Genomic DNA, 57,671 nt, shown 5'->3' on the forward strand with positions numbered 1-57,671 from the left:
CTTCTCAGCGCCGATGGTAGTTGGGACTTTGTCCCTGTGAGAGTAGGACGTTGCCAGGCAAATCCCCTATAAGGGGTTTTTTTTATTTTGTCTAATTTTTTAATGACCAGTTGATCAAGCGGTATGGAGGGGAAGCGAAGTGGCTAAACTCCTCTATGGAGCTTTAAAGATAGTGTAAAGCGCATGGATAATTTAATGTCCATGCGTTTTTTTATTGCCTAAACAACTATTACAGTTGTTGTTCTAAATTAAGCTCATACCGTCCCAGCGCTTCTATTATGCAATCATGAGCACGGTTCTCATGCTTCTTTATTTTGGGTTGCTCATCACCTCATTCATTACGGCTTCATTCGGTCGGGCAGATTTTGTATCGATTGGACCACTAAATCTAACTTTGATTCAATCCGGTAAAGCAGATAAAGGGTCACCACGATGGGGAATCCTACTTCACTAATGAGTGGTATGATTTGTTCCACAATTCTTCACTCCTTTCTCCTAAAGGATGGTTTCGAAGCAGAAGAACCGTCCCCGTGCTTCCCGAAAGAAGAACCGTCCCCGTGCTTTTAAAAAGGCCGAGTTCAAAAGAATCCGGCCTCGCTGATATTATGCTAGTTCATAGTCGGTTACATTGCGGTCGATGACTCTTGCACCTTTTGCAGAGACAAGATTGCCGCTGCCTGTAGTAAATATGTTAGCTGCAATAATCTGTGCCATGGAGAGTTTTACCACTTCTTCATTCACTGGCTCCTTCGGATTGTCGACTGTTATTTTCGCTGTTTTGCCAAACTCGGTGGCAAATTGCAATTCTAATGTTTTAGCCATTTCTTTTCACCTCCCATCATTGGATTTTTATAGAAACTTAACCGATAATCTCCGAGCTGTCATTGCGCTCCACTTTGTTTAAGTCGCCATTGCATAAAACGGAGATCGCTTGAGCTGCTTGGAACAGCTGGTCAGCCGTTGCAGCTTTCGTTACATTGCTAAACGTTTTAGACTTCAGAATTGGATTTCCTTCGTTATCAATTCCCGCTTGAAATACCATCCGAAGCTTTGTTGTTTCTAGTAATCCTTGTGCCATCTTCGTTCACCTCCTTTCGTCTTATATATATAGTTTGGGAGGCTAGAAGGACAGGCAGGTCGGAAATATTTATTGCTAGTTTGTATGTAGCAAAGGAGGGAATGAAATAGGATCGTGTAAGTTCAAGAGAAACCAGTTACAACCCCAACCTGATTGCGCAATTGGAAACTTTTATAAAAACCTGTGGATGCCAATATGGTTTCGATGAGTCTTGACAGAAAAAAGAAGGGCATACCTTCTTTTTTCTAGGCATGTCCTTCTATATTAGAACTTTTTGTTTTAGTTTTTTATCGAGTAATTTCCTTTGTGCCTTAGCTAGGTACATTTGTTTATCTGCTTCTAAAAGAGAAGCTTTAAAGGAATCATTACCAGAATAAAGGGTACAGCCTATACTTGCACTGACCGATACTTGTAGATGTTTAAAATGTTCATTTAAATCACTCGTTAGCCTTTCCATTTTCCCTTCAAATTCGAAACCTGCCTCATTGTCATGTGGCATAAAGACAATAAATTCATCACCGCCATACCGAAAGATTCGATCGCAATTACGTAAGGAGTGGTGAATAAAGGACGCAGTCTCTTTTAGAATTTTGTCGCCTTCAGAATGCCCTAGAGTATCGTTCAGTTCTTTAAAATTATCCAAATCAATCATTGAAAGTGTTCCTGTACAAGGGTTTACGTCCATTTGCTGTTTAAAAGCTTCCCATGATGCCCGGTTTTCCACTTGTGTGAGGGCATCAATGTACACCGTATTTTGTAGCTGTTGCATCTTAGTATAGTAAATAGTACTCTTAAAAATCCCCATGAGTAAAAACAGTGACAGAGGTAACGCTAAATAGCCAATCTCCTTAAAGGCTATGATTGTAAAAAGACTAGTTAAATAAAGATTTAAATATCCCCAATGTATTTCCCTGAGCATCGAGATAGCTTGCTTTTTAAAATCTTTACCTGTCTTATTGGCAACTATAAAGAAGGAAATCAAACGATTGACAACAAAGTGGACAAGAATTCCTAACAATAAAGGAATCATTTTTAGGGGTGTTGAAAATTCAATGGTTCCGTCAGAATTAAAAAGGTAAAAGATGGAACCGCCTGCTGCTAATCCAAGTCCAATATGTCCAAACGTAAGTAGATATTTTCTCCAATTATCTTTGCTTTGGTATGTAATACGAATTAAACCAGGTAAAGCAACCAAAAAACTGAGTGAAGGTGGAACTAAAATAGCGCTCACGATGATTAGCATGACTGCCGGTCTCCATGAAGCTCCACTAGCCATGCGAACGGACCATGGAGAAAGAATGAAAAAACATAGTGATAGAATAAATATATCAATGTAGTATGTTGACGCTTCAGGTTTGAGAAGGTTATATAAGGATGTTAGCGTAATGACCGCTCCAAATATAGATACAAAGTTGACTATTGCTCGAGTAACTAGTTTCATAAATAACTCCTGCTACTAAGATTATTACAATTTTTAAGGTGATTAAATTCATGTGCATTTGACTTTTTTCCGTTATTATCCATTTTATCATGAATACACTATAATATCGGGAAGATTTATTTAAAAAGTACAAAAATTAAAAGCCCAACTCGGGGAGAGTAGGGCCTATATTTCTTTGTCCATTAACATAACAGCACCGGGATTAAAGTGGGTTGAAATAAGCTCGGTTGCTCCGTTTATTTTGAATGGATTTTGAATCTTATTTAATCACTATTTAGAATGATACTACAGGAGGATCAATACCTAAAACTGGCACTCCATCAACTGTTAACCATATATAATAATGATCAATTTCTTTTCCACTGATTTGTTCAATTTTTTTAATCAATGATTCTTGAACTTGGAAAGAATAAGCTGCTGTTTCTGGACCTAGCGGAATTCCTTTTAATCCTAATTGGTCCGCTAATTGTCTTGCTTGATCATTGCTTACTTCAATATATTTATCATATTGAGGCAGGTATTCAGCTGATGCTGGCTTTACTATAACAACAACTGATAATAGCATTGCTGTTATTAAAACTACTAATTTCTTCAACTCTTATTCCCCCCTTAAAGGATTTTATCTTTCAAAGATAAAAATATATCTACGATGTCAGGGTTGTACATAGTACCCCGGCATCGAAGTATCTCTTCCAATGCTTCTTCTTTAGACACGCCCTTTTGGTAAACCCTATCCGTTGTCATCGCATCATAAGAATCGACAACAGCTATGATGGATGCTTCGATGGAAATTTCATTTTCCTTTAATCCATAAGGATAACCTTTTCCATCATATCTTTCATGGTGTTGTTCCACAATTGGACCAGCAGCAACTAAAAGTGGTACTTTAGTGCTTTCCAGCATTTCTCTTCCATAAGTGGTGTGTTTTTTCATGATCTCCCACTCTTCAGAAGTAAGTTTACTAGGTTTCTGTAGAATAGATAATGGAACCTTTACTTTTCCAACATCATGCAGAAAAGAAGCTTTATTTAATACTAAAAGCTGCTTTGCATTGAAACCTAGTTCCTCACCAATTAACATTGACAATCTATTAATTCTAGAACAATGGTCGACCGTGTAACCATCTTTCTCCTCAATAGAAACGGCTAAATCCATTATATCATGAGAAGCCTTACTGTAATGGTGAAAAATGGGTTGCGATGTAATATATAGAAATTCCGTTGTTTGATAGGATTGAAAAACATAATGATCTGTTACAGGACTTTTATAGAAGGAATCACCAGATTTTAATACTTTAAACCCATTACCTGTGGGATATCTTAATTCACCAGACAATACTAGTAAGTACTCTAAAGCAGTCCATCCTTCGCTAGGTTCTAATGCCCATCTTACTCCAGGATTTAGCTTATGGTAAATAATTTCAGTTCCGTCTCCAGATGCCAAAAGGGATATTTGGACACCTCTTACATAGACTGTTTCAATGAAATCTCTATGATTTATGTCCACCTCAATACATCTCCTTAATTTTCTTGTATAAGCCTATTGTAACAAAAATATTTCATATTTTTTATTAAATTATCTGAGAATTAGCATCTTTTTATCATTTAAATATAGTACTATAGCAACAAGGTTGAATCTTTTAAATCCAGCCTTGAAAAGGAAAATACATACAATGACTGATATACCCTTTATTATAGTTGCGTCTTGCCCTTTGGTGTGAATAAGAAAAGTCTCATATAAAAACGTATGATTAGCAGACGTTTTCGGAGGAAGAAACAATCAAAAAAGCCCTTTGTTAGAGGGCTTTTTTAGGTTATTCTTAGAAACAGACTACTGCTCCCACAATAATCAACAAGATGAATAATACAACGATTAAAGCAAAACAACCGCCATATCCAAAACCGCCGTAGCCATAGCCGCCACAACCACCATATCCACCAAAACCACCATATCCAAACATAGATAAAACCTCCCTTATAGACTACTCCCTATACTGTATGTTATAAGAATAAGAATGGAAGGGCTCTTTCACTAATTTTAATTAGGACATTCCATTAGCCTAATATTAACGATATTTTTTCTATAAACAAAAAAACATCCAACGTCGTCTTGGTAAAAAGGAGGTCTCCATAAAGCTCATTATAAATTGTTTGCTAACCTAAACTTACTAAATAAACGAAAATCAATATAGGTTCCTAAAGTATTTAAAATAACATCGTTAATATCCGTTATAGGACTATCTTAACATGTTAGAAGTATTTGTCTTCCTTTGTGCACTAAAAAATGGTTTGATAGGGGGGATGAAAAGGAGGATATATTAAAGGTAGTAAACATTTTTTGATTATTTATGTAAAATATGACGAAATAGGAGATAGGCGATTATCCATAGAGGAATCGATAAAATGATACCCCATAAGCATCCAACACCAAATTTCCTTCCATCATCATTCTCTTTCATAGTGTTCACTCCATTGTGTGCAAGCTAATTAGTTGAACATTAATAAGTGTACTAGGAGAGTGGTTGCTTAACCACAGACATAATATTTATTATTCCCTTAATGGAAGGAAATTAATCTTATGTATGGGGCAATCTGGAGATTGAAACATGTTGTTATGGGCAGTAGGTTATTTATATAAAAAGTTCAGAGGATTAACACAAAAAACTCCTTTCACTTAAATGAAGGGAGTTTTTAATGTTGTTCGTAAGTTTGTGAATAATTTTATTATTTTTTTTATGTTAAGAATTTTTACTTAAACAGCTTTTACCTTGATTTTTTCATCAATATCCTTTTGAATAGTCTGGTTATCCCCAATTAAGGTAATTTCACTAAACGGCTGATTTTCCCCCACTTTAACATTGGCTTCAATGACCGTTCCCATACCAACAATGGCTCGGTTAATCACCGCATTTTCACCGATAATAGCATTGGGCAAAATAACGGAATCTTTAATAACAGCTCCCTTGCCTACGGTAACTCCATAAAAAAGAACGGAGTTTTCTACCTTTCCAAACACCTTACAGCCTTCACTTACCAAAGATTGGTGTGCACTAGCTTTTCCGTCCAAATAGGTTGGCGGCTGGGAAGTTTCATGAGTATAAATAGACCAGTCTTCATTTTGTAAGATGGGATTGCTTTTAAAGGAAAGTAAATCCATATTCGCTTCCCAGAGACTTTGAATGGTTCCGACGTCCTTCCAATAGCCTTTGAAACAATAGGCCTGTAATTTGCGATTATCATTGATCATCGCAGGGATAATGTCCTTACCAAAATCCTTAGATGAGAGTGGATTTTTTTCTTCTTTTTCTAAATATTTTTTTAACAGTTCCCATTTAAAAATGTAAATCCCCATAGAGGCGAGGTTTGATTTAGGATTTTCTGGTTTTTCTTCAAAATCTAAAATTTCTTTTGTTTCGGGATTAATATTCATAATGCCAAATCTATTCGCTTCATTCCATGGTACGTTTATGACAGAAATGGTGGCGTCTGCTGATGTTTGTATATGCTGCTCTAGCATTTTACTGTAATCCATCTTATAAATGTGATCTCCGGAAATAATGAGAACGTGCTCTGGATTGTAATTTTCAATATATCTTAGGTTTTGATAAATAGCGTGTGCGGTGCCTTCATACCATCTCTCACCTGACTCACATTGATATGGCGGAAGAATGGTAACGCCCCCATTTTTTCGATTTAAGTCCCAGTGCTTGCCATCACCGATGTAATTTTGGAGAGTGTGAGGTTGATACTGTGTTAAAACACCAACAGTATCAATACCAGAATTGCTGCAATTGCTTAATGTAAAATCAATGATTCGATATTTTCCACCAAATGGAACCGCAGGCTTTGCTATATATTTGGTCAATTCTTTTAATCGAGAACCTCTTCCCCCAGCTAATAGCATAGCAATACATTGTTTTTTAGTCATAGTTGCCTCCAGAATAAAGGATATATGTATTTATCTTAGTTATAATCGGTCATCTTCCCATAACTTGTAATATAACTCTTCAGCTTCTTGCTCATCTTCTTCATTTATGGTAAAAGTGTCTTCCAACTTTATTGTAACTAATAGACTCTGCATCAAATTTAGCTCCTCTCATGTTGTAAGTTTGTTGCAATCTGTTTTTCATTGTAGCAAACGAGGTAATAAGACAAAATCAAATAATTCCGACTTTTACAAACATAAATCGACATAATTTAAGTAATCTGATGTGTAACCTATAAATTATTTAAAATTAATAATAGAACCTTCACTTTTTCTGTCGAATTATAAGGAAAAAAATCTGAAAATTATAAAAAACATGTAAGCATAGTTTTTATAGAAAATTATTTGCTATATTTTTATAATCGAAGCTATTCGCTTAGTGAGTCTGAGATACTTATTTTAGCAAAAGGTAAAAAAATTGATTCTATCCTTTACGAATGAATTATAGTATCCTAATATCTGGACATAATTTTTAGGTGAATTTTAATATAAAAGATTTGATAATTGGAGGTGAACAGAATGGATTGGAAAATAAAACACTCTACTAAGCAAAAGGTGGACCGGTTTGGAATTACAGTAGATCAGGTTATTCTTCCTAACGGGGACGAAAAGACTTTTTCCTATCTAGACTTTGCCAAGGGAGTCTGCATTCTGCCGATAACGAATAATCATGAAGTCATCTGTTTAAGACAATACCGCCATGCGATAAATAGCTGGCAATGGGAACTGCCTGCCGGAATGATTGATACAGAAGATGAATTACCCATTGAGGTGGCCAAGCGGGAACTAGAGGAAGAGACCGGTCATGTTGCCGAGCATTGGCTTGAATTAGGCAGTTTTTATCCTTCGCCAGGCTCAACGACAGAGGAAATCTTCTTGTTTGCGGCAGCGGGCTTAACACCGACAGAGCAAAAGCTAGAGAATAGCGAGACACTTGAATTGCATTATCTCACCATGGAAGAGTTGAAAGATTTGGTCCTTCAAGATGAGTTTAATCATGGAGCAGGTCTTGCGGCTATTTTAAGATATAAGTTTATGACTGATGAACAGTAATTTAGGAGGACTTCTTTTGGAACCATTATTTTTAAAACCCGTTTTTAAAGAAAGAATTTGGGGCGGGACAGCTTTACAGAAAGAATTCGGCTATGAGATCCCTAGCGAAAACACAGGGGAGTGCTGGGCAATTTCAGCTCACCCTAATGGACCTTCTATGATTGAAAATGGTCCTTATAAAGGGATGACTCTAGACAAGTTGTGGAGTGAGCATTCTGAGCTCTTTGGAAATCCACAGGAAAAGGTATTTCCTTTATTAACAAAGATTTTGGATGCCAACATGGATTTATCCGTCCAAGTGCATCCCGATGACTCTTATGCGATGGTTCATGAAAATGGTGAACTAGGTAAGACGGAATGCTGGTATATCATTGACTGTAAAGAAGATGCCGATATGATCTTCGGTCATAATGCGCAAACGAAAGAAGAATTACAGGAGCAAATTCAACAGGGCGAGTGGAATGACCTGCTTCGCCGGGTGAAAATCAAACCAGGGGACTTTTTCTATGTTCCAAGTGGGACCATTCATGCCTTATGTGAAGGAACTCTTGTATTGGAAACGCAGCAGAGCTCTGATACAACTTACCGGGTGTATGACTATGATCGTCGGGATGCAGAAGGGAACTTAAGGGATCTTCATTTAGAGAAAGCAATGGAGGTTACCACTGTTCCGCATCAAGATGCTGTAAGTACGAAATTGGTTCAGGAGAAAGGTGATACTAGGATTACTACATATGTGGAATCTGAGTTCTTCTCCGTTTATAAGTGGGAAGTTGGTGGGAAGTCTAGCTTTTCATTTAATGATCAATATTTGCTTTTTAGTGTGATTAATGGAGAAGGAACTCTTTCTCATAATGGTATAGATTATCGATTGAAGAAGGGCACTCATTTTATTATTCCTGTTGGATTTGGAGAATTTGAGGTAGACGGTAATTGTGAGATGATTGTGTCACATACTTAATTATCTAAAAGAGGAAGGATTTTATTTCGTTATAATCCTTCCTCTTTTATTTTTTAAAATTATTTTTCATGAGATTACACAATTTAAGTGCAGGCAATAAATTAGTACGAGGAATTCCTAATGTCGAAAATGTAAAAGAGTAAGGACCCTACCTAGTGGGATCCCTACTCTATTGTTTTTATAAAATAATATTTATAAATCTAGTATATGACTACATGACAAAGTGTAAAATAAGTTTCATCCATCCTATAAACGCAATCCATAACGGAACACTTAGAGACGTACCCCACATTAATCCAACTAAAAGATTCCCTTGCTCGTCCATGCTCATCCACTCCTATAATAGTTGTAGATACCCATTATGTATCTTAAGTATGTTTCTATTACTATAAATGAAAACGGTTACATATGCAATAGGATAAATTACTTGTATTTATTAAAAATATATTTTTGGGTGGAAGAGACTAATTTGTTTTATTTTATTCATTTGAACAAGAACAAAAATAAAGATAAACTCTAATATATGTTTAATAGAGCAGGTGTAATGAATGAATCATAGACAAAAGGAACTACTAAGAATCTTACTTGTTGACGAAGAAGGGGTATGGCATATAAAGGATTTGTCCGAGCGGCTTGATTGTGCTGAAAAAACGGTACGAAACGATTTAGACCGATTGAAGGAGCATTTACGGGCTTATCCCAGTGCAAAGCTAATTCGTAAGCCTGGATTTGGAATATCAGTTGAGTGTGACGAAGAGGAACGTTCTGAAATTTTACGTGATTTACTTTCTAGCGAACCCAAAACAAATGAAGAACGCCTTTTTGAAATTGCCTTTCAGCTTTTAACCAGCAGCCAAGCCATTACTTTACAGTTTTTTGCTGATCGATACTTTGTCCCTAAAGCGATGATTAAAAAAGATATCGAGGCGATTACCACTTGGCTTGGGCGTTTTGGGCTAGAGCTCGTATCAAAACCACGGGTTGGAAATATCATTCAAGGGCAGGAATTGCAAAAGCGAAATGCCTTAGCGCATTTATCCGAGCTTATTTCTTCCCTTTCACAGGATAAAAATGTGGTATTGGATTTATTTTTAGCCTATGAGATTTCAATTGTAAAAAAAGCACTCGGGGATATGAAGGAGCGGTTTTCGATTGCGATTACCGATAGTGCAGTAGAGAGCTTACTCGTTCATGCACTGATTATGGTGAAGAGGACCCGGCAGCGATCACCCGTATTTGTAAAAAATTCTGAAAAGGAAATGGCTCATGAACGAAAAGAGTATGAATATACTACTTGGTTATTTGATATTCTGGAATCATCTTTCGGCTTACCCTTTCCCGAAGAGGAACGGGTTTATTTTACCTGGCATCTGATTAGCAGCAAGCGAACGGAAGAGGGTATGAACGAAACATTGCAGGTGGATGAAGCCATCACCGAAATTGTAAGTGTTGCCATTAGGAAAATGAGTAAACTGACAATGGTTCCATATGAGACCGATACTATTTTAGGCAGTGGTCTTACGGTTCATATGCAAGCTGTCTTCAATCGTATTACATTTGGCTTTCCCATCACCAATCCGCTCCTTTCCAATATTAAAAAAATGTATCCCTATATGTTTAATATGGTGATGATCATGATCGAAGATATTAAGAGCGAGTTTCAACTCGAGATTCCTGAAGATGAGGCCGCATATCTAGTTCTTCACTTCCAAGCCTCGGTTGAAAGGTTGGAGAAGAAACGGGAAACAAAGAAGAAAGCACTGATTGTCTGCCATATGGGAATTGGCATGTCCCATTTATTAGAGGCAAAGATTGAACAGCAGTATCAGGATATTGATATCATCGCCTGCATCGGCAAAGCGGATGTACTGGAGTACTTAAACAATCAACAGATAGATTTTATTATTTCCACTGTACCGCTAGAAAAAGTAAAGACTGACCATATTGTAATTTCACCTCTATTTGGCCAAGAGGATAAGAAAAAATTAAGTCAGTTTGTTGAGGGATTAAAGCAGAAACAAGACAAATTTTCAGAGCCTAGTGTTATCTCCAAATTCCTCGCCGAAGAGCTTTTGTTTTTTGATGTGAAGAAAGTACATCGATATGAAGTAGTCGAAATGCTTGCTGATGCTCTTTTTCAAAAGGGCTATGTTAGTAAAGAGTATATTCATAGTGCAGTAAATCGAGAGAGGAACTCGGCTACGGCCATCGGTGGGGGAATCGCCATTCCACATGGAAATCCCTCATTGGTTCAGCGATCTGCCATAGCTACAGCCATCCTGAAGGAACGGTTAGAGTGGGGCCGTGAACGGGTATCACTTGTCTTTATGCTGGCAATAGCTAAGGAAGATCACAGTGAGATACGTGGAATTATTGGAAAGATCGCGTCACTGAGTGAAACGCCATTGGTCGTCCATGTGTTAACGGCTGTAAGTGATTATCAGGAATTTATAAATATTATTGAAAAAAAGGAATGAGACGAAAAGGGTGGACGGAATGTTCACCCTTTAATAATTTAAATTTACCGCAGCCTACGGTAAAAAGTTAAAAAATTAACTGGACAAGAAGGGTTTATTATATAAGTAAGCGATTACTTACTATTTAAATACTGGAGGAATCATGATGGGGAAAATATTAGCTGTTACCGCTTGTCCAGTTGGGATTGCTCATACGTACATGGCCGCTGAAAATCTTCAAAAAGCGGGCGCAGCGCTGGGTATCGAAATAAAGGTAGAAACACAAGGTTCGATTGGGGTAGAAAATGCACTAACTGACCAGGAAATTGCCGAGGCAGATGGCATCATCATCGCAGCGGACAAAGAGGTACCAAAGGATCGTTTCGCTGGTAAAAAACTAATTGTCACTGGTGTGCAAGATGGTATCCGCAAGCCTGAAGAATTAATTAAGCGGATACAAAGTGGCAATGTTCCGGTTTATAAACCTGAGGCAGGGACTGTAACTGGAACGAAAAAGAGAAGCTCCAAAGAAAATCCTTTTTACAAACACTTAATGAATGGTGTTTCGTACATGGTTCCGTTCATTGTTGTTGGGGGATTATTGATTGCGATTGCTCTAACACTTGGCGGTGAACAAACACCAGGTGGGATTAAGATTCCAGATGGATCCTTTTGGAAACAAATTGAAAGCCTTGGTGCTACGTCTTTCATGTTTATGGTGCCGATATTAGCTGGTTTCATTGCCGTAAGTATTGCCGACCGCCCTGGATTAGTACCAGGAATGATTGGTGGTTATATTGCCGCTAATGGTAGTTTTTATGGAAGTACAGCGGGTGCAGGATTTATCGGTGGGATTATTGCCGGTTTCTTAGCTGGTTATGTGGCTCTAGGTATTAAGAAAATTAAAGTCCCGAAAGCGGTACAGCCGGTTATGCCGATTATATTTATACCAATTCTATCAAGTGTGATTGTAGGATTATTATTTATTTTTGTTATTGGTCATCCAGTGGCAAGTGTGTTTGCTGCTTTAACAAGCTGGCTTGCTGGTATGCAGGGTGGAAGCTCTATTCTTTTAGCGATGATTCTTGGTGCGATGATCGCGGTTGATATGGGTGGTCCATTTAATAAAGTAGCGTTTTTGTTCGGTTCTGCGATGATTGGCGAAGGAAACTATGGAATTATGGGGCCGATTGCTGCAGCGATTTGTATTCCACCAATTGGCCTTGGTCTTGCAACGTTTATTAACAAGCGTAAATTTAGTCAAACAGAAAGAGATGCGGGTAAAGCTTCATTCACTATGGGGTTATTCGGGATTACCGAAGGAGCGATTCCATTTGCTGCCCAGGATCCGCTTCGGGTGATTCCAAGTATTGTTGTTGGTTCAATGGTAGGTTCTGTTATTGCCATGCTTTCTGGTGTGGGTGATAGAGTTGCTCACGGTGGTCCGATTGTAGCGGTATTGGGTGCTGTTGACCATGTGGTGATGTTCTTTGTTGCCGTTATTGTTGGTGTTATAGTCACCGCTTTGATGGTTACGGCGTTGAAGAAAAATGTGGAAGGCCCTGTACCGGTTGCAGCAGGTGTTGGCCCGGTTTCTGTGGCAAGTGCGCCTGCGAGTCATTCAAAGGTAGAAACTGCTGTTAATACGGATATTAAAAAATTAACGGATATAACCGATCTAGAACTAATTGATATCGATTTAGAAGGAACGACACGTGATGAAGTGATTGATGAACTGGTTGCTAAGCTTGATACTGAAGGTATTTTAAGTTCGAAACTGTCATTTAAACAAGCGATTTTAAATCGTGAAGGGGAGAGCTCTACTGGGCTTGGCATGAATATTGCGATTCCCCATGGAAAATCAAGTGCAGTGAAGCGTCCAGCAGTTGCATTTGGGATTAAGCGTGACGGGGTTGATTGGAAGAGCTTAGATGGTACGGATGCGAAGCTAATCTTTATGATCGCTGTACCAGAGAAAGCAGCAGGGGATGCCCATCTAAAGATATTGCAAATGTTATCACGGAAGTTAATGGATGACAGTTTCAGACAGCAGTTATTAGCGGTTGCCTCTAAAGAAGAGGCCTATAAGTTACTAGAAACTATTAAATGATAGAAGCAAAACAGCTGATACCAAAGGACTCTTATGGCCTTGGTATCAGCTGTTTTTATTTTGAGATCTAAACCTCCATGGAGTTTTCTCTAACAAGAGGAATCCTAATTAGGTTCCATATTTATGGAGGATTACATCGTCAATATCCGTCCAGAATGATCTCATGGTTTGAACTATTTCCCGACAAATATTTCATGACAATTATGGATAAATCCAGTGTTGGTGCATGTTAGGTTCACTTTTAAACAAACGTTTAATTAGTATATCCTATATGGAATGATGTCGAAATCTTGCTGAATGATGGAGAATCTCTGTGCTTCTCCCGCCGTGAAGATTGTCGAGTATAAGATGTCAATGATTATCCAGTAGATTATTTTTCCAAGCAAAACCACCAATTCTTTGATTGAATTGGTGGTTTTACCGTAATCGAATGAATCTTATTTCTGCATAATAAATTAAACTGAATTTTTTAAAATTAAAAAATATTTAAAAAATATCTTGATTTTTAATTCAGTCGGAATTATAGTGAACTTAAGAAATAAAGTTTCACCAAAATTTAACACGAGAAACTAAGTTTCGTGGGTGTATTTCTTTGCACTTTTAATCTAATTCGTTAAAGGTCGAAAAAACCCTGCTTTAAAAAATTAAATTTCATCGGTAAGGAGGAGAGCAATTCATCTATCAATGATGTGTATGAATCCCAGGCAACGTAACAGTAAAAGGTAAGCGTATACAGGTAAGGTAAACTTTATTTTATAAAAGGAGATGTTTTTTTAAATGTTGATAACCATGAAAGAATTACTTACAGTTGCGAAGGAAAATAAATTTGCGGTAGGAGCTTTCAATGTCGCCGATAGTTCCTTTTTACGAGCAGTGGTCGAAGAGGCCGAAAATTTAAATTCTCCTGCTATCATTGCCATTCATCCATCAGAATTAGAGTTTTTAACAGATGAGTTTTTCTCTTATGTCAGACATCGCGTTTATGCAAGTCCTGTTCCATTCGTCATTCATCTGGACCATGGCGGTTCGATTGAAGAAATTCTAAGAGCGATTCGCTGCGGTTTTACATCGGTTATGATTGACGGATCCCTGCTTCCATACGAAGAAAACGTGGCGTTAACGAAAAAAGCGACAGAAATTGCCCATGCCGTTGGGATCTCGATCGAAGGGGAATTAGGAACAATCGGCAGCACGGGGAACTCCGTGGAAGGCGGAGTAACCAAGGTTACTTATACAGATCCTGCCGAAGCCCAGGATTTCGTTGAACGAACAGGTGTAGATACACTTGCCGTAGCAATCGGAACAGCACATGGTATTTATCCAAAGAATATTAAGCCGGAATTGCAAATGGATATCCTAAAAGAAATCAATGAGTTGGTCGATATTCCACTCGTTCTACATGGCGGTTCTTCTAACCCAGACAGTGAAATTGCTCAATCCGTCCAGTTAGGCGTAAGCAAAATAAACATTTCTAGTGATATGAAATACGCTTATTTTACAAAGGCGCGTGAGATTTTAAGCACAACTGAATACTGGGATCCAAATGTGATTTACCCAGACTGCATTAAAGAAGCACGTAATGTGATTAATCATAAAATGCACCTCTTTAACTCAGTAGGAAAAGCCAATCTCTATGAACAAAAAACCACCTCCAAACAAGAAGAAAAAGTCTTAACTGGCGGTTTATATAAATAAAAGCGCATTTCCTACCTACAACACGACCTACTCCTACTAAACTATTCTTCTAAGATTCTTCACCTACTAGACTACCATCAAAAATCTATTGTAAAGGAAAGGGATTCTTGATATGTCTTTTCCACAATTAAAAGATTACAAAGCTATTGTCACCAACATGCTTGCAGAAGCCGGGATTGTTTTGACGGAAGCAGATCAAAGGGCAATTGAAGTTGCTGACTTTGGTCTAAACGATCTGGAGGTATCAGGGTTACAGTTAATTACCTACGTAAATAATGACCGCTATTGTGCAAAGGAATTGGTGCTGTTTCCTCATCAGACCTGCCCAGAGCATCGGCATCCGCCTCGTGCAGACGGAGATCCGGGGAAACTCGAAACCTTCCGCTGCCGAAAAGGGACCGTTTATCTATATGTGGAAGGAGAGGCCACCGCCGATCCGATAGCAGAACCTCCAGCTCAGGATCGACAATACTATACTGTTTTTCATGAAGTGGTTTTACAGGAAGGCGAGCAGTACACAATTCCTGAAAACACGAAACATTGGTTTCAGGCAGGGGAGCAGGGAGCGATTGTTTCTGAGTTTTCCTCCAATAGTGATGATCCATCAGATATCTTTACAGATCCGCGAATTGTTCGCGTGCAAGATCAGGATTAACCTTGTGTGAGGGAGAAGGTCACCTTCTCCTTCCCATTAAGTGTTTTTTTTTAAAAATGATCGTGAAAAAAAGCAGGAACGGTCAAAATAAAGGGTGATTGTGCCCGCGATTTCATTAATATGAAAGCGTATTCACTCTATCTTTCAACCATTCTTTTAAAAATAGAAAAATACTTTAAATGGGGGAAAAATCATGAAACTGAAAAAGTTTTACATTCTTTTGTTGGTATGTATGATGATTGCATTGTCTGCATGTTCATCCGATCAGTCATCCACAAAGACGGATGGAAAAGATAGTAATAGTAATGTTACCACGATTAACTTTGCTGCTATTAAAACATTTGGTGTGGATTCTTGGAAAGAACTGATCAACAAATTTGAACAGCAGAACCCTACTATTAAAGTAAAACTAACACAGATGCCTGCTCCAGCGAAAAGTACGGAAATTCATCAGTATCTTGTTACTTCCTTACAGTCCGGACAAAGCGATATTGATGTCTTTACCGGAGACGTTGTCTGGGTTCCAGAGTTTGCAGCCGCAGGATGGACAGAGCCGATGGATCAATATGTGAACAAAGATGAGTATTATCCAGGGGTTATTGATGCCCTAACCTATAACGGAAAATTATCCGCCATGCCATGGTATGTGGATGGAGGAATGCTTTATTATCGTAAGGATTTATTAGAGAAATATAATAAACCAGTGCCGAAAACGTGGGATGAAATGCTTGCGACGGCAAAGGAAATTCAAAGCAAAGAAAATGATCCAAAACTTCAACAGTTTGTATGGCAAGGAAAACAGGCTGAAGTACTTGTCTGTGACTTTGTAGAATTCCTAGGCAGCGCCGGCGGTTCCATCTTAAACACTCAAGGAAAATCCAATGCTGATTCACCAGAATTCTTAAAAACGCTTAAATTTATGAAAAAGTTAACGGATGATAGAATTTCTCCAAAATCAGTGTTAACGTTTGACGAAGAACCAAGCAGAACGGTGTTTACGGATGGGAATGCGATTTTCCACCGTAACTGGTCCTATGTGTGGAGCGTTGCGCAAGATCCAAAACAATCCAAAGTGGTCGATAAAGTGGGTGTAGCTCCGCTTCCATCCTTCGATGGCAATAGCAGCTCCTCTACAATGGGTGGTTATCAGTTCATGGTGGCAAAGAATTCTAAGAAGAAAGATGCAGCGATTAAATTTGCGCAATTCTTATCCAGCAAAGAAAGTCAGTTATACTTTGCAAGTGAGCTTGCCTTCAGCCCAACAAGACCTAGCGTGTTAGAGGACAAAGGATTGCAACAGAAAAATCCATTCTTAACTGGATTGGATAAAGTGTTCCAAGGTACAACGGCTCGTCCAGTAAGTCCGGACTATCCTAAATTGTCATTAGTCCTTCAATCCAATATCTCAGGTGTCCTCTCTAATAGTATCAAAGCAGATGATGCTGCTAAACAAATTGATACTGAATTGAAAAAAATTACGAAACAATAAATACCTTGGAGGCACAAACTAAGTCATTCGTTTGTGCCTTCAAGTATATGAGGTGAGTGAACCATGGAAAAACAAGTCATCAGCAGCACCCCTGCCAATCTATTAGTTGTGGAGAAACCGAAGACGAAGAGGAAGCTCAATAAGCCCATGATGATTGGGTATCTGTTCTTACTGCCATCGCTATTGATTCTGTGCGTAGTAGGGATTTATCCGTTGATACAAACCCTTTATTTAAGCTTTTTTGATGTTTCCTTAACGAAACAGGTATCACATTTTATTGAATTAGAAAATTATAAGAATCTATTTAGTGATATTTGGTTTAAAGTGGCTTATAAAAATACGTGGATTTTTACGGCCATTTCGGTTTTGATGGAAACCCTTCTAGGTCTCGTCATTGCCTTAGTCCTGAATAAGAAATTTAAGGGAAGAGGCTGGGTTAGAGCGTGTGTGTTAATTCCATGGGCGATCCCAACGGTCGTTTCTGCTAGGATGTGGGAATGGATTTTCAATGCCGAATATGGAATTCTAAATTTTTTATTAGTAAAAACAGGAATCATTGATAGCAATGTCAATTGGCTTGGTGAAACGTCTACTGCAATGTTTGCTGCTATTTTCTCAGATGTATGGAAAACGACGCCATTCATGGCGCTAATTATTTTAGCTGGATTACAAGGGATTTCTTCGAGTCTTTATGAAGCAGCGGATATTGATGGAGCCAATAAGTGGAGACAGTTCTCTTATATCACGTTCCCATTGCTGATTCCTTCTATTATGATTGCCGTGCTATTGAGAGCACTAGATGCCTTCCGTGTCTTTGACTTGATCTTTGTTTTAACAGGAGGCGGTCCGGCTAATTCAACCGAGGTTCTTTCTTCTTATGCCTATAAGACCACATTCTCGGCAGGAGAAGTTAGCTCTGGTGCGGCGATGTCATCCCTAATGGCTGTCTCTGTGTTTGTTTTAGCGATCGTCTTGCTGTTCTTGATGAATAAAGCTTCTGAAAAAATAGAGGGAGGAAAGTAAAATGACGAAAACAATTAAACGTTCTCCCGTTTATATCCTTGCCCTTGGAATCATCGTGTTTCAACTGGCACCATTTTTATGGCAGGTGATTACATCATTAAAATTAGACAAAGATCTATCATCTCTGCCGCCAATCTTTCCGAATAAAATAACTTGGCTGCACTATCAAAATATCTTTCAAAATACGCATTTCTATAAATATATCTTCAATAGTGCGGTGGTTGCAGTCAGTGTGACATTACTTTGCTTATTCCTTGGCAGTCTGGCGGCTTATTCACTAGCTAGGCTTCCTATTAAAGGAAAAGGCCTTATTTTACTATTATTTCTGTCCACTTCGATGTTTCCGCAAATTGCGGTCATCACGCCTCTTTACAATTTAATTAAAGGAATTGGGTTGTATAACACCTATTTTGGGTTAATTTTATCGTATATGCTGTTTGGCCTTCCGTTGAGTGTATTGCTTTTGTACGGTTTCTTTCGGAATTTTCCTTATGAAATTGAAGAGGCCGCGTATATGGATGGGTGTGGTTACTTCCGTACGTATTGGCAGGTTTGTTTACCGTTAATGGCACCAGGCCTTGTGACAGCGGGATTATTAGTGTTTATCGCATCGTGGAATGAATTCCTTTTTGCGATTACCTTTACGAATAGCATTGAAGCCCAGACCATTCCGGTGGGGATTGCGATGATGCCGCAAATGTTCTTCGTCCCATGGGGAGATACAGCTGCCACTTCCATTCTAGTGACTCTGCCATTAATTTTACTAGTATTGATTTTTGAGAAAAAACTAACACAAGGCATTATGGGAGGAGCGGTGAAGGGATGAGAACGATCGCATGCGGATATACAGCCAATATTGATTTACTAGGAAAAATTACGCAAGAGTTTTATGAGGAGATAAAGAGGTGTGCATCCGGGACTCCGAAAGCCTTTATTGATTCGTGGGACGATTTTTGTACAGCTCTTGATTGGAATATCAGGAGGGGGAGCGGTGGGGAGTACATCGTCGCCGACAATTCTATTCTGAAAAAGTTAGAGGCTAAACTAGATTGGCAGAGGGCGATTGGTGGGACGGGCTTGCAGGCGGGGTGTGCCGCCAGTCGCGCCGGATATCGTTCCTTGGTGAATATTCCGGTTCAGTCGGAGGAATTGGAAAGGATTGTTTCTAATGCTGGGGAGTTGATCCTGTTGTCGGACCGGAATGGGGATGTGCCGAAGCACTATATTATAGAATATGAGATTGGCGGATTCTCTAATCGGGTTATCTTCCGGAGGCAAGATGAATTTAAGGCTGATTTGATTGCTTCTAAGTTTTTGAGAGAGCTTTCCCAGTATGATGTTAGTTGGCTGTTGTTATCGGGGTATAATTCCTTTGATAGCAGTGCGGAAGTCGATTTGTTTTTAAAAAATAATTTGAAAGTCTTGGAGTCTCTTGGCAGCAGGAGGCCGAGGGTTCACCTAGAGCTGGCGGCTATCTGGTCTTTAGAGGAACAGTGGAAGATTATTAGAACGCTGGGAGAACATGTGGATAGTCTTGGCGTGAATGAGGATGAATTTCAAGAGTTATTAGGAATGAGCGATTCCCTACTGAATTTAGATAATGATCAACTTTTGAGCGTAATGGAAAAGGCTTGTGATTTATTGGGGGTGGCGAATTTTATCTTGCATACGAAGCAATTTTCGCTAGTGCAATCGAAAAAATATGATACTAGTATTTGGGGGAAGGCTTTAGAAAATGGTAATAAGTTTGCTTTTTCAAGGGCATTGAAGGGCACAATATGTGATCAAGAGACCATCGATCATTTAACGGCCCGTTGTGACTTTCATAAAAGAGGGGAAGAGCTGCGGAAGTTGACGCAAAATCGAAAGGATATAACCGTTATTCCTGCGTATGTTGGCGAGATTACCAGTACCATTGGGTTAGGGGATACTTTTACCGCTGGATTATTAGTAGAAGTTCCTGTGGAATTCGTACCCAATAGGAAAATTTCGTTAGGCTAAACGTTGGAAAAATGGCATAATTAATATAAAAAGGATGGTTGGGATTATGACTTCCGTAAAGGAAAATAATTTATTAAATACAGTGAATAGCTTATATCCAACCTTACATGATGCCGAGAAAAAAGTGGCGGAATATGTCATCAAAGAGTATTTTAATGTGATAGATATGAGTGTAGCTGAGTTGTCTGAACAATGTAATGTAAGCGAAGCCACCATCGTACGATTCTGTAAACGGATTGGTTTGAAGGGATTTCACCATTTTAAAATAACTCTAGCTAGAGAAATTAATAATCCTGAGAAGACTACCCATTCACCGACGATTCACTTGGATAATCTAGCGGAATCTATAAACAATATTTTTGCGTATAAGATAGATGAGCTGAAACAAACAGCGTCCTTTTTGGATCCGAAAGAATTGCAGAAATGCCTCGATATTATTAGTGCGAGCAGTCTCGTTCATTTTGTGGCAGCAGGGAATTCGATTCCCGCGGCGCTGGACGGGGCATATAAATTTAATCAGATTGGGATTCGCTCTATTGTGAATAACACTCCCGAAATGCAGGTTTCAGTTGCTCATTCCTTGACCGAAAATGATGTGGTGATCGGTATTTCGAATTCTGGAAACTCTAAATTATTGCTGGAAATCTTTGAGATAGCGAAGAAGAGAAAGGCCACTACCATTTGTATTACAAACCACATGAAATCTCCGCTTTCGCAGATGGCGGACATCATATTAACCAATATTTCAAATGAGAAATTATTTTTTAAAGAATTTAGTTTTACGATTTTGCCAGCGATTGCTATCATTGATACGTTGTTTCTATTATTAACGAAAAAGAATTTTGATCGTTCGATTCAATCGATTAGTGATCGGGAGCAGGCATTGTCAGATTATAAGTATTAATAGAAGGGAATTAGATGTTATGCGATTACAAGGAAAGAAAGTTATTAGCTTAGTTCATCATGAATTTGAAGATTTAGAGCTCTGGTATCCGATTTTACGTCTTCGGGAAGAAGGGGCAGTGGTCCATCTTGCCGGAGAGAAAGCCAATGAAAAATATGTAGGCAAATATGGTGTACCTGCGGAAAGTAATTTCGCCTATAGCGATGTGAAAGCAACGGATTATGATGCAATCTTAGTGCCAGGAGGATGGGCACCAGATAAAATACGGCGCTTCCCTGAAGTTCTTTCGCTCATTCAGGAGATGGATGCGAGCGAGAAGCCAATCGGACAGATTTGTCATGCAGGCTGGGTGCTAGTTTCTGCTAAGATCCTGAAGGGGAAAAAGGTTACGAGTACACCTGGTATCAGAGATGACATGGAGAATGCCGGAGCCGTTTGGTATGATGAGCCTGTCGTTACTGATGGACACCTAATTTCGAGCCGTCGTCCGCCAGATCTGCCTGATTATTTACGGGAATTTATTCATGTATTAGAACGAAAGTAATTATTGTGGAAGCGCGGGGACGGTTCTCGTGCTTCTTTTTGTATATATGGAGCTTAACGAGTGTTGAGCTCCTCTAGTTATTTTTACATAATGGGGGAATAAAGATGTTAGGTGCAATTGAAGCTGGGGGAACCAAGTTTGTTTGTGCTGTGGGGGAGAAGGATGGTTCTATTAGAGAACGTGTGGAGATCCCGACCACGGTGCCGTCGGAAACTATTGTAAAAGTGGTTGAGTTTTTTAAGAGGTTTGAGATAGATGCGATTGGGATTGGCTCGTTTGGCCCGATTGATGTGAACCAGGATAGTTCAACATACGGTTATATCACTTCGACTCCTAAAGAAGGGTGGAGAGATTTTCCGTTTGTGCAGACTATGAAGGAATCCTTCGACGTTCCTATTGGCTTTAATACGGATGTGAATGCCGCAGCACTGGCAGAGGTAAGGCTGGGGGCGGCAAAAGGGCTGGAAAGTTGCTTGTACATAACAGTTGGAACTGGAATTGGGGCCGGGGCCGTTGTGCAAGGAAGGCTACTTCAAGGGCTTTCTCATCCAGAGATGGGGCATATTCTTGTGAATCGTCATCCAAGTGATTCCTATCAGGGGAAATGTCCTTACCATCAAGCCTGTTTAGAGGGCCTTGCAGCCGGCCCTGCGATAGAAGAGCGCTGGGGTGAGAAAGGCATCGACCTCGTAGGGCGTGCGGAGGTGTGGGATTTAGAGGGATACTACTTAGCGCAAGCCCTGATGTCCTATATTTTAATCCTGTCACCGCAAAAGATTGTCATGGGCGGCGGGGTAATGCACCAAGAACCGGTATTTTCCTCTATCTATAAATACGTGCCGGAATTTATGAATCAATATGTTTCTCTACCAGATTTAAAGGATTATATCGTCACTCCAGGCTTGGGTGATAACGCAGGTATTACAGGGGCGATTTTGCTTGGGCAAATGTCATTAGGGGACTTGTAAGCAAAGGGACGGTTCTCATGCTTCCGAAGCATGAGAACCGTCCCTTTGATACTTTATTGGAACTTAACAGCTATATCCTTTACTTGTTCTTGATTCATAACAATCTGGTAATTGTTTGCTTTTAAGATATCATCGTAAAGTTTCTTTCCTTCACCACGGATTTGCTGATAAACTAGCTGAGTTTTTGGATCAAAGTCCTTTGCGGACAGTCCAAGGCTCAACATATCTGATGTGGACATATTTGTGGCGACGATAAAATCAGGTATTGTCTTCACAAGTGCTGGCAAGTTTGTTATATTGCTTGGGCTCAGAGCTTTTTTGGCAATCCCCTTTAATGCTTCTTCCTGAAGTTGTTGACGGCCGTATTCACCATTTTTTAGGGAGTAACGCTCATGAACCACCTCTGTTACCATTTTTCCATCAAATGAATAGGTACCTTTACTAATTAATTTATTTCTATTTTCAGCATACCAAGGGTGTGTTAATTTTACATCAAAAGGTACGTCCATCTTGATTCCGCCCAACGAGTCGACCATCGCTTGGAAGCCCCAATAGTCCGTTTCAACATAATAATTGATTGGAACCCCCATAAATTCACTAATGGCTGTAACAGCAGCTTCTATCCCTTTTTTAGATCCATCTGTAGCTTGTTTAATATATTGAACACTAGTTAATTTTGTATATCCATAACCATCTAAATGTACACGGGTATCACGAGGAATACTTACTGCTTGATACTTATGGTTATTTAAATCTACGTGAACTAGTACCATAGAATCAGTATGGCCTAACTTGTCACCTTTTCTTTGGTCAGAACCAATTAAGAGGACGTTAAATACTGGTGTTTTCACGTCAACCTTTTCATCCGCGCTAGATGTATTTTTAGCACCTACTACAGGCACTGTTGAAAAATGATTTTTGGGTTGTAATTGATAGTATTCATAACCAAATGCTGCTATCCCTAAAACAAAAATTCCTAAAATGCTGAAGCCTATGACTTTCCATTTTCTAGTGCCCTTTTTCTTCATTTCTTCCTCCACTGTATTAAATATATAGGATGATGTTTTCTAGAATTATAATTACTGACTTATCTTACTATTATTGGAGATTGGACTCAATATATTATAATTGGAAAATCGCACATTTTAATTCTAATTTAATCGGAATTTAATAGTTTTTAATCAGTTGGTAATAGTTTGATAACATTCCTCCATTATGCTTATTCACATAGCAATCAGAGGAGGAATCATTTCATATGATTAAACATAAATTAAAGGGAATTATTTGCTACTTCCGTAGATATCATAAATATAGCTACTATACAGACAAGTGTGTAACTTGTGGAAAGAAAAAGGAAAAGCAGAATCAAGGGGACGGTTCTCATGCTTCATTTAATTGAAGATTATCCGAAGGTGGTGCTATTTACCAGCTTAAGGGATAGGTTTAATGATTTAAATAGATGTAAAAAAAGCTGATTGGTTATGAAATCCAATCAGCTTTTGCTTTTTATTTATTTAATTCTAATTGAGTCTTTAATTCATTCTGAACTCTTTGCTTCTCTGCGTCAGAAACTAAACCATAATAAACCCCATTGATTTTGGTTCCTGTTTCTTTAATCTCCATTTGGGTAATGTTTGATCCGGCAGATTTATAATTTTTTTGAATGTCGACCATTTGATCAAAAGTAAGATTTGTTTTCACGTTTTTGCCAAGGGCATTTAAAATATCTGAGTAGTTGGTCAAGCTTGATACACTTGCTCCTTCTTTAATAACACCCTGGATGATTTGACGTTGTCTTGATTGACGGCCAAAGTCACCGCGGGGATCTTCATATCTCATTCTTGTATAGCTTAGTGCTTTATCCCCGTTTAGAGTTACCTGTCCTATTGGGAAATGATAGCCTCCATTGGAAAAATCTAAATCGTTTTGTACAGTGATACCACCAACAGCATCAACAATATCCTTGAAACCTTCCATGTTTACCTTCATGTAGTAATCAATTGGAATGTCTAAAAAGTTTTCAACCGTGTCGATTGACATTTGAACTCCGCCGAAAGCGTAAGCGTGGTTTATTTTATCTTGCTTACCTTTACCAACGATCTCTGTGCGAGTATCACGCGGGATGCTGAGCATCTTCACTGAATTGTTGTTTGGATTAACGGTTAACACGATCATTGTGTCGGAACGGCCTCTGTCGCCTTTTCGCTCATCGACACCAAGCATTAACACTGAAAATGGGTCTTTATCTGTAAAGGCAACCGGTTCCTGGCGCTTTTCCGACTGCTGTCTTTCAATTGGCTCATGCATCGTTGTGACAGCCTCTTTTAATGAACTATATACATTATATGCGTAAACTCCTACACCAATAACAAGGATTAGAAGAATAATACCTGTGACTTTCAACCAAGTTCTCTTTTTCTTTGTTTTTTGAGACCTCATTCGAGTATACCTCCAAAATTTTGACAAATATTTTGCACTCGTTTATTAGAATACCAAAAATATAGGAAAATAGATACAAAAAAGATATGGGGTTTTTATGGAATTTATTGTTGAGTTTGATATTAAGATTTATGTTGGAATGAAATTTTAGGAAAGCAATTATTAAAGGTTAACTATGGATAAGCGCAGATATTGGTGGGGAAGAATTCAAACAAAGTGTAGTTAGGAATTAATTACTAAAATATGTAAAAAAGGAGGAATTTAACCTGAATACGACGAAATTATAGTAATATATTTCACTTAAGGGAGAGACCCCGATGAGAAGTAGCCGGCCCTATAAATCCCCAAATGCTGCCATGTTATGGTCACTCGTCCTGCCGGGATTCGGACAATTATATAATAAAGATTACTTTATCGGTTTTCTATTACTAATATTAGAATTCTTAATTAACTTGAAATCACACCTAAATCTAGTTTTATTTAGCACCTTAACAGGGGATATCCTGAACGCTCATCAAACGATTAATTACAGTTGGGGGCTATTCTATCCTTCCCTATATGGATTTGCTATCTGGCAGGCCTATAATTCGGCAAAATCCAATAATAATAAACTAGAGGGAAAAGTGGTTGAAAAACGAACCTATTTTTCTGGATTCTCTATAGGTCTCGTTATCGGAATGGACTTCGGTTTATGCTTGCATGATGACAACGTCATTACAATATTTCCATTTCTTGATTATCCGGTGTTTAACGGACTGTTTCTTGGGTTTATGTTTGGTCTGTTGGCTCATTTCGCCGAAATAAAACTATATCGAAAAAAACCGATCTTTTAAAAGTAAAACTATATATTATATACATAAAACCGTTTTTACTAAGAGCGGTTTTTTTGTGTTTAAAGAAGTGGTAGATGTGGTAAATAAATTGTTAGAAAAGACTAGTGGCTTGCATTATTACATTAAACTACAAAACCATTACAAACTTCTGTTTTTTCTCACAAAAATGACATAATTTTCTCTTCAGAATGACATTTACAATTGTCGAAATTGATAGTAAAATGTAAATTTAGTATATTAAGAGGAGGGGAAATAGGAAATTGAATCATAACGCAAAGCAGAACCTTGTTGACTTTTCACAGATTGTCAAAAAGGCATATGAAAAAGGCGAAAATGAAACTGAATTGACACTTGAAAAATTGATGGAAGATTTAAAAGCGGACTTAAAACAACTGGTCATTTGCTAAATAATAGATTAACGGACTGTTGGGGGAAACTCTGGTAGTCCTTTTTTTATGAGCACAAATTAGTTAAAACCTATAAAAATATATTGTTTTTGGAAACGCTTTCAATTATAATAATATTAGGTCGGATGGCAAACGTGGCCATCAAGGTATACAGCGTAGGCGGGGCTGATACTAATATTTTTTTTCTGTAAGAGCTATTTGGCTCTTTTTTATTTACCTTTTTCTTCAATTCAATGGAATATAAAGGGTCACCCGGCGTTGGTTAGAATAAGAAAAGACTCCAAAACGGAGCCTTTTCCTAGTGCTAATTACATTGATTAATAGAAGGAAGCACCAACAATAATCAGAAGAATAAACAATACAACAATTAATACGAAAGTGCTGCCGCCGTAACCATAACCACCGTAGCCGTAGCCGCCACAAAACCAGCCCATTATTTTCACCACCAATCAAAAATGATTTTTTAGAGTACACTTTAGTATATTTTTTAAGACCGTGATGGTATGGACAATTATCATTAATTAGGACAAAATCAGGGATTTGCCTAAATGTAAGAAACGCCTGTTTAACAGGCATTTCTGGGAGAAAGAAACAATATGTTTGGTGTAGTCATAGCATATGTATCAGAATTATAAAAGCATGGACAAGTGCTGAGTTAAATTAAAAGAGAATAAGACTTAACCCTTTGGGGATTTAAATAAACAGGTGCATACTCTAGAGTGCAGCCAGCCGAACCCCTATTTAGGTCCCTAGACTTTCACTTCAAAATGGAAACGTCTGCATCAAAAAAGCCCTTTTTAGAGGGCTTTTTTAGGTTTTCCTTAGAAACAAATTACTGCTCCTACAATAATCAGCAAGATGAATAATACAACGATTAAAGCAAAACCGCCATAGCCAAAGCCGCCGTAGCCAAAGCCGCCACAACCACCGAAACCACCATAACCAAACATTTTATAAAACCTCCCCTATAGACTTATTCCCTATACTTTATGTTAAGAAACTAAGAATGGAAGGGCGCTTTCCCTAATTTTTATTAGGACATTACAATTTCCTACCTTGAACTTTAACGGTAAGTTGGACGGTCTCATGATTCCGAAACATGAGTATCGTCCCCAGATTTCCAACTAATCATATGATTTTACTGTTGGAGCTACGTAATGGAGGAATCTGTCGATTAATACATCCGGTTTTTCTTCCATGATGATCATTGAGCGGAATTTTTCTTGAAGAAAGTTTTGTTCAATTATATGATCAAACAGGCTTATCAGCGGGTCATAATAGTGCTGAATGTTTAGCAGGCCGCATGGTTTTTGATGTAATCCAATCTGGCCCCAAGTGAATACTTCAAAAAACTCTTCTAATGTTCCGGTTCCTCCAGGTAAGACCACAAATCCATCCGATAAATCAGCCATTTTTGCCTTTCGTTCATGCATGGTGTCTACCGTAAACAATTCGGTTAATCCATTATGAGAAATTTCGCGCTCGACCAGCACTTTAGGGATAACACCAATTACATGCCCGCCTTCATGTAATACAGTATCAGCGACGGCCCCCATTAAGCCGTTACTGGAACCACCGTAAACTAATGTTATGTTCCGTTTGGCTAACTCCTTTCCTAATTGAATGGCCCCAAATTTATAAGCTTCAGAAGCACCGAGACTAGAACCGCAATAAACAGCTAATCGTTTCATGGACTTCCTCCTTTTTCTATTCAGTTTATGTTTGTCCCAGGAAAACTAGAATTATGAAGCAAGGGAAGCACCGGGACAATTTTTGCGCTTGTTCGAAGCAGTAGTAAAGGGGTGGTCTGCTGCAGCAGGAGACCGTGATACGCCTTTTAATGCTTGGGATAATTATCGATTTACATTTTATCAATATTTTAGGGATAATCCTAAGGTAGTAGAGTAGAAGTTATTTAAGATGTACTAAGGCCGTGGATGTATTTCATCTCGCCATTTTTTCCATTCCTGGCAAGCTCTCTTCCTATATTTTTTCTTAAATTTGTCAGTCTTTTGTTCTTGGATGTATTTGTAAAACTCCGGGGTATTTAATCCAACGGTTAATACTCTCTTGCTTATCTTTACCATTTATTTGGAAATGTTTTTCGGTGGTCTCGAACCGTCCCCATGCTTCCATTCTGCTTTTAATATGGGTATAATACAATAGGAATATTAACTATATATTTTAATCCCTAAAAATCTAATGAATTATCCTTAAATTATTAGCAATTATTAAATAGTGGAGATGTATTCAAAATGAAAATTACAATTGCAGGAACAGGCTATGTGGGATTATCCAATGCCATTTTATTAGCCCAGCACAATGAAGTAATAGCCCTTGATATTATCCAAGAAAAAGTGGATATGATTAATAATAAGAAGTCGCCTATTATGGATAAGGAGATTGAGGAATACTTAGCAACAAAGGAACTTAACTTAACGGCAACAACTGATAACTATGTTGCATTCAAAGACGCAGAGTATGTCATTATCTCGACTCCGACAAACTATGACCCTGAAATGAACTATTTTAATACTAGATCTGTTGAAGCTGTTATTGCCAATGTCTTATCCATTAATCCAGACGCCGTCATGGTAATTAAGTCCACTGTACCTGTAGGTTATACAGAGAAGGTTAGAGAGAAGTTTGAAACTGAAAATATTATTTTCTCACCTGAGTTTTTAAGAGAAGGAAAAGCCCTTTATGATAACTTGTATCCTTCAAGAATTATCGTTGGCGAACAATCAGAAAGAGCTAGAGTGTTTGCTGATTTACTAGTTCAAGGTGCGTTGAAAGAAAATATCGATGTTTTGTTTACGAATTCAACTGAAGCAGAAGCGATTAAGCTGTTTGCTAATACCTACCTTGCCATGAGGGTTGCGTTTTTCAATGAACTCGATTCGTATGCTGAGGTTAGAGGATTAGATTCGAAACAAATTATCGATGGCGTTGGACTTGATCCGCGAATTGGAACTCATTATAATAACCCATCCTTTGGATATGGCGGATACTGCCTGCCTAAAGATACCAAGCAGTTATTAGCTAATTATTCAGATGTTCCTAATAACATCATGACTGCTATTGTGGATGCGAATAGAACGAGAAAAGACCACGTTGCAGAAATGATTATTAAAAGAAATCCTAAGGTTGTCGGTATTTATAGACTTACCATGAAAATGGACTCAGACAACTTTAGACAATCTGCTATCCAAGGTGTTATGAAGCGCATTAAAGCTAAAGGGATTGAAGTGGTAGTATATGAGCCAGCCCTTCATGAAGAGAAATTCTTTAATTCTAGAGTCATTAATGACTTTGAAGAATTTAAAAAGGTTTCAGATGTAATTGTAGCGAATCGTTTATCCGATGACTTGAAGGAAGTTAAGGATAAAGTGTATACTAGAGATTTGTTTAGCCGGGATTAAAAATTTCTCGGTGTCAACTATCCAGGGACACCTTTAAAGAGTAACTAAAATGAAAAAATTTTTCTAAAGCCTATTTCCTACTATATGTAGGGATTGGCTTTTTTTTATAAAAAAATCAATGGAATACAGTTCTCGACGTTTCTTTCAAATCTTTTTTAGAGAGAAAGCCTTTAAGCGTAGACAGGTAAATGATTGGCCGAAAATCACGGTTGAAGGGATTGAGGCTCAATCGAAAAGCTATTGTCCTGTTCCAGTTAGAAGGATGTATATTGTTGAAATAGGAGCAGATAGAGCTTATCATGGACATTTTTTTTATTAAGCAAACGAAAAACACGAACATTAACTAGTGAAATTGTAATAATGTTCATATTTTTAATTGAATATCTATTGATGGTTTGTTATGCTAGTAAAGTAATAATCGTAAATTTCATTACTCGTATATACTCGGAAATATGGTCTGAGTGTCTCTACCTGGTTCCCAATGAAAGAACTAGACTACGAGTTAAAGTATTGGCAATTCATCGGTTTTTTAGTTGATGCCATCTTATTTTTAGCAAAGAGGTTTATTTTGCTAAATCTTTATACTTTGACTTTGTAGGTCTAGAAGGTAGGAGGGTTCTACTATTCTAGGCCTTTTTCTGTGGGGAAAATCTACGAGTACGTCAAACAACTAGAGAAAAGGGGAGATTATTTATGAAAAAAGGAATTCTAAACAAGAACATCTTATTTGCAGCGATTGTTGTCTTGTTATTAACAATGCTTGCAGGCCGCAATTCTTCATTATTTAAAGAAACAAAGGTAGAAGGTGCGGGGAGACCTATTCTTATTGAAGGTCCAATGCCAATTGAAGCCGAGAAATTTGCGCAAAGACTAGAAAAAGTAAAAGTAGAAAAGTCGGGAACTTTCGTATTCTATAAAGGAAAAATAGATGGTTATCCTGTTATTGTAGCAAAAACAGGCAAAGGAATGGAAAACACTGCAGCTGCTACAACGCTGGCAATTGAGAAATATAACCCAATTGCCATTATCAATCAAGGAACATCTGGAGGACATGATCCATCTTTAAACGTATTTGATATTGTGTTAGGAAAAAGAGTGACCAACATCGGTTCATTAAAAACGGAAACGAAAAATGCAAGTGAGGGAATGGACCCAAGTCAATGGATTCCGATGGATTTAATGGCTTCTGAAGGAAGCGGGAATGATGCCAATGCCAATAAGGTCCGTTACTATGAGGGAGATAAAGACCTGCTTGCAGCAGCCAATGCGGTAAAGGATCAGTATACGAAAGGTAAGGTTGTCGAAGGTACGATTGGGTCAGCAGACTTCTGGAACAATGAAGTGGATCGAATTAACTGGATCCATAAAAATTACGGTACATCAGTAGAAGAAATGGAGGGTGCTGCAGCGGCACAAATTGCAGATGCTTATGATGTAGCATTTTTAGGTATTAGAATTCTGTCCAATAATAAAACAAATGGCGGAGCTTATAACCCTAATACAGCAGCAGCAAACCAGGAATATGTTTATGAAGTCGTGAAACAATATATCACAACTATAAAGAAATAAGGGGGGCTTGACCCCATGCCCATCAAGGTAAAAAATTTCTTGTTCCCCAAAACGTAAAAAATGAGCTGAATTCTCATAAATTACTGTAGAGATATAAATTTTCATTTTTGGGATTACTTCAAAATATCAGCTTGATGGGTAGGGAATTCAGCCAACATTATGTTAAAACAGGTCACTTGATGGTATTAAAATACCACTAAGTGGCCTGTTTATTTTTTTCCTACTCATATTCCCCCAAGGATTAACTGGATACCCTCATTTTCAACTTGAACTTCCACACCCAGCCGAGTCATTAAATTCGTCTGCTGGAATTAACTATCCATAGCTGATTCGATTGTCCTCCATAAATCAAAGCATTTCTGATATGGATCATAATTAACTCACCCAAATTTAAAGAATGATCTATATTTAATCTTTTATAAATTTAATCCAAATCTCTTTAATTCAATGAAAATACTTTCTAATTGTTTTCCTTTTTCCGTTAACGTATATTCCACGCGAGGGGGAACCTCTGGAAATACCTTTCTTTTCAATATCCCATGATCTTCTAGTTCCTTCAGACGGAGTGAAAGTGTTTTCGGGCTAATTCCATTCATTGATTTCAATAGGTCGCTGAATCGCATCGTTCCTTCAATCAGCAGATCACGAATAATTAAAAAGGTCCATTTAGTCCCAATTACGTCAAGCGTTTTAGCAATGGGGCAAGGCTCACCTGGTGCTCCTTTGGTCAGCACGACCGGCTCAATAACACTCATCTGAAACATCCTCCCTAAAATTTTTCGACTAATTTACCTTATCATATCACAATAGTATACTTTCGGAAACTTTATGATTAAAATACCACTACTTCCATAAATGAATTTACTACATATATAATATCGATGAACCCATTATTCCATCCCTATATTGAGAGGTGATCAAAATTAGTGCGAGAAATCAACGAAACAAACTGCCGTTAGCGCTCATTGCTCTTTTAAGCTGTTCCTGATTTACAGTGTACTATTGAGGATTTAGTGGTATCCGCTGAAGGTAACAGCTCGTCTCTCATTCAACGGGACATACAAAGGAGAGTTTATGGGAAAAACTCCAACAGGAAAGCCTGCTCATTTCTTTTCCATTGATATTTTGCATACAGGAATGGAAAAGTCGTTGAGGATTGGCACTTAGAGGATAATCTTACATTAATGCAACAGCTGGGAGTAGTATCTGAAAATTGAACACTTAAGGGTTTTTAAAGAGACTACAGAATTAAAGGAGCTAGAAAAAAGATGAAAAATATACTTATTATAAACGGTCATCAGAAATATAGTTCAGCAGAGGGGAAATTGAACCAAACATTGATGAACAAGATGGTCAATTTTTTAAGCGAAAAAAACAATGTAAAAACAACAATTATTCAAAACGGATATAAAATCGAAGAAGAACAACAAAAATTTTTATGGGCTGATATTGTCATTTACCAAACACCAATCTATTGGTTCAGTGTTCCGGGCTTATTGAAGACGTATATGGATGAAGTATATGCTTATGGTTTATTTTTTAAGGGTGCTGATCAGTATGGAAAAGGCGGTTTATTGACTGAAAAGAAATATATGTTTTCGACTACCTGGAATGCTCCTGAAAAGGCATTTAACGATCCAAGTCATTTTTTTGAAGGGAGCAGCCTAGACGATGCATTAAGTCATTTACATCGTATACAGAAATTCCTCGGAATGAAACCTTTAAAGAGTTTCACTTGCTATGATGTAATCAAAAATCCGAAGGTTGAAAAGTTTGTATCCGAACTTGATATACATCTGAAAGAGGTATTGAATTTTTAATCTATTAAGTAAAATCATGTGGAGGTAAAAACATGTTAAAAGATAAAAAAGTTGTAATTATCGGTGGAAGCTCTGGGATTGGTTTGGAATCAGCTAAACAGGTTATTGCCCAAGGGGCAGAAGTAATCATTGCCAGCCGTTCCGAAGATAAATTACGGAATGCAAAAGAGCAGCTAGGAGATAGGGCTACGGCTTTTACGCTAGATACAACACAAGAACAGCAAGTTCAGTCTTTCTTTGAAAAAGTCGGCCAGTTCGATCATCTTGTGGTGAGTGCGGCAGAAACATCCAGCGGGTCATTCCTCCAAACGGATACAGCCCAAGCACGACAACTGTTTGAAAACAAATTTTGGGGACAATATTATGCAGCGAAATACGGTGCTCCAAAAATTTTACCAAACGGCTCAATCATTTTTTTCTCTGGGGTTGTAGCCTACAAATCGATGGTTGGTTCGTCAATTCTAGGTGCAGTCAATGCGGCCGTTTCGAATCTAGGAAAGACCTTGGCATTAGAACTTGCTCCGATCCGAGTGAATATTGTTTCACCCGGTATAATTGATACACCTTCCCGCAGTAAAATGCCAGAAGAAACTCGTAATCATTTCTATGCTACGGTTGAAAACATACTTCCTGTGAAACGAATAGGAAGAGCTGAAGATGTTGCACAAAGCGTGCTATACTTGCTTCAAAATAGTTTCGTGACTGGAACCGTTCTTCATGTAGAAGGCGGTCACATTTTAGCTTAAGCCAGCAGCAGAGGAAAAGTCATATCCCCTAAACAAGAAAAACGCTATTCTTTTTGTAGAACTATACGAAAGGATGGTGTTTTTTTATGAATCTTTCCATCTCTGAGGAGCTTTACCTTTTTTGCCTTGTTTATTCAAAAGCTATATTCCTCTAATATTCTTCCTCATTGTTATGCCACTCGGTATCGATTAAACTTATTTGTCCGGTGCAAATTGAAAAAATAGGCAAAAGCATGGGGACGGTTCTTTTGCTTCGGAAGCGTCAGAAAAGTCCCCACGCTTCCTCTAAAAATATTGTTGCAAGCGTTTTATCATTGTGCTACCATAAATTTAATTTATGAAATAGGAATGTTACCTAACGGGCATAACCTAGACCAATACATTTCATGTATTGGTTTAGGTTATTTTTTTTTCTATTTTTATAAAATAACAAATAGGAAGGATGCGAAGGATGAAAAAAAGGTCGTTGATATTTTGTATTTTGTTATTATGCAGTGTGTTTTTTGGAACTGGATTTTCTAATCAAAATCAGGATAGGGAAAGTAAGGAAAAGAATAAAAATGAAAGTACTGAAGAAAGCCAAAAGAACCAAACTTCTAAAGCTAGAACCGTCATTACAACCGACGGTGAAGTGGATGATATGAACTCCTTGATCCGAGCACTTTTGTATTCAAATGAGATGGACATCAAGGGAATTGTACTTACGAGCTCAGTGTATCATTATGCGGGAGATAGAGAAAGCGGTATCAACCCTTATAGATGGACAGGGACCGGCTGGTTAACGAATATGTTGAATGCCTATAGTGAAGCCTATCCCAATTTAACCAAACATGCGAAGGGGTTCCCTACACCAGATTACCTTCGCAGTGTGACTAAAATTGGTAATATTTCCTCTCCAGGAGAGATGGAAAAAGTAACGGAAGGGTCCGAATTTTTAAAGAATCTATTTCTAGATAAAGATGATTCAGATTTATATGTCCAGACATGGGGAGGCACAAATACAACAGCCAGGGCGTTAAAATCGATCCAAGAAGAATACGAACATACCGCTCAATGGGCGGATATTAAGAAAAGGGTCAGTGATAAATTGGTTCTTTATATTATTTTGGATCAGGATGACAGTTATAAATCGTATATTGCGAAGAACTGGCCGGATATCAGAATTATCAATGACCAATCGAATTTTTGGCATTTCGCTTATGCGTGGAAGTACCATACGGACAAAGTGAACAGTAAGCTGCAGGGTGATTGGAATTATGAAAATATTCAACACGGACATGGAACCTTGATGGATTTATATGCCTTAATGGGAGACGGTAAAATGATCCCAGGTGAATTAGCGGAGGAACAACGCGGTAGTGAAGAATATTTGAAAAACAATCCTCAATACAACCGATATGACTTTATATCGGAGGGCGATTCGCCATCGTTCTTTTATCTAATCGACAATGGATTACGAAGCATGGAAGACCCCTCATATGGAGGATGGGGCGGACGGTTTGGCGCGGTAAATAATAAATTATACCGTAATACCGTTTTAGATTTTGATGTCTATACAAATCGGTATGAAGCAGAATATTCCTTGATGCGGTGGTTTGACGATATCCAAAATGATTTTGCTGCTCGAGCGGATTGGGTAACAGCATCGAAATATAAAGACGCAAACCATAACCCTAGCCTTAAAGTAAAAGAAGGCTTAGACTTAAAGGTTAAAAGGGGAGAAAAAGTAATCCTTCATGCAAAAGGCAAAGATCCGGATGGAGACCAATTGACCTATAGATGGTGGAGATTCTTTGAAGCCGATACCTACCAAGATTCAAAGGTTCCACAGGAGGAAACAAAGCAGGATCTGGCAGGAGACCTTCAGTTGGGGCTTCACCGCGATTTGGCAGAAGGTGAAGTAACAGACAGTATTCCTTTAAAAGGAAGTAATACAGATACCGTTACCTTTACAGTTCCAGAAGATGCGAAATCCGGGGATACGATTCATATTATTGCAGAAGTACAGGATGATGGAGCGCATGAACTAAAACATTACCAACGTGTTATTTTAACAGTTGAATAAAAATCTGTTTATTGTAAAAGTAGTGATGGAAATAATTTTACTAATAGAGGGTTTGCATGCACAAGGGCACAACTAGCGTTATTGCTGGTTGTGCTTTACTATTTCTTCTACAGAAGATCCACAAACAAATATTTGTTTGCCAGAAAGAAAATCGAAAACAAAAGAATTTTCCGGGAAATTGTGTTTTTATCTGTGAATTTCTCTAACTGAAATCGACAATCTTTATTACTAGTCTAAAAGAGAAAACCTTGCGCGGCACCCTCTTGGGCTGTTTTAACTAAACGTTTGAATAGTATAGCTTATAGGGGAAATGGTCGAAACATTGTTGTTAAACCTTATAAGAACCGTTTTTAATGGAAATATCTATGACAAAAGAAATCACTTCAATAAAATGGTAAAATGGTGAAAATATCATTTGGGAGGTTATATATGAGCGTCGAGGAGATTATGGAGAAGCTGGCCGAAATGGGTTCGGAGCAAACTAAAAAAACGTTCATGAATCACGGGGCGAGTGGCAGTTTTTTTGGAGTTAAGGTTGGAGATTTAAAAAAGCTCGTCAAGCATGTCAAAAAGAACCAGGAACTGGCTTTGGCTTTATATGAAACAGGAAATTCTGACGCTATGTATTTAGCAGGACTATCCGTTAATCCGAAATTGATGACAAAGGAAACGCTTCAGAACTGGGTTCATAAAGCAAACTGGTATTTGCTTGCTGAATATACAGTTGCAGGTGTTGCCGCAGAAAGTCCGCATGCAATAGAACTTGCTCGTGAATGGATGGAGTCAGACGAAGAAATGATTGCCGTTGCAGGCTGGAGCACTTATTCAAACTATTTATCGATTACTCCTGATGAAAAGCTGGAATTAGAGGAGATCCGAGCTTTGCTCTCAAGGGCTGAGGCAACGATTCATCAAGAAAAAAACCGGGTTCGTTATGTGATGAACGGCTTTGTGATTAGTGTAGGGGCCTATGTGACCGCACTACATGATCAAGCGATAAGAGTTGCTGAAACCATTGGCAAGGTTCATGTCAATATGGGCAATACTGCGTGTAAAGTTCCTCTCGCTGTTCCGTATATCAAAAAAATAGAAGAACGTAATAAAATAGGTGTGAAACGGAAGACTTGTATCTGTTAGGGTCGGAGCGAGGGGACGGTTCTCATGATTCGGAAGCATGAGAACCGTCCCCTTGCTTACCCTTGCTTATCTTTCAACTTTATTGTGTTGATAGCCGTTATGGGTGGCATAGACTTCATACCACTGGTAATTGGGGGATTTGAACCAAGCGTACTGTGGTAAATAAACCAAATATCTAACATTTCCTTCTGCATCATGGATGGATTTGAAAACTTTCGCCATTTCGAATCCAAACGTTTGATCCATGTAACCGATTATCCCCTCTCTGACAGTATTTTTTGCCTCTTCTTTTTCTTTCTTATAAAGCCCCATCAGTCCATCGATGAAAAGACTCAACAAGATCAAAGTAATAGCGATTAAAACAAAAATCAGCAATTTGAACAAAATAACCCCTCCTTTATTCTGATTGTAAATTCATTCATTTAAGAGAGGTGTGATAAAACTAACAAGAATTTTCCTAAAATGTTAGAAGTTTGTGACAATGTTGGAAGCATGGGGACGTTTCTCTTGCTTCTTTTTATTACTAGATAAGAAGGACCAGAACATTTCTCGACAAATTATTGAGACACAATGAAGGGTCAATCCAGGATTTGTACGGTTTGAGATTTGTTCTAAACAAACGTTTGAGTAATGTTGAAAAGATGCGAAATTCTTAGATTCTTGTCAGAATGATAGAAATTTGGTGAAAGTAGGTTGTAATCAGCTTCGTTTTTGTAAGAGTGTCGACAATCTTCTATGTATTCACTTTAAGAGAATGCTTATAGGACAATAATTGGAGCAGTTTTAACCAATCGTTTGATTAGTTTAACATATATCGAATTTAGGTCGAGGGCTGTCGGTTCGTAGAGATTTTTTTCAAAAATAGGTTATTAGATTTGAAAATAAACTAGGAGAGTTACTTGAAAATAAATAATACTAATTTGAGTGCAGAAGAAGTGGCGCAGATGATAAAAGATAGATTTCAGCTATAGAAGTATGGGGACGGTTCTCATGCTTCTTTTTTGATGTTAAATTTGATATTCCTTTCTTTTTTTCAGGTTTGCCGGAACTGTCACCCTCATCCGGAATTATCGAGATTTATAAATAGTAGGTTTGAATAAAGACATTAGAATGTGACAGTTCTGACAAATTTAAGCGTCACCTAGGGTAAAAATCTTAGTTAATTCTGACACTTAAAGAACTAACTCCCATAATAAAGGGAAGGGTGAACTACATAAACCCCTGCCATGTTGGGCACAATTTTCTTTTAATTTTGACCGTTCCGGCTTGCGCTTTACCATGTTGGGCACAATTGCTTTTAATTTTGACCATTCCGGCTTGCGCTTTACCATGTTGGGCACAATTGCTTTTAATTTTGACCATTCCGGCTTGCGCTTTGCCATGTTGGGCACAATTGCTTTTAATTTTGACCGTTCCGGCTTGCGATTTACCATGTTGGGCACAATTGCTTTTAATTTTGACCGTTCTGGCTTGCGCTTTGTAAAGAACGAAAGATATCTCACTGTATGCTTTAGATGGCGGGACGTCCTTTTTTAATCGTGAAATTATCAGCGAGCAATGCCCAGTTGGACGGGTACGGATAGCCTAATGCCCAGTAACTGATTCCACGGAGGTTAAATTCTTTTGCCAAGTCGAACTTCGCTTGTGCACTCCGGGCATCCTCAAACCAAACCTCATGGCCTCGGCCTTGTTCATCCGTGTATCGGAAAAATGGTGATTGTGTGGTGGTATCATATTGAATCGCTGCTCCGTATTTGACGGCACGGGCAATCGCTTCTTGGGTACTAAACGTTTCGGCTTCTTGTCCTTGTACATGAGGAAGAAGCCAATCACGAGCGTAAATTTGGAAGCCTAAAAATATTTTTTCTGCCGGCATTACGGACCTTGCGTATTCCACGACGCGTCTCATTTGGTTAATAGGTGAAATCGCCTGTGGCGGCCCGAGCCGGTATCCCCATTCATACGTCATCAATACCACAAAGTCTGCAATTCGACCATGGGCTTCATAGTCATGGGCTTCGTACAATAAACCCGCTTGTGTAGCGCTGGCTTTTGGAGCCAAGGCTGTAGATACAAAATATCCTTTAGGATGCAGGCGATCCACAGCTAGTTGGAGGAAAGTGTTGTAATTCTCGCGGTCCGCTGGTAATACATTTTCAAAATCGATGTTTGCGCCCTTATATCCCTTTTGGTCCATAATTTGAAGCATATTTGTCAGGACCTTTTCGCGTAAATTTGGGGTGGATAACAGAGTATGTGCAACATTGGAGCCAGCAGCTGATGAGGTGAAATTCGTAATCGACATCATCGGCACCACATTTTTTGCTATGGCTGCTTGAATGGTTAACTCATCATGGGCTGGAGTAAGATCACCGTTTTCATTGATCAAGTAAGCAAACGGACTTATATAGGTTAGATAGGGGGCCAGCTCATTTACTGTGTCGGCGGCCGCTTGGTCAGGCTGATACGTATAGGCATTTACTTCAATCGTCGGTTTGTGTGGGGGAATTCTTAACGGAGTTCCCTGGTAAATCAGATTTGGATTTTGAATCTGATTTTCATTGATTAATTCTTGAACGGTTATCCCATAACGATTCGCGATTTGCCATAGGGTTTCGCCGGCTTGAGTGACGTGAATCCTTGGAGGGATGATTAACTTTGTCCCTGGATATAAGACAGAAGGATTGGTGAGTCGATTGGCTTGGATGATGGAATTAATCGATACTCCATACTGCTGTGAAATGGCCCATAATGTTTCTCCATATTTAATGATGTGCGATGTACCAGGGACAGGGATGACTAACGACTGGCCAATTACCAGCTGATTTGGGTTTTGTAATCCATTTAATTGAACAATTCCATTCATATTGACATTGTACCGATTCGCAATTTGCCAAAGTGTTTCCCCGCTGCTGACAACATGGATGACCACGGGCATCTCCTCCTGTTTTTTTTCAATAATGTAGTATATGCAGGGGAGCAAGGGGACGGTTCTCATGCTTCCTTTGTCGAAAAATTTTCATGTTAATAATTAGAATATATTTGATATGATAGTACCGGTAGAAAATACCTATTTGAACTCGGATACATATAAGGAGGATTCGTGTGAAGAAATACCGAATTTTGTTTTTATTTGTTTTATTTTTTGTTATTCTATCGACAAAGATCGATACTGTTTTTGCTGCAGCGGGAGATCGAGCTACGCCATTTAATGCCTGGGAGAATCAGAGACTTACTTTTCAGGAATACGATTGGGATAGTCCTAAGGTAATAGAGCTGCAACTAAAAGAAATGTACACCGGTGAAAAGGCAAATTCCATGATTGAAGCCGCAGATGATTCATTGTATACAGCTCCAGCATCGGATGAAGAATGGCTTTTAATGAAGTTTAACTTAAAATATGTATCAGGCCCGGAAGAACCTTTGTATGCAAGTGATGTACTATGGAGCGAAGAAAGTTTTTACACACCGAGCGGTTCGAAAATCACTCCCATGGCTACAGCCTATTTTATGAACCAATACAGTGGATTGGGCGAATATGATGTGGAGTTATATCCTGGTAGTCAATCGTCAGTATACTACGGGATATTGGTTAAAAAGACTGTAGGCGGCTATCCATATTTTAAGGTAGCGAATGGGTATAACAGCTCTACCTATCAAACCATCTATAAATGGTTTTCAACCAACCCAGCTTCCTATAACCCACCAACCGATTTAAAGGTGGCAGCCACTTCTTACAATAATGTCAATTTAAGTTGGACAGCGGCGAGTGAAGTATCTGGATATGAGATTTATCGTTCAACTTCAAGTACTGGAACTTTTACTAAAATAGCATCTACCACAGGTACTTCTTATAACAATTCAGCTTTAAATACAGGTACGACTTATTACTATAAAGTTAGATCCTATAAAACCGGAACGACAACCGCATATAGTAGTTTTACACCGGTTGTTTCGGCCAAACCAACACTTGCAACACCTGCTTCACCTAAAGCTGTTTCAACGGCTTATAATAGTATAAAGACAAGCTGGGCAGCAGTTAGTGGGTCAAATGGGTATGAGGTATACCGAGCAACATCAAGTACAGGAACATATACACTTGTAAACTCAACAACATCAACAAGTTTTACCAACACAGGACTTTCTACTAATCAACCGTATTATTATAAGATAAGAGCTTATCGGACAGTCGGAACGACAAAAGTTTATAGTAGCTACACGACTGTGGTCTCAGCAAAACCGGTACCATCTGTACCAACCAGTTTTGCCGCAACCAGACTAAGCTCAACAAGCATTAAGTTGACCTGGGGCGCCGTATCAGGAGCAAACGGATATGAACTTTACAGATCGACATCAAGTACAGGAACATATACTCTGCTAAAAAGTACAACTACTTTGTATTTCACTAATAGTGGGTTAACAACAGGAAAGACCTATTATTATAAATTAAGAGCCTATAAGATGGTTGGTACAACAAAGGTATATAGCGGTTGGACCTCGATTATTAGTGCAAGGCCTTAAGGAAGCAAGGGGACGGTTCTCATGCTTCGAAAGCATGAAAACCGTCTGATACCATAATTTAGTTCGCTAAAAAGATAGTAAAAGCCTATCCGATCGTTAACGGATAGGCTTTTATTCATTCATAAAAATGATTTAAGGTATATATTGTTGTGTGATTTTCGTTACCACACCATTTTTTATTTCGATATGATACGGAATTTGATGATGCGTATCTTGCTGTTTCAAAAAGGTGATAAACTGGCTTCTAGTTACTTTTTCGTTCCATTTGATAGCGTATAAATTTCGTGTCTGTAGAACATATTGGGCATTGTTTGAAATTGTAAAGGTGCGAATCCTCGGATTCACATTCCGAATCCAATAGCCATCCGGCGCATGATCCATTTCTTTACTGCAATTACAGTCCTTTAAAAATTCTCTATCAGCAGCTTTGCCGAAATACCATTGTATATAATCAAATTTCCCTACCCATTTACCATGGTCATATTGAAAGGAAGTAATATAGGTGGGTGCTTTTTCTGTTATGGGCTGTTTGGTAATCTTGGTTGTTGCGGATGCTTTTGAAATCGTTGAGGGCAATAAAAACAAAGTAAAAATCATTAGTACAGAAAAGAATAGTTTAATTGATTGTATCCTCATGCGTAATTCCCCCTCTTTAATACTTGTCTACAGTTCAAATATAATTGGTCTACCTTAAAAACGGTGTCGATATAGGAGATACTAGTAAAATATTTTTTGCTTTAGATAATAGTTACCCTCTTTAAAGAGAAATCAATCCTAAGATGTAAGGGGACGGTTCTCATGCTTCTTTTGAAGCATGAGAACCGTCCCCTTGCTCATATATTTATTGGGGAGGGGGGAAGGCATCATGAAGAATAACAAACTCATTATAAGCGGCTTGATTTTGGTTGTGGTTATTGTGCTGTTTATTTTTTCAGGCACTACGGTGGCATCTGGCTATAGAGGTGTTCTTTTGCAATTAGGGGCAGTGAAGCCAACAATTTTAACAGAGGGCTTTCATTTTAAAATTCCATTCATTCAAAATGTGGAACAGGTAGAGGTCCGGGTTCAAAAAGAAGAAAGTTCTCAGACCGCTGCTTCAAAGGACTTACAAATGGTCACAGCAAATGTCGCGGTCAATTATTCGGTTGACCCAGGAGCCGTAAATAAGCTATACCAAGAAATTGGTCCCGATTATCGTGTTCGTATCGTGGACCCTGCGATTGCCGAATCATTAAAAGCGGTTACAGCTCAATATACCGCAGAAGAGTTAATATCAAAACGCCCGGAAGTATCTGCACAAGTGAAGGATATGCTGGCCAAAAAATTAACCAAGTATTATATGATTCTAGAGGATATCAATATTAAAGAATTTGCCTTCAGTGAGGAATTTAATAAGGCGATTGAATTGAAACAGACGGCCGAACAAAATGCGTTGAAGGCACAAAGGGATCTGGAAAGAATCAAGATTGAAGCGCAGCAGCAAATCACCCAAGCAGGTGCAGAGGCTGAGGCTTTAAGATTAAAAAAGCAGGAAGTCACACCGGAGCTAATCCAATTAAAACAAATTGAGGTTCAAGAAAAGGCCTTGGAAAAGTGGGATGGACGTCTTCCAAGTGTAACTGGAGGAGCTACCCCGTTTATAGATTTGGGCGGGGTTGAGAAGAAGTAAAATTTTACAGACTATTTTAAGTAAGTTAAGAACCTCTTTCCACGTGATAGAGGTTCTTAATTTTTTTTTGGAGCAAGGGGACGGTTCTCATGCTCCTTTTAGTGGGGGAACATATGGAAAGTTGTTATTGCTTTAATGAGCCTGAACTTTCCTTTTGGTTTTCTTCAATTAAAAGGGCATCGTAGTGGAAGAATATTGAAGTGAGAATAATGGTACTCTAATGGTATTGGGCACGAGGAGCACCAAAAAGGTTGATTAACGTTCTATGCCCGCATGAAAGGTATTGAGCCGCCATTTTATTTTATAATTTGAGTGTCTAAATAGGTAAAACTGAAGCGATGCCGAATTGGCATCGCATTTTTTCGAAAGAAATTGGGGGGAAAGCTGATATGGATTCACTGGAAAGAAAAAAGAAAATTGACCGTGAAAAATTCACAGTTAAAAATATAGTCAAAAGAGCTTTTTTTATTACAGTAGGTTCAACCATTATGGCTTATGGGTTAGAGGCCATTCTAATTCCAAATCATATGATTGACGGGGGAGTAACAGGCTTATCCATGATATTAAGTCATGTGACAACAATCAACCTTAGCATATTTCTAATCATTTTAAACTTACCTTTCTTTTTCTTAGGATATAAGCAAATTGGCGGCACCTTTGCTCTTAGTATGTTGTATGGAATTATCGCTCTTTCTGTGGCCACTTCTTTCATGCATCATGTAAGTCCGATTGTCCATGATAGGCTGCTAGCGGTTGTTTTTGGAGGGGTGGCATTAGGATTCGGTGTGGGTTTAACATTAAGGAATGGTGGAGTTTTAGATGGTACAGAAACATTAGCGATTCTAATTGAGAAGAGGGCACCATTTTCTGTAGGTGAAATCATCATGTTTATAAATGTGATTATCTTCTCCGTTGCAGCCTTGGTGTTCGGGTTAGAAAATGCTTTATTTTCGATGCTCACTTATTATATTGCCTTTAAAACCATTGATATTGTAGAAAAAGGTTTGGAGGAAATGAAATCGGTGTATATCATAAGTGATCATAATACTGAGATTGCGGAGGCTATTACAGAGCGTTTGGGTCGGGGCATAACTTATTTACATGGAGAGGGTTCTTATTGTGGTATAGATAGACGTGTTATTTTATGCGTTTTTACAAGGTTAGAGGAAACTAAGTTGAAAGATATTATTAGAGCGTTAGATCCTCAAGCATTTATCATTACAACGGATGTATCTTCCGTTCATGGTGGTCGATTTAAGAAAAAAGACATTCATTAATACAATGTCTGTGATGTCACGCGTGCGTTTCTACTAAAAAGTGGAGACGTTTTTTCTTTGACAGTGTAAGTTTGAATATCCAATCTGATATTATCTTGGCGGTTTTTTGTTATTGAGTGTACGAATCGGGTTAGTTTAACAAAATGAAGGGCAAGGTAATGGTGAATTTAGGTTATATTAGATATAATACATTGCTTAAAATAGATAGAAATGGTGAAACATGAACATTATAAAACAGCAAAAAAAGAACGCACTAAAGCCCGCCCAAATAATCGTCATTTATTATCTGATAGCTGTGGTTGTTTCGACCATCTTATTAATGCTGCCGATTACACAACAACCGAATACTAAATTGTCGTTTATTGATGCCTTATTTACGGCTGTTAGTGCCGTTAGTGTTACAGGGTTATCGACCATTGCGATTAATGAGGTTCTTAGTGTTCCGGGAACATTTATTTTTGCTCTCATTTTGCAATTTGGCGGCATCGGAATAATGTTTCTTGGAACCACTATTTGGCTCTTAATTGGGAGACGTATAGGAATAAGAGAAAGAATGCTTATTATGACGGATCAGAATCTCCCGACATTTTCTGGAATTGTTAAACTCGTAAGAAATATTCTTATGCTATTTATTATCATTGAACTTGTAGCGGCTATTATTTTTGGAACATACTTTTTAGAATACTTTCCTACTTGGCAAGAAGCTTTTTTACAAGGTTTCTTTGCCTCTGTTAGTGCGGCAACGAATGCTGGATTTGATATTACGGGAGAATCGCTAGTTCCCTTTGCCCACGATTATTTTGTGTTAGTGATGACAATGGTGTTGTTAATCATAGGGGCGATTGGATTTCCAGTGCTTATGGAGGTTATCCAGTTTTTTAAACATAGAAAGAAGATCCCTTATCGTTTTTCCTTATTTACAAAAATAACGACGCTAACTTTTCTGGTTTTAATCGTTATAGGTACTATTCTGATCTATCTATGTGAATATAATCATTTTTTTGCCAATAAAACCTGGCACGAATCTTTTTTCTATTCTCTTTTTTATTCGGTCTCTTCTAGGAATGGTGGACTTAATACAATGGATGTTAATGAGTATTCCACTCCTACTCTTCTGATTTTAAGCATTCTTATGTTTATCGGGACCTCTCCAAGTAGTGCTGGAGGAGGGATAAGAACGACTTCGTTTGCGATTATGTTATTAAGTATCTATTATTTTGCTAACGGAAATACGACCATAAAGGTTTTTAAGAGAGAGCTTGTCATGGAGGATGTAATCAAGTCCTATATCGTCATTGCAACTGCGATGATGCTCTGTTGTGTTAGTACGATTATTCTTACGATCTTGGAACCGACTTTTTCTTTAATGGAGATCATATTTGAAGTGTCTTCTGCCTTCGGGACGGTTGGTTTTTCGATGGGAATCACTGCGGAATTAAGTACGATGGGTAAAATTATTATTATGATTTTAATGTTCATTGGGAGAATTGGTATTTTTGCATTTTTATTAATAATAGGGGGTAAACCCATTAAAACTGATTATCAATACCCAAAAGAGCGAATCATTATTGGCTAATTTAGCGAGAATGAGAAGAAATAAAAGGAAAAGGGAAGGTCTCATCATTATGCAGCATGAGACCTTCCCTATGATTTTCTTTTATCTGTTGATACTCATTTATTGTCAATAAATAAAATCAATAAATTCATGTTTTAATTAGTATAAGCCCCGCCTACGCTAAATACTATGATGTCCACATTTCCCATACAACCCAGTATAATTATACATTAGAATGATTATATATTCAATAACTAAACATAAGCTAATTTATTCCTTTTTAAGGTTATTGAAAATAGATCAATTAATAAGGTTTACTCATGCGACGCGTTTAGTTAGCAAAAGAAGTATGTTTTGTTTTCCATTTCTCCATTGCAATAAACAACCAAAAACTATATATGCCTAATGTAATTAAGCAAAGAAACCACCATTTAATCCAGTTCCCAAACAATCCAACTGCTGATCCAGTGAACTGTAATCTTCTTCCATTAATGACTGTGTGTCGTGTTTTCCATCCTAATATCATTGTAATTGCCCAGGGATAGCAAATCCCTAAAGTACAGATTGTTACAAGTCCGCCTAAGATAGACCATCCTATGTACTGAAATAACCCACCATCGAAATAAGATTTTTCTTGAGTTTGTGCACCATAATTTTGTCTTACTGTTGATTCACTCACTAAACATCCCCCTAAAGTATATAAACTAATACAGGAGAATTGTATCATAAAATTATAGTAAAAAAGTACTATTTGAAGAACCGTCCCTTTGCACCCCTCGCTCCCTTTCTCCCCAATTCCCACACGTCCATACGACTATCCGAATATACTGTCTAACGAGATTGTCGTATGGAGGGAAAAGATGATATGATGAAACGCCAATGGGTTTGGAGTGCATTTTTAACTGCCATCTTGCTTCTTCCTTTACTTTTTATATTCTTCAACCAGAAAACGACTCAAGTTCAGCTCCATTCGCCGCAAATGGTCCAAGATGTTTCTGCCAAACAAGTTGTAAAATCCCAAGAAGATTCAACAAAACAAGACGAACAAGCCAATGATGAATCAAAGCAAGGAGAGCAGCCTTCAAATAAACCAACCGATAAAGGTAATAAAGCCCAAGAAAAGCCAACCCAAGAAAAAAAGCCTACTATTGTTTGGGGAGTAGACACCGCTTCTAATGTTGACCAAGCATTTCTTCAGTGTGTAAAGGAGAATTATGGAGCACCAAGTGTATTTGGACGATACTTGGAGACCAAGGGAGACGTGTCGATGGGTTTGACCAAAGAAGAAGTCGATTTACTTCATCGGCAAGGGATCAAGATCTTACCGATTTTCAATCATTTTATAGAAGCTGTCGGTTATGACAAGGGGGCAGCCGAGGCCAAAGAGGCAATTGCCTACGCACAAAAAATAGGAATACCTAAGGGAGTTGCAATCTTTGCGGATATCGAACCAACCTATCCAGTCGATGAAGCGTTTATTAGAGGATGGGTGAACACATTAGCTAGCTCGCCTTATAAGCCAGGAATTTATGGTGTTATAACAACTGATAGTGAACTCTCCGCTGCTTATCAAGCCGCTGTTTCGAAAGATAAAAAAGTTCAACGCGAAACCGTCCTTTGGAGCAGTAATCCTGATCCTGGTGTGACAGCGAAAAATAAGGCACCTGCCTTTCAGCCTGGAGCACCAAAGAATATAAATATCTCGATCTGGCAATATGGAATCGATGGGGAGGCTTGTAATATAGACACGAACCTCATTCAATCTACTGTACTGAATAAATTATGGTAGGTTAAGATATTAAAAAAATGATGATATACGCTGCTCCTGTATATCATCATTTTTTTGTTTATGGGTATAACAAAAAATAGTGTCCGAGGTATTTTTTTGAAAAAAAGTAAAGCTTGAGGCGCATCAAATTTACCTCAAGCGTTTTTTTTTACATTTATTACTATCGTATGCTGGAACTCGTAGGGGACTGTGGGAAACAGGAAACCAATATAAAATCTATTAGACTATAAACTTACCCACTCCACCTTATATTTCGTTACGGTAGTTTCCAAGCTACATTATAGTCATCGTATCCACCATAGTACTGCCAAATTTCTGCCTTTTCGTTTGTTCCAGGGAAAGTGAGCCAATCTGAATTGCTCGTTGTCAAATCGGAAGGGATGTCACTAGGGTAATAAGCAACCCAATAAGCGCCCGGAGTGCTCGGTGAAAAGTTCCCCATCGTGAGTTCCCAATTCCATGGAGACGAATAGGTACCAGGTTTTACACCTTGTCCATATTGATTTAGATAATTAACAAATGAGTTATAAATTGATTGATTATTTGCATAGTCATAGTCATTCATACCGGTTAAAGCCGATTCTACATCAATAAAGATAACAGGTCTAACCTTCGAACCATATACAATCTTCATAGCTTCGTATGCTTCTAATGCTAGTTTTGCCTGCTGCTCGCCCCACTCACTTGCAGACATTCCTATTGGCGCCATTTGTATACCAGATAAAAACCAATAACCGTAAACATAGCTAGCATTCTGTGCTCTTGCACTACTAAAATAAATTCCACTGCCTGTACTTGCATCAAATTGCACAGTGCTGCCATAACCTAACTTCCCTAGATAAAAATCTTCCCCTTCAGGATTCGCTGATGAAGCGGAATCCGATCCGAACAAATATCCCGTTGTAGCATCAGTTTCAGTTTTAGTTTCAGTTTCAGTCATTTCTGTCGATGGGGTTTTCGAAAAGATGGCTGAGTTTTGGGCAGCATGCATTTTTGCGGTTTCACTAGCATGTATACTTGCTTGCGATTTCACAATTTTGCCCTCTTCCTTCTGTGGAATCTCAGCTTTTACTTCTGCTTTAGGCTGAACAGGGACCTCCGGCTTTGCAGGAGTGGCCTTTTCGCTGGCATCTATATTTTGGGAACTGTTTGCTTGGATAGCCTTAACAGGTTCCACTATTGTTTTATTTTGGGAACTATTTGCCTGATCGGCTTTAACAGGTTCCACGTTTGCTTTATTTTGGGAACTATTTGCCTGATCGGCTTTAACAGGTTCCACCTTTGCTTTATTTTGGGAACTATTTGCCTGATCAGCTTTAACAGGTTCCACGTTTGCCTTATTTTGAGAAGCGTTTGACTGAACAACTTTAACAGGTTCCACTTTTGCTTTATCAAGTCCAGCCGCTGCTGTAAAATGGCCTCCTGAAAAAAGTCCAAAGGACAATACTGTCGTTGCTACGAAAGATTTTACAAGTTTCTTTGTGTTAAGGTAATTTTTCATTCCAATTTTGCTCCTTTTAATTATCGTTACATGTGGCTAAATAAGCAGTGAACGTTAAGAAAAAAGGAGCTGCTTTTGGTGGTGGTGAAGGTGGAGCATTAATCCATTGATTACGGTACTTAGCCTGTTGAGAAGTATAGATGTGGCTAATGTTCAAACCAAAATTTTCATCCCAGTCAAACTGATTGGCAATAAAGCTTATCGTGCCTGCCCCCGGGCTGAACTGCTCATTTGATTGCCCTCCAGAGGATTGCATTCGTTGTGGAGGGTTATTCATGATTTCAACTTCTCCAGGATTCTTCCTATTATTAGATGGAGTCTTGTTTTCTTCACCCATTAACGGTTTATGCACCAAGGTTAGGGAATGACTCGTCTTTATTAATATTGAGGATTCAGCCTCTTCTGTATAATTTTCTGACTTAGCATTTAAACCTGGAGTCTGGAGGTTGGTTTCTACCTGAGAATTTCTTTCATTTGAGGAGAGTGACTTAGGAGCCGCCGGAATCCTTTTCGTGACAGCATTTAGCTTTGCTCGTCCTGTTTGTCCTGTTTGTCCTGCAACTTCCACCTTTGCAACTGGGTTTGCAGTTTTTTCTGCAGCTTCCACCTTTTCAACAGGGTCTGCAGTTTGTCCTGTATCTTTCACTTTTGCAGGAACTACTGCCGGCTTACCAACATTTATATTTTTTTCTGAAGAAGGCACTGCCTTTTCAATACTCCTATTGGTCTTGTTTGGTGACTTTTGAACAGGTTTTGTTGGTACGGTTTGATGGGTTCTAGGATTCGTCTCTGGTTTTTGAACCACTCCACCTTGACTTTTATGTACGTTTTCAGGTGTAACGGAAACTGCTTTATCCGAAGCCATTGGGGTTTCAATTTTCTCCAAAACGGGAGTATGTACTTCAGAGTTTTGAGGTACCGGTCGACCGGCGGCTTCGTTTTTCTCTGCAAAAACGTTATTTGGCAAGAAAGCGGCCGCCCCTAAAAATACACCCATTAAAATAAAATGACGGATGTGCATTATTTCACCTCCTTTCAAAAACAGAGAATCATTACTTCCATGGACAGCATTCGACATTGTTTTTAAATTTTTGTCGGTTGTTCATTCCTTTAACAAATAAAGAGTTCTTTTAACCTAAGGTGGATCTATAATGCCTGAGTCGAATTTCCTTGAAAAGGGGACTCAGGCTATGAAACTTTTTATTTATCAAAATATAAAAAGCTCATTTTCAAATTTAAGAATCGACTCTGAAAAATTTAATTAAGCTAATCCACCTATTTAATTTTTCAATGCTGAGGTAAAAAGGACAAGCAGCTTGTTTGAAGTCGGAGAAAAACTCGTCATATCAGAAATTTGGCGAAGATTGATAGGTTTCTAGTGTATTAAAAAGTGATAGAATGGAGTTGCAACTGAATATCGTGAGGGTGACTGGTTTGTGATCTTCTTTTCCAATAGGAAAGGAGGTGATATTCCTGGACTATTTTCTTGAAATTCTAAAGGAGATTCTAAAAGGAGTTTTGCGAGAAATAATCGCATATTTCTTTCGGAAAAACGTTCTAGAAAACAAGAAAACCACCCTGCGCCGTCGGAAGCAAAAGGGTGGTCTTCATAAATAATGTACACAAACAACCATCACCTTGGCGGTTAGGTTGCAGTGAGAAGTGTTAGCCGCACTTCTCTTTTTTATTATTATATTCATTATATACGATTATATTCTGCTTTAAAAGTGGAAGATAAGATGCTTGGGCGCCAACAGTGAATTTCTAATTTTTTTATCTATCATTCATGCCTTGTCCTCTTAAGCAGAAAGGTTGTACTATAGTATTTGTTGTTACAGGAAGGGAGATTCATAAATGAGCAAAAGAAAGTGGTGGATTCTTGCGGCCATTCTTTGGATGGCAGTCATTTTTACTTTTACGCAAGTCCCGTATTCTACTGGAAGCAGTACTTCAAGTGCGCTCGAGAAGCTATTTGCAGCGTTGCATATAAACCTGGATCCATCTGCTATAGATTTCTTAAATTTTATTGTGAGAAAAGCTACACACATTACGGTATTCGGCATCCTTGCATTCTTATTTTTTAAGTCTCTTGAAATCTACCGATTCGCTTATGTCCTATCATGGATTTTAACGGTTATTTATGCGATGACTGATGAATATCATCAATCCTTTATGCCAGGGAGGACTGCTTCCATAAAGGATGTCTTTTTGTTTGATTCTGTCGGTGCTTTTCTATTCCTACTGCTGACGTTTCTAATTGTTAGGAAGAGTAAACAGAAAAACACAAAAGTAGGATAATTTTCTGCCGGGAAATCCAACTGGATTTCAAATAGTTAAAAGTATTAATCAAACGTTCATTTTAAATCATTATCTGAAGAAATGTTAAGCGGGGAGTTCAAGAGGCTCCCTGCTTTATTCTGGCCTTGTTGTGAGTTCCTCCGTCAGATTATTCAATGTTTCACGAGTGCTATTGGAAATAATTGATAAATAGGATAGTGAATAACTTATTGTCGGCTATAGACTTTTATAGTAAGTTTTTTATAGTATATATAAATAAGTTTTTGAAATCTATTGCAACTCGGTCAAAACTAAATTCATGTGAAAAATAAGGGGGTTCTATGAAGTCTCTTTTTCGTCTTATCTGTTTTATCATCGTTATTTTACTAACTGCGTGCGATGGTCATCAGTTAGATCCAGTAACAGCCCAGAAAGAAAAGGTTCAACTTGAGTTTTTATCACCAAAATTTGAAACTGAGAGAGTTTTTAACGATCTCATTCAGGAATTCGAACAACAACATCCTTCCATTGAAATTAATCAGTTAGTGGTACCAGGAGGAATGACGGTATTAAAAACGAGAATCGCGAGAGGGGATAGTCCGGATATTTTTATAACTTATCCCATTGAACAAGATTACCTGATTAGAGCCAAAAAAGGTTATTTATTAGATTTGACGCAAGAAGACTTCATTCAAAATATTGATCCCAATATACAAAATCGCTATCTAGTAAATAGAAAAATGTATGGAGCTGCCTTCACTCAGAATGCGGTAGGAGTAATATACAATAAAGATCAATTTAACGAATATCACCTGTCTATCCCTAAAACATGGAACGAATTTATTGCGGTAATGGAAAAATTAAAGGCCGCAGGTAAAACCCCCTTGTTGATGCCCAATAAAGATGCCAACAAAACGAGTGTTTTCAATTTAAACCTCGTAGCTAACGAAATTAATAATAACTATTGGAGACAGGATTCTTTTTCTTTATTGAGGGATCAAGCATGGCGGGAAATTTCAGAAAAGACTGTTAAAGTGCTTTCCTATGTACAACCAAATTCCTTTCAAGATGATTATTTTGCTGTGAATCGAAAATTTGCCAATGGAGAGGGAACGATGTATGTGATGGGGACATGGGCTATACCAGAAATAGAAAAATACAATCCTCCCTTTCAATATGGGATCTTTCCGTTTCCCGCAACCAACCAACCGGAACAAAATAAAGTATTAGGCGGAGTCGATATCGGACTTGCTATCTCATCTGATACCAAACATCCAAAGGAAGCAAAGGAATTTTTAGCATTTTTAACGAAAAAAGAGGTGGCTCAAAGACTTTCGGATTATGAGGGCTCCATTAGCACCGTTAAGGGAGTAAGAGTTAATAAAGAGCAATTAAAATTGCTAAATCAAAAAATCCTGGAGGGTAAGACAGTGAATTGGCCGAACCATTATTGGTCCGGGGGTACGGCAGCAGAATCGGACTTTCGAAAATATTCATCCCAATTTTACTATGATAAGGACATCGATACCTTTCTTATCAATCTCGAAAACATGTTTAATCATTATAAGCATTCAAAATAGAAGAAAGGTGTCTGCATGCTAAGATTTCAACAAAAAATGATACTCGCCTTTTTACTTTTTATCTTATTACCTATTATTATATTGGGATTTGTCTCTTACAAAATATCATCGACCACACTTCAGCAAAAAATCAGCAGTCAGACGGTCCAAACATTGAAGGCGGTTGACCGAAATGTAATGGCTTCGGTTTCTGAGGTAGATGCATTTTCAGATTATGTCATTTCATCAGGTGAGATTCAGTCATATTTAAATACAAACGATCAAACTTCTATGATTGATTTTTATAATAAGCAGCAGGCAGTCGCTGGAATGATGCTGGGAAACTCTCAAATTGCTGATTTTATTTTATATAGGGAAAGCGGGGGAGCCACCCATTTAAGAGATACCCAAATCCCTGCATTTGAAAAATTTCGATCAAGCCCTTTTTACCAGCAAATTATTAAAGAAAAGGGGAGACCCGTGTGGTTAACCCCTTCTGAAGATCAGCCATTTACACAGGACAAACGATTTTCTTTCACATTAGGAAGAGTGGTAAAGGATATTAATACGCTTAATAACTTAGGATATGTCATCTTAGACGTCAACATGAACTTGTTTGATTCGATTTTCAAGGATGTACAAGAAGGTACAGCCTATGGGATGTTAGTCAATCAAAATGGCAGAATCGTCTATTCATTAAATCGAGAGCTGATTGGCAAGCCCTTTGCTATTAATCATTTTTCCGACATTCAATCAAAGAAAAGCGGATATTTGATTGATAAGTGGGACGGGGAAAAAAGTTTAATTACGTATATGCCTTCAAGCTTCCACACGGGTTCAAGCTCTTCTTCCCTCATGATGATTTCGATTAAACCATGGAAGGAAATTTCTAACGATATTACTCATATTCGAAATATGACCCTATTAATTGTCGGCTTAGCTTTAATCATTGCAGGTCTTTTTAACCTGTTTTATTTAAAACGTATTTCTCTTTTCATTCAAGAGCTATTAAAAGACATGAAGCTTGCTGAAAAAGGAACGTTAAGCATTCGGATGAGGCGTTATAAAATAAAGGAATTAGAGAATATCGCGATTGGGTTCAATAACATGATTGCACGTATCCAAAGGTTATTAAAAGAAGTGGAAACGGAACAGGAGAGAAAGCGGGAGGCGCAATTCAAGGTACTGCAACAGCAAATTAATCCTCACTTCTTATACAATACGCTCGAATCGATTAATGCCCTTGCATCCTTAAATGGTCAAAAGGATATAAGTAAAATGACGATTAACCTTGGTAAATTATTGCGAATCAGCATCAATGGCGGTTACGAAGTGAAGGTTAAAGATGAGATTCGGCATGTGATGAGCTACTTAGAAATTCAAAAGGTCAGATATGATAACCGTTTTTCATATGAAGTGGAGGTTGAAAAAGCACTGGAATACCAGCCTGTCTTAAAACTGATTCTTCAACCGTTAGTGGAGAATATCTTAATCCATGCCTTTAATCAGGATCACACAGGTCTAATCAAAATTAGCGGGACCATTAGGAATGGACATGGCCAATTTTTCATCGAGGATAATGGCAAGGGGATGGAACATAACGTATTGCTTAAATTAAATCGTTCAGAAGAAGAGCGCCCTAAACATGGAGGACATGGTATTCGCAACGTTCAGGAACGATTAGATCTTTATTACGGTAAAAAATATGGATTAATGATTTGTTCAAGTGTAAATGAAGGTACGACGATTAGAATCTCATTCCCAATTCAAGGTGATAAACATGTATAAAGTATTAATAGCTGATGATGAGCCTTTGATTTTAAAAAACCTGACACAAATTATCGATTGGCCGGCACTGAATTGTACCGTTGCTGGTACCGCCCAAAATGGCCATGAGGCAATACAAGTTTTAGAAAAAGAACGGTTCGATCTCGTCTTAACAGATATCTCAATGCCTGGAATGACAGGAATTGATTTATTAAGGAAAATCCAAAAGATACCCTATAAGCCAATCACCCTATTAATTAGTGGATATGATGATTTTGAGTATGCTAGAGAAGGAATCAAAAATAACGCCTTCGACTATATCCTAAAACCTATCGACTATGATGAATTGCAAGAATGCATTGAGCGTGCCATTGCCGAATTAAATCAACAAAAACTTAATGAACATGAATATGAAAAGTTCTTCATCTATGAATGGATTACAACAGAAAAAACAGACTTAGAGGTGCCGAATAAATACCAGCCCTATATCGCACTAGCTGTGAAATCCTATGAAAAAAACGTTGAGGTCGTCGTTCAACAAATACATGAGAACCTTTATGTGTACAGGATGTCAGATGAAGAGATCATTATTGTATTAACAGGTTCTGATGATTCGATAAAAGAATGTGCTGCGGATGTAGCCCAGCAAATCATCAATAAGGCTTCACAAAAGTGTGTTGTTTCCATTGGCGACTACGTTGATTGTTTATTTGATGTTAAAAAGTCTGTTACCCATGCGAGGGAACTGCTTAAGTTTGATGCCTTTACAAAAAGTGCCATCATTACAGACGAATTGATTAAACAGGAGTATAAACCGAAACAATCGGCAGCAGACTTAATGGATGACGCGATCTCGTATATAAAGAATCATTTTGAGCAGGATTTAGGAATTGAGCAGGTGTCAGAACAGGTTGGCCTAAGTGTCAGCTATTTTAGCCATCTTTTTAAACAAAGAACAGGGGTTACCTTTCTCGAATACTTGACCAATGTAAGAGTTGATTATGCCTGCCTGCTATTGGAGAATCTAGAATTAAAGACATATGAAATTGCTCTAAAAGTGGGCTATACTGATCAACGGTATTTCAGTCAGGTTTTTAAAAAGAAAATGAAGAAAACACCAAGTGAATATCGAAAAATGGTCAAATAACCTCTCATATTTTGAGAGGCTTTTTTAATATTAGGGAAATTAACTTTGAACATTGTCTAGCTCCAGCGCCCTAGCGGCTAGTGTCCTTCGCGCTCCGCCCTACGATAAGTCAACATCGAATCGCTTAAGCTCTTCGTGTTTCCTTTATCTCAGTTGGAGCACTCCAGGCCATACGCCGCTGACCAGGGCGCTTGCGCTTTTCTAATTATAGTAAGAATTTAAACATTGATAAGCGGAATACCACGTTTTGAAAGCGGTTCATTTCCATTATTCTAAATACATGAAAACGCTTTATAGCAAAAACAAGACAGAGGGGGAAATTTAGGTGAAAAAGTTTTTAGCACTTAGTATGGCTGTTGTTTTGTTACTTGGAATCTTAAGCGCTTGCGGAAGTAAGGAAAGTTCTTCGTCAGAGAGTGACGGTGGAGTCGTCAAATTAACCTTATGGCATCCTAAGGGAGACACAGCTGACGCCTACAAAGAAATTATTAAGGAATTCAATCAGAAATATAAAGGGAAAATTGAAGCAGAAATGACCTTTATCCCAAGGGGTAATAAATATGCCTATGAAGATAAGGTTTCTGCTGCAGCAACAAGTAATACACTGCCTGATTTAGTGGCGATGGATGGTCCGAATGTCGCGAACTACGCTGATTCCGGAATTATCCAACCAATTGACGGTCTTGTTGAGAATCAAGATGATTTTGTCAAGTCGATTATTACACAAGGTACTTTTAATGGAAAGTTATATACGGTTGGAGCTACGGAATCAACGGTTGCCCTGTTTTATAACAAAAAAATGTTAGCCGATGCGGGCATTCAACCTCCAACCAAGCTAGAAGATGCCTGGACATGGGATCAATTCTATGAAGCTGCTAAAAAATTAACGGACAAAAAGAAGGGGATTTATGGAGTAAACTGGACCCTCGATTATGGTGAATGGATTATTTACTTCTCCGGCCCAACGGTTTGGAGTAATGGCGGCAGCTTTATCGCTAAAGATGGTTCAAAAGCAGAAGGTTATGTAAATGGTCCAAAAGCAGTGGAGGCATTGAAATATCTCCAAAAGTTTACGAAAGAGGGTCTAGTGAACTTACAGCCTAAACCAACTGAGTTTGAAGAAGGAAAGGCTGCGATGATGTTAATGGGTTCTTGGGAATGGAGAAAGTTACAAGATTATCCTAATACAGAATGGGGAATCACTTACTATCCAAAGAGCAACAATGGAGAGCAAGTATCACCATCAGGCGACTGGAACTGGGGAATTTCCAAGGATACAAAGCATAAGAAAGAAGCTGCAACACTTCTAAACTTCATTTTGAATAAAGACAATGTGATTAAACTAGCTAAGGCTGATAATAAACCGGCGGCACGTATGTCTTCATTTGAAGCCATGACCGAATGGAATGAAGCACCGCTTAACATTCTAAAAGATCAAGTGTTAAAGTCAGCTCATCCTAGACCTGTAACTACGGCTTACCCTGTCTTGTCAACCAAGTACGGTCAGGCTGTCCAAAACATCTTCCTAGGGGGAAATGTTAAGGAAGAATTAGATAAGGTAGCGAAAGAAGTCGATAAGGAAATTGGACGAAAAAAATAAAAACTAGATAAAAGGCAATCAATAGATTGCCTTTTTTCCTACAAGGTGGTGTGAAAAATGGAAACAATCGTTAGAAAAGGTGAAAGTCAGGTCAAGTACAAACGTAAAAGGAACATGACCTACGAGCGTCAGCAAAAAGTACTAGGAGTGTTGTTTTCTCTTCCCGCTTTAGTATTGTTGTTTACATTTTTGATCTTACCGGTCGCTCT

53 protein-coding genes, 2 pseudogenes and 1 riboswitch (1 of these 56 running past the window's edge) are annotated in these 57,671 nt (G+C 38.2%); of the genes and pseudogenes, 34 read left to right on the forward strand and 21 right to left on the reverse strand.

Features of this window, described 5'->3' with window-relative positions; genetic code table 11:
• Nucleotides 1-338 precede the first annotated feature (338 nt).
• From AAHB15_RS14405 to AAHB15_RS14440, 8 genes are all read right to left on the reverse strand, one after another.
• Nucleotides 339-476 carry a YvrJ family protein gene (locus AAHB15_RS14405; RefSeq protein WP_098532603.1) on the reverse strand — a complete coding sequence of 46 codons (138 nt, stop codon included), beginning with the start codon at nt 474-476 and terminating at the stop codon, nt 339-341.
• Between the two features lie 127 nt (nt 477-603).
• Complete coding sequence (locus tag AAHB15_RS14410) at nt 604-822, reverse strand: DUF2922 domain-containing protein (RefSeq protein WP_144565934.1); 219 nt, start codon at nt 820-822, stop codon at nt 604-606.
• Nucleotides 823-859: 37 nt separating this feature from the next.
• Nucleotides 860-1,078 carry a DUF1659 domain-containing protein gene (locus AAHB15_RS14415; RefSeq protein WP_342042646.1) on the reverse strand — a complete coding sequence of 73 codons (219 nt, stop codon included), beginning with the start codon at nt 1,076-1,078 and terminating at the stop codon, nt 860-862.
• 259 nt (nt 1,079-1,337) lie between these two features.
• On the reverse strand, nt 1,338-2,519 hold the full coding sequence (locus tag AAHB15_RS14420; protein ID WP_342042647.1) for a GGDEF domain-containing protein: 1,182 nt from the start codon (nt 2,517-2,519) through the stop codon (nt 1,338-1,340).
• A gap of 274 nt (nt 2,520-2,793) precedes the next feature.
• Complete coding sequence (locus tag AAHB15_RS14425; RefSeq protein WP_335574841.1) at nt 2,794-3,114, reverse strand: 8-amino-7-oxononanoate synthase; 321 nt, start codon at nt 3,112-3,114, stop codon at nt 2,794-2,796.
• A 14-nt stretch (nt 3,115-3,128) separates the two neighbouring features.
• Nucleotides 3,129-4,025 (reverse strand): HD-GYP domain-containing protein, encoded by an 897-nt coding sequence (locus AAHB15_RS14430; RefSeq protein ID WP_335574840.1) that lies wholly within the window; start codon nt 4,023-4,025, stop codon nt 3,129-3,131.
• A 313-nt stretch (nt 4,026-4,338) separates the two neighbouring features.
• On the reverse strand, nt 4,339-4,479 hold the full coding sequence (locus tag AAHB15_RS14435) for a YjcZ family sporulation protein (RefSeq protein WP_342042648.1): 141 nt from the start codon (nt 4,477-4,479) through the stop codon (nt 4,339-4,341).
• Nucleotides 4,480-5,270: 791 nt separating this feature from the next.
• Nucleotides 5,271-6,446 carry a glucose-1-phosphate adenylyltransferase gene (locus AAHB15_RS14440; protein ID WP_342042649.1) on the reverse strand — a complete coding sequence of 392 codons (1,176 nt, stop codon included), beginning with the start codon at nt 6,444-6,446 and terminating at the stop codon, nt 5,271-5,273.
• Between the two features lie 576 nt (nt 6,447-7,022).
• Between AAHB15_RS14440 and AAHB15_RS14445 the strand changes: the two genes are divergently transcribed.
• The 13 genes and pseudogenes from AAHB15_RS14445 to AAHB15_RS14505 all read left to right on the forward strand — a co-directional run bounded on the left by AAHB15_RS14445 (nt 7,023) and on the right by AAHB15_RS14505 (nt 22,362).
• Nucleotides 7,023-7,556: an NUDIX hydrolase gene (locus AAHB15_RS14445; protein WP_335574859.1), complete on the forward strand. Its 534-nt coding sequence runs from the start codon at nt 7,023-7,025 to the stop codon at nt 7,554-7,556.
• The gene (gene manA, locus AAHB15_RS14450; protein ID WP_342042650.1) at nt 7,546-8,517 is read left to right on the forward strand and encodes a mannose-6-phosphate isomerase, class I; all 972 of its coding nucleotides are present in this window, start codon (nt 7,546-7,548) and stop codon (nt 8,515-8,517) included. The genes AAHB15_RS14445 and manA overlap by 11 nt, the downstream gene beginning before the upstream one ends.
• 548 nt (nt 8,518-9,065) lie before the next feature.
• Complete coding sequence (locus AAHB15_RS14455) at nt 9,066-10,994, forward strand: BglG family transcription antiterminator (protein WP_342042651.1); 1,929 nt, start codon at nt 9,066-9,068, stop codon at nt 10,992-10,994.
• A gap of 145 nt (nt 10,995-11,139) precedes the next feature.
• Nucleotides 11,140-13,083 (forward strand): PTS fructose transporter subunit IIABC, encoded by a 1,944-nt coding sequence (locus AAHB15_RS14460; RefSeq protein ID WP_342042753.1) that lies wholly within the window; start codon nt 11,140-11,142, stop codon nt 13,081-13,083.
• A 777-nt stretch (nt 13,084-13,860) separates the two neighbouring features.
• Nucleotides 13,861-14,778 (forward strand): ketose-bisphosphate aldolase, encoded by a 918-nt coding sequence (locus AAHB15_RS14465; RefSeq protein WP_342042652.1) that lies wholly within the window; start codon nt 13,861-13,863, stop codon nt 14,776-14,778.
• Nucleotides 14,779-14,890: 112 nt separating this feature from the next.
• A complete protein-coding gene (locus tag AAHB15_RS14470; RefSeq protein ID WP_342042653.1) occupies nt 14,891-15,433 on the forward strand; it encodes a D-lyxose/D-mannose family sugar isomerase in 543 nt (180 codons plus the stop codon).
• Nucleotides 15,434-15,626: 193 nt separating this feature from the next.
• Entirely contained in the window at nt 15,627-16,922 is a 1,296-nt protein-coding gene (locus tag AAHB15_RS14475; protein ID WP_342042654.1) for an ABC transporter substrate-binding protein, read from the forward strand.
• 348 nt (nt 16,923-17,270) lie between these two features.
• Nucleotides 17,271-17,945: pseudogene (locus AAHB15_RS14480) on the forward strand (carbohydrate ABC transporter permease); the annotation flags it as partial.
• Between the two features lies 1 nt (nt 17,946).
• Nucleotides 17,947-18,771 carry a carbohydrate ABC transporter permease gene (locus AAHB15_RS14485; protein WP_342042656.1) on the forward strand — a complete coding sequence of 275 codons (825 nt, stop codon included), beginning with the start codon at nt 17,947-17,949 and terminating at the stop codon, nt 18,769-18,771.
• Nucleotides 18,768-19,946, forward strand: a complete 1,179-nt coding sequence (locus AAHB15_RS14490; RefSeq protein ID WP_342042657.1) for an ADP-dependent glucokinase/phosphofructokinase — start codon at nt 18,768-18,770, stop codon at nt 19,944-19,946. The genes AAHB15_RS14485 and AAHB15_RS14490 overlap by 4 nt, the downstream gene beginning before the upstream one ends.
• 46 nt (nt 19,947-19,992) lie before the next feature.
• Nucleotides 19,993-20,850 carry a MurR/RpiR family transcriptional regulator gene (locus tag AAHB15_RS14495; protein WP_342042658.1) on the forward strand — a complete coding sequence of 286 codons (858 nt, stop codon included), beginning with the start codon at nt 19,993-19,995 and terminating at the stop codon, nt 20,848-20,850.
• A gap of 19 nt (nt 20,851-20,869) precedes the next feature.
• Nucleotides 20,870-21,394, forward strand: a complete 525-nt coding sequence (locus tag AAHB15_RS14500; RefSeq protein WP_342042659.1) for a type 1 glutamine amidotransferase domain-containing protein — start codon at nt 20,870-20,872, stop codon at nt 21,392-21,394.
• A 104-nt stretch (nt 21,395-21,498) separates the two neighbouring features.
• Entirely contained in the window at nt 21,499-22,362 is an 864-nt protein-coding gene (locus AAHB15_RS14505; RefSeq protein WP_342042660.1) for an ROK family protein, read from the forward strand.
• Nucleotides 22,363-22,415: 53 nt separating this feature from the next.
• Here the strand turns inward: AAHB15_RS14505 and AAHB15_RS14510 are convergent, their stop codons facing one another.
• Nucleotides 22,416-23,390 carry an LCP family protein gene (locus AAHB15_RS14510; RefSeq protein WP_335574855.1) on the reverse strand — a complete coding sequence of 325 codons (975 nt, stop codon included), beginning with the start codon at nt 23,388-23,390 and terminating at the stop codon, nt 22,416-22,418.
• Between the two features lie 227 nt (nt 23,391-23,617).
• Here AAHB15_RS14510 and AAHB15_RS14515 point away from each other — a divergent pair, with 227 nt between their 5' ends.
• Nucleotides 23,618-23,761 (forward strand): hypothetical protein, encoded by a 144-nt coding sequence (locus AAHB15_RS14515; RefSeq protein WP_342042661.1) that lies wholly within the window; start codon nt 23,618-23,620, stop codon nt 23,759-23,761.
• 107 nt (nt 23,762-23,868) lie between these two features.
• On the opposite strand, the gene tagU is transcribed toward AAHB15_RS14515, so the two are convergent.
• Nucleotides 23,869-24,801, reverse strand: a complete 933-nt coding sequence (gene tagU, locus AAHB15_RS14520) for a polyisoprenyl-teichoic acid--peptidoglycan teichoic acid transferase TagU (RefSeq protein WP_335574853.1) — start codon at nt 24,799-24,801, stop codon at nt 23,869-23,871.
• A 317-nt stretch (nt 24,802-25,118) separates the two neighbouring features.
• Between tagU and AAHB15_RS14525 the strand changes: the two genes are divergently transcribed.
• Nucleotides 25,119-25,634, forward strand: a complete 516-nt coding sequence (locus AAHB15_RS14525; RefSeq protein ID WP_335574852.1) for a hypothetical protein — start codon at nt 25,119-25,121, stop codon at nt 25,632-25,634.
• A 260-nt stretch (nt 25,635-25,894) separates the two neighbouring features.
• Nucleotides 25,895-26,041, forward strand: coding sequence for a hypothetical protein (locus tag AAHB15_RS14530; RefSeq protein WP_342042662.1), 147 nt, complete (start codon nt 25,895-25,897; stop codon nt 26,039-26,041).
• Nucleotides 26,042-26,358: 317 nt separating this feature from the next.
• On the opposite strand, the gene AAHB15_RS14535 is transcribed toward AAHB15_RS14530, so the two are convergent.
• The 3 genes from AAHB15_RS14535 to AAHB15_RS14545 all read right to left on the reverse strand — a co-directional run bounded on the left by AAHB15_RS14535 (nt 26,359) and on the right by AAHB15_RS14545 (nt 27,732).
• A complete protein-coding gene (locus AAHB15_RS14535; RefSeq protein WP_098996083.1) occupies nt 26,359-26,475 on the reverse strand; it encodes a YjcZ family sporulation protein in 117 nt (38 codons plus the stop codon).
• A gap of 387 nt (nt 26,476-26,862) precedes the next feature.
• Nucleotides 26,863-26,991 carry a YjcZ family sporulation protein gene (locus tag AAHB15_RS14540; RefSeq protein WP_342042663.1) on the reverse strand — a complete coding sequence of 43 codons (129 nt, stop codon included), beginning with the start codon at nt 26,989-26,991 and terminating at the stop codon, nt 26,863-26,865.
• A gap of 174 nt (nt 26,992-27,165) precedes the next feature.
• The gene (locus AAHB15_RS14545) at nt 27,166-27,732 is read right to left on the reverse strand and encodes an LOG family protein (RefSeq protein WP_335574839.1); all 567 of its coding nucleotides are present in this window, start codon (nt 27,730-27,732) and stop codon (nt 27,166-27,168) included.
• Nucleotides 27,733-28,296: 564 nt separating this feature from the next.
• Here AAHB15_RS14545 and AAHB15_RS14550 point away from each other — a divergent pair.
• Both AAHB15_RS14550 and AAHB15_RS14555 read left to right on the forward strand, forming a co-directional pair.
• Nucleotides 28,297-29,463, forward strand: a complete 1,167-nt coding sequence (locus AAHB15_RS14550; RefSeq protein ID WP_335574837.1) for a nucleotide sugar dehydrogenase — start codon at nt 28,297-28,299, stop codon at nt 29,461-29,463.
• Between the two features lie 414 nt (nt 29,464-29,877).
• Nucleotides 29,878-29,981, forward strand: a riboswitch (purine riboswitch).
• Between the two features lie 175 nt (nt 29,982-30,156).
• The gene (locus AAHB15_RS14555) at nt 30,157-31,032 is read left to right on the forward strand and encodes a 5'-methylthioadenosine/S-adenosylhomocysteine nucleosidase (RefSeq protein ID WP_342042664.1); all 876 of its coding nucleotides are present in this window, start codon (nt 30,157-30,159) and stop codon (nt 31,030-31,032) included.
• Between the two features lie 416 nt (nt 31,033-31,448).
• On the opposite strand, the gene AAHB15_RS14560 is transcribed toward AAHB15_RS14555, so the two are convergent.
• On the reverse strand, nt 31,449-31,787 hold the full coding sequence (locus AAHB15_RS14560) for a winged helix-turn-helix transcriptional regulator (protein WP_144565897.1): 339 nt from the start codon (nt 31,785-31,787) through the stop codon (nt 31,449-31,451).
• A 225-nt stretch (nt 31,788-32,012) separates the two neighbouring features.
• Here AAHB15_RS14560 and AAHB15_RS14565 point away from each other — a divergent pair.
• From AAHB15_RS14565 to AAHB15_RS14585, 5 genes and pseudogenes are all read left to right on the forward strand, one after another.
• Nucleotides 32,013-32,249, forward strand: a pseudogene (locus AAHB15_RS14565) (ester cyclase); the annotation flags it as partial.
• Nucleotides 32,250-32,300: 51 nt separating this feature from the next.
• Nucleotides 32,301-32,852 (forward strand): NAD(P)H-dependent oxidoreductase, encoded by a 552-nt coding sequence (locus AAHB15_RS14570; RefSeq protein ID WP_342042665.1) that lies wholly within the window; start codon nt 32,301-32,303, stop codon nt 32,850-32,852.
• 32 nt (nt 32,853-32,884) lie between these two features.
• Nucleotides 32,885-33,598, forward strand: a complete 714-nt coding sequence (locus AAHB15_RS14575) for an SDR family oxidoreductase (RefSeq protein ID WP_342042666.1) — start codon at nt 32,885-32,887, stop codon at nt 33,596-33,598.
• A 451-nt stretch (nt 33,599-34,049) separates the two neighbouring features.
• Entirely contained in the window at nt 34,050-35,663 is a 1,614-nt protein-coding gene (locus AAHB15_RS14580) for a DUF1593 domain-containing protein (protein ID WP_342042667.1), read from the forward strand.
• Nucleotides 35,664-36,092: 429 nt separating this feature from the next.
• Complete coding sequence (locus AAHB15_RS14585; protein WP_342042668.1) at nt 36,093-36,800, forward strand: DNA alkylation repair protein; 708 nt, start codon at nt 36,093-36,095, stop codon at nt 36,798-36,800.
• A 66-nt stretch (nt 36,801-36,866) separates the two neighbouring features.
• Here the strand turns inward: AAHB15_RS14585 and AAHB15_RS14590 are convergent, their stop codons facing one another.
• The 3 genes from AAHB15_RS14590 to AAHB15_RS14605 all read right to left on the reverse strand — a co-directional run bounded on the left by AAHB15_RS14590 (nt 36,867) and on the right by AAHB15_RS14605 (nt 39,732).
• Entirely contained in the window at nt 36,867-37,184 is a 318-nt protein-coding gene (locus AAHB15_RS14590) for a hypothetical protein (protein WP_342042669.1), read from the reverse strand.
• Between the two features lie 788 nt (nt 37,185-37,972).
• On the reverse strand, nt 37,973-38,233 hold the full coding sequence (locus AAHB15_RS14600; protein WP_342042670.1) for a hypothetical protein: 261 nt from the start codon (nt 38,231-38,233) through the stop codon (nt 37,973-37,975).
• A gap of 77 nt (nt 38,234-38,310) precedes the next feature.
• A complete protein-coding gene (locus AAHB15_RS14605; protein ID WP_342042671.1) occupies nt 38,311-39,732 on the reverse strand; it encodes a LysM peptidoglycan-binding domain-containing protein in 1,422 nt (473 codons plus the stop codon).
• 173 nt (nt 39,733-39,905) lie between these two features.
• Here AAHB15_RS14605 and AAHB15_RS14610 point away from each other — a divergent pair, with 173 nt between their 5' ends.
• A complete protein-coding gene (locus tag AAHB15_RS14610; protein WP_335573091.1) occupies nt 39,906-41,321 on the forward strand; it encodes a fibronectin type III domain-containing protein in 1,416 nt (471 codons plus the stop codon).
• Between the two features lie 132 nt (nt 41,322-41,453).
• Here AAHB15_RS14610 and AAHB15_RS14615 read toward each other — a convergent pair whose 3' ends face one another.
• Nucleotides 41,454-41,957 (reverse strand): hypothetical protein, encoded by a 504-nt coding sequence (locus tag AAHB15_RS14615; RefSeq protein ID WP_335573090.1) that lies wholly within the window; start codon nt 41,955-41,957, stop codon nt 41,454-41,456.
• A gap of 229 nt (nt 41,958-42,186) precedes the next feature.
• On the opposite strand from AAHB15_RS14615, the gene AAHB15_RS14620 reads away from it, so the two are divergent.
• The 3 genes from AAHB15_RS14620 (at nt 42,187) to AAHB15_RS14630 (ending at nt 45,843) form a co-directional block, all read left to right on the forward strand.
• Nucleotides 42,187-42,990, forward strand: a complete 804-nt coding sequence (locus AAHB15_RS14620) for a prohibitin family protein (protein ID WP_144565871.1) — start codon at nt 42,187-42,189, stop codon at nt 42,988-42,990.
• A gap of 389 nt (nt 42,991-43,379) precedes the next feature.
• Entirely contained in the window at nt 43,380-44,267 is an 888-nt protein-coding gene (locus tag AAHB15_RS14625) for a YitT family protein (protein WP_144565869.1), read from the forward strand.
• Nucleotides 44,268-44,487: 220 nt separating this feature from the next.
• A complete protein-coding gene (locus AAHB15_RS14630; protein WP_342042672.1) occupies nt 44,488-45,843 on the forward strand; it encodes a TrkH family potassium uptake protein in 1,356 nt (451 codons plus the stop codon).
• 310 nt (nt 45,844-46,153) lie between these two features.
• Here the strand turns inward: AAHB15_RS14630 and AAHB15_RS14635 are convergent, their stop codons facing one another.
• Nucleotides 46,154-46,501, reverse strand: a complete 348-nt coding sequence (locus AAHB15_RS14635; RefSeq protein ID WP_342042673.1) for a DUF898 family protein — start codon at nt 46,499-46,501, stop codon at nt 46,154-46,156.
• 186 nt (nt 46,502-46,687) lie between these two features.
• Here AAHB15_RS14635 and AAHB15_RS14640 point away from each other — a divergent pair, with 186 nt between their 5' ends.
• Entirely contained in the window at nt 46,688-47,611 is a 924-nt protein-coding gene (locus AAHB15_RS14640; RefSeq protein ID WP_342042674.1) for a glycoside hydrolase domain-containing protein, read from the forward strand.
• 256 nt (nt 47,612-47,867) lie between these two features.
• Here AAHB15_RS14640 and AAHB15_RS14645 read toward each other — a convergent pair whose 3' ends face one another.
• Nucleotides 47,868-49,112 (reverse strand): hypothetical protein, encoded by a 1,245-nt coding sequence (locus tag AAHB15_RS14645; RefSeq protein WP_342042675.1) that lies wholly within the window; start codon nt 49,110-49,112, stop codon nt 47,868-47,870.
• Nucleotides 49,113-49,128: 16 nt separating this feature from the next.
• Nucleotides 49,129-50,133 (reverse strand): hypothetical protein, encoded by a 1,005-nt coding sequence (locus AAHB15_RS14650; RefSeq protein ID WP_342042676.1) that lies wholly within the window; start codon nt 50,131-50,133, stop codon nt 49,129-49,131.
• A gap of 833 nt (nt 50,134-50,966) precedes the next feature.
• On the opposite strand from AAHB15_RS14650, the gene AAHB15_RS14655 reads away from it, so the two are divergent.
• The 6 genes from AAHB15_RS14655 to AAHB15_RS14680 all read left to right on the forward strand — a co-directional run.
• A complete protein-coding gene (locus AAHB15_RS14655; RefSeq protein ID WP_335573084.1) occupies nt 50,967-51,410 on the forward strand; it encodes a VanZ family protein in 444 nt (147 codons plus the stop codon).
• Between the two features lie 320 nt (nt 51,411-51,730).
• Nucleotides 51,731-52,969: an ABC transporter substrate-binding protein gene (locus tag AAHB15_RS14660; RefSeq protein WP_342042677.1), complete on the forward strand. Its 1,239-nt coding sequence runs from the start codon at nt 51,731-51,733 to the stop codon at nt 52,967-52,969.
• A 15-nt stretch (nt 52,970-52,984) separates the two neighbouring features.
• Complete coding sequence (locus AAHB15_RS14665) at nt 52,985-54,736, forward strand: cache domain-containing sensor histidine kinase (protein WP_342042678.1); 1,752 nt, start codon at nt 52,985-52,987, stop codon at nt 54,734-54,736.
• Complete coding sequence (locus AAHB15_RS14670; RefSeq protein ID WP_335573081.1) at nt 54,729-55,862, forward strand: response regulator transcription factor; 1,134 nt, start codon at nt 54,729-54,731, stop codon at nt 55,860-55,862. Before AAHB15_RS14665 ends, AAHB15_RS14670 begins: the two co-directional genes overlap by 8 nt.
• A 325-nt stretch (nt 55,863-56,187) precedes the next feature.
• Nucleotides 56,188-57,462 (forward strand): ABC transporter substrate-binding protein, encoded by a 1,275-nt coding sequence (locus AAHB15_RS14675; protein WP_342042679.1) that lies wholly within the window; start codon nt 56,188-56,190, stop codon nt 57,460-57,462.
• Nucleotides 57,463-57,519: 57 nt separating this feature from the next.
• Nucleotides 57,520-57,671, forward strand: the 5' end (the start) of a protein-coding gene (locus tag AAHB15_RS14680) for a carbohydrate ABC transporter permease (RefSeq protein WP_342042680.1). Its footprint extends 772 nt past the window's final position; the window shows 152 of its 924 coding nt (coding positions 1-152); its start codon is at nt 57,520-57,522; its stop codon lies beyond the right edge, outside the window.

This window comes from Bacillus sp. OTU2372 (genome assembly GCF_038440275.1).
Lineage (GTDB): Bacteria > Bacillota > Bacilli > Bacillales > Cytobacillaceae > Neobacillus > Neobacillus bataviensis_B.

Coding starts and splice junctions, on each gene's coding strand:
- AAHB15_RS14410 (WP_144565934.1), bottom strand. CDS start 822: ATGGCTAAAACATTAGAATTGCAATTTGCCACCGAGTTTGGCAAAACA.
- AAHB15_RS14415 (WP_342042646.1), bottom strand. CDS start 1,078: ATGGCACAAGGATTACTAGAAACAACAAAGCTTCGGATGGTATTTCAA.
- AAHB15_RS14420 (WP_342042647.1), bottom strand. CDS start 2,519: ATGAAACTAGTTACTCGAGCAATAGTCAACTTTGTATCTATATTTGGA.
- AAHB15_RS14435 (WP_342042648.1), bottom strand. CDS start 4,479: ATGTTTGGATATGGTGGTTTTGGTGGATATGGTGGTTGTGGCGGCTAT.
- AAHB15_RS14440 (WP_342042649.1), bottom strand. CDS start 6,446: ATGACTAAAAAACAATGTATTGCTATGCTATTAGCTGGGGGAAGAGGT.
- AAHB15_RS14445 (WP_335574859.1), top strand. CDS start 7,023: ATGGATTGGAAAATAAAACACTCTACTAAGCAAAAGGTGGACCGGTTT.
- manA (WP_342042650.1), top strand. CDS start 7,546: ATGAACAGTAATTTAGGAGGACTTCTTTTGGAACCATTATTTTTAAAA.
- AAHB15_RS14455 (WP_342042651.1), top strand. CDS start 9,066: ATGAATCATAGACAAAAGGAACTACTAAGAATCTTACTTGTTGACGAA.
- AAHB15_RS14460 (WP_342042753.1), top strand. CDS start 11,140: ATGGGGAAAATATTAGCTGTTACCGCTTGTCCAGTTGGGATTGCTCAT.
- AAHB15_RS14465 (WP_342042652.1), top strand. CDS start 13,861: ATGTTGATAACCATGAAAGAATTACTTACAGTTGCGAAGGAAAATAAA.
- AAHB15_RS14470 (WP_342042653.1), top strand. CDS start 14,891: ATGTCTTTTCCACAATTAAAAGATTACAAAGCTATTGTCACCAACATG.
- AAHB15_RS14475 (WP_342042654.1), top strand. CDS start 15,627: ATGAAACTGAAAAAGTTTTACATTCTTTTGTTGGTATGTATGATGATT.
- AAHB15_RS14485 (WP_342042656.1), top strand. CDS start 17,947: ATGACGAAAACAATTAAACGTTCTCCCGTTTATATCCTTGCCCTTGGA.
- AAHB15_RS14490 (WP_342042657.1), top strand. CDS start 18,768: ATGAGAACGATCGCATGCGGATATACAGCCAATATTGATTTACTAGGA.
- AAHB15_RS14495 (WP_342042658.1), top strand. CDS start 19,993: ATGACTTCCGTAAAGGAAAATAATTTATTAAATACAGTGAATAGCTTA.
- AAHB15_RS14500 (WP_342042659.1), top strand. CDS start 20,870: ATGCGATTACAAGGAAAGAAAGTTATTAGCTTAGTTCATCATGAATTT.
- AAHB15_RS14505 (WP_342042660.1), top strand. CDS start 21,499: ATGTTAGGTGCAATTGAAGCTGGGGGAACCAAGTTTGTTTGTGCTGTG.
- AAHB15_RS14510 (WP_335574855.1), bottom strand. CDS start 23,390: ATGAAGAAAAAGGGCACTAGAAAATGGAAAGTCATAGGCTTCAGCATT.
- AAHB15_RS14515 (WP_342042661.1), top strand. CDS start 23,618: ATGATTAAACATAAATTAAAGGGAATTATTTGCTACTTCCGTAGATAT.
- tagU (WP_335574853.1), bottom strand. CDS start 24,801: ATGAGGTCTCAAAAAACAAAGAAAAAGAGAACTTGGTTGAAAGTCACA.
- AAHB15_RS14525 (WP_335574852.1), top strand. CDS start 25,119: ATGAGAAGTAGCCGGCCCTATAAATCCCCAAATGCTGCCATGTTATGG.
- AAHB15_RS14535 (WP_098996083.1), bottom strand. CDS start 26,475: ATGGGCTGGTTTTGTGGCGGCTACGGCTACGGTGGTTATGGTTACGGC.
- AAHB15_RS14540 (WP_342042663.1), bottom strand. CDS start 26,991: ATGTTTGGTTATGGTGGTTTCGGTGGTTGTGGCGGCTTTGGCTACGGC.
- AAHB15_RS14545 (WP_335574839.1), bottom strand. CDS start 27,732: ATGAAACGATTAGCTGTTTATTGCGGTTCTAGTCTCGGTGCTTCTGAA.
- AAHB15_RS14550 (WP_335574837.1), top strand. CDS start 28,297: ATGAAAATTACAATTGCAGGAACAGGCTATGTGGGATTATCCAATGCC.
- AAHB15_RS14555 (WP_342042664.1), top strand. CDS start 30,157: ATGAAAAAAGGAATTCTAAACAAGAACATCTTATTTGCAGCGATTGTT.
- AAHB15_RS14560 (WP_144565897.1), bottom strand. CDS start 31,787: ATGAGTGTTATTGAGCCGGTCGTGCTGACCAAAGGAGCACCAGGTGAG.
- AAHB15_RS14570 (WP_342042665.1), top strand. CDS start 32,301: ATGAAAAATATACTTATTATAAACGGTCATCAGAAATATAGTTCAGCA.
- AAHB15_RS14575 (WP_342042666.1), top strand. CDS start 32,885: ATGTTAAAAGATAAAAAAGTTGTAATTATCGGTGGAAGCTCTGGGATT.
- AAHB15_RS14580 (WP_342042667.1), top strand. CDS start 34,050: ATGAAAAAAAGGTCGTTGATATTTTGTATTTTGTTATTATGCAGTGTG.
- AAHB15_RS14585 (WP_342042668.1), top strand. CDS start 36,093: ATGAGCGTCGAGGAGATTATGGAGAAGCTGGCCGAAATGGGTTCGGAG.
- AAHB15_RS14600 (WP_342042670.1), bottom strand. CDS start 38,233: ATGGTAAATCGCAAGCCGGAACGGTCAAAATTAAAAGCAATTGTGCCC.
- AAHB15_RS14615 (WP_335573090.1), bottom strand. CDS start 41,957: ATGAGGATACAATCAATTAAACTATTCTTTTCTGTACTAATGATTTTT.
- AAHB15_RS14620 (WP_144565871.1), top strand. CDS start 42,187: ATGAAGAATAACAAACTCATTATAAGCGGCTTGATTTTGGTTGTGGTT.
- AAHB15_RS14625 (WP_144565869.1), top strand. CDS start 43,380: ATGGATTCACTGGAAAGAAAAAAGAAAATTGACCGTGAAAAATTCACA.
- AAHB15_RS14630 (WP_342042672.1), top strand. CDS start 44,488: ATGAACATTATAAAACAGCAAAAAAAGAACGCACTAAAGCCCGCCCAA.
- AAHB15_RS14640 (WP_342042674.1), top strand. CDS start 46,688: ATGATGAAACGCCAATGGGTTTGGAGTGCATTTTTAACTGCCATCTTG.
- AAHB15_RS14645 (WP_342042675.1), bottom strand. CDS start 49,112: ATGAAAAATTACCTTAACACAAAGAAACTTGTAAAATCTTTCGTAGCA.
- AAHB15_RS14650 (WP_342042676.1), bottom strand. CDS start 50,133: ATGCACATCCGTCATTTTATTTTAATGGGTGTATTTTTAGGGGCGGCC.
- AAHB15_RS14655 (WP_335573084.1), top strand. CDS start 50,967: ATGAGCAAAAGAAAGTGGTGGATTCTTGCGGCCATTCTTTGGATGGCA.
- AAHB15_RS14660 (WP_342042677.1), top strand. CDS start 51,731: ATGAAGTCTCTTTTTCGTCTTATCTGTTTTATCATCGTTATTTTACTA.
- AAHB15_RS14665 (WP_342042678.1), top strand. CDS start 52,985: ATGCTAAGATTTCAACAAAAAATGATACTCGCCTTTTTACTTTTTATC.
- AAHB15_RS14670 (WP_335573081.1), top strand. CDS start 54,729: ATGTATAAAGTATTAATAGCTGATGATGAGCCTTTGATTTTAAAAAAC.